Origin of the sequence: uncultured Microbacterium sp. (assembly GCF_937927635.1) — a bacterium.
Lineage (GTDB): Bacteria > Actinomycetota > Actinomycetes > Actinomycetales > Microbacteriaceae > Microbacterium.
In genome coordinates this window covers 55781-113451 of the sequence record NZ_CALBRW010000016.1, presented here as the reverse complement: position 1 = coordinate 113451, position 57671 = coordinate 55781, and the positions used below count along the sequence as shown (strand labels likewise).

Here is a 57671-nt window from a genome sequence, read left to right as displayed (position 1 = left end):
ATCTGCGGGCGGCAGCCGATGCCATCCGCCTCTCGCGCAGCACGCTCGGCACGATCAAGGGCAACCTGTTCTGGGCGTTCGCGTACAACACCGCCGCGATCCCGCTGGCCGCGCTCGGCCTGCTGAACCCCATGCTCGCGGGGGCCGCCATGGCGTTCTCGAGCGTGTTCGTCGTCGGCAACAGCCTGCGTCTGCGCACCTTCCGCTGACGTGCGACGTGACGCGCACGTGCGCGCCCCAGTCGTCGTCGACAGCACGGGACCTCGCCGAGTGCACCGGAAGTTCGCGCGAACAACCCGTGCGCTCGGCAACATCCCGTGCACCCGGCGCGCGCCACTGCCGGACAGTCTCGGGAATACCCCATGCGGGTATGTGGGTTGGAGCTATCATGGGCCGGTTCAGCCGGCTCCGGATACCGAGGAGGCCCGATGGACCCGCACGACCACACCGAGCATGTTCACGAAGCGCGCACGATGGACGCGCATTCCTCATCGCACGAGGGGATGCCTGAGGGGGATGCCCAACACGTCGGCCACCCCGCTCACGCCGGCCACGAGGCCCACGGATCCGATGCCGGCAACGAGGCACACGCGGACCACGCGGGCCACGGCGACCACGCCGGCCACGCCGGCCACGGCGACCACGCCGGACAGTTCCGGCGGCTGTTCTGGATCAACCTGCTGATCGCGATCCCCGTCGTCGCGTTCAGCGGCATGTTCGCGATGATCCTCGGCTACACGGTCCCCGCGTGGGCGACCTGGGTCGCCCCGGTCCTCGGCACGGTCATGTACGTGTGGGGCGGTCGCCCGTTCCTCACCGGCGCTGTCTCCGAGCTCAGATCCCGCCGCCCGGGCATGATGCTGCTGATCGGCCTGGCCATCACGGTGGCGTTCCTGGCATCGTGGGGCGCGACCCTGGGCATCCTGCACCACGAACTCGAGTTCTGGTGGGAGCTGGCGCTGCTGATCGTGATCATGCTGCTCGGCCACTGGCTGGAGATGCGCTCGCTCGCACAGACGACCTCCGCGCTGGACTCGCTCGCGGCCCTGCTGCCCGATGAGGCCGAACTGGTGGACGGCACCGTGGTCAGCCCGGCTGACCTGAAGACAGGCGATGTCGTGCTGGTTCGCCCGGGTGGCAGCATCCCCGCCGACGGCGTGATCGTCGACGGTCGCGCCGACCTCGACGAGTCCATGTTGACTGGGGAGTCCCGCACGGTGAGCCGCACCGCCGGCGACCACGTGACCGCAGGCACGGTCGCGACCGACTCCGGTCTGCGTGTAGAGGTGACCGCCACCGGCGACGACACGGCGCTGGCCGGCATCCGCAGGCTCGTCGCCGACGCGCAGGCGTCCAGCTCCCGCGCGCAGCGCATCGCCGATCGTGCGGCCGCCTGGCTGTTCTGGTTCGCTCTGGGTGCCGCCGCCATCACCGCGATCGTCTGGACGCTGGTCGGGATGCCGGATGAGGCCGTCGTGCGCACCATCACCGTGCTCGTGATCGCCTGCCCGCACGCTCTGGGCCTGGCCATTCCGCTGGTGGTCTCCATCGCGACCGAGCGCGCGGCCCGCGCCGGCGTGCTCGTGAAGGACCGGCTGGCGCTGGAGACCATGCGTGACATCGACGCCGTGCTGTTCGACAAGACCGGCACGCTCACCAGGGGCGAGCCCACCGTCACCGGCATCGCGCCGGTGCCCGGCTGGGATGCCGACGACGTGCTGGCGCTGGCCGCCGCCGCGGAGGCCGACAGCGAGCATCCGCTGGCCACGGCGATCGTGCGCGCGGCCCTTCGTTCCCCACGCACCACTCCAGCCGTCGCTTCGCGCCGCCCGGAGTCTCCGGGGCGTGTGGGTCCGGCTCAGGGACCCCGCACACAGCTGACCGCGACCGGCTTCTCCTCCTCGCCCGCTGTCGGCGTGACCGCCACCGTCGACGGGCACGAGATCCGCGTCGGCGGGCCGTACATGCTCGCCGAGATCGGCGCCGACGAGGTGCCGGATGCCGCGCACTGGCGCGCTGAGGGCGCGATCATCCTGCATGTCGTGCGCGACGGGCGGGTGATCGGCGGGCTGAGGCTCGCCGACGAGATCCGCCCTGAATCCCGCGAGGCCGTCGAGGCTCTGCAGCGCCGGGGCGTCGAGGTGGTCATGATCACGGGGGATGCCGAAGCCGTCGCGCACGCGGTGGCCGGTGAACTGGGCATCCAGCGGGTGTTCGCCGGCGTGCGGCCCGAGGACAAGTCCGCCAAGGTCGCCGAGCTGCAGCACGAGGGCAAGAAGGTCGCGATGGTCGGCGACGGCGTGAACGACGCCCCGGCGCTCGCGCAGGCCGACGTCGGCATCGCGATCGGGGCGGGCACCGACGTCGCGATCGCCTCGGCAGGTGTCATCCTGGCCTCCGACGATCCGCGCTCCGTGGTCTCCGTGATCGACCTGTCGCAGGCCGGCTACCGCAAGATGAAGCAGAACCTGTGGTGGGCGGCCGGCTACAACCTCATCTCGGTGCCGCTGGCGGCCGGCGTGCTGGCGCCCGTCGGGTTCGTGCTGCCGATGTCGGTCGGCGCCGTGCTGATGAGCCTGTCGACCATCGTCGTGGCGCTCAACGCCCAGGTGCTGCGCCGCCTGGACCTCCGCCCCGGTCGCTGACCCTCCCGACCTCCCCCTTCCCGTCGACAGCACGGGACCTCGCCTAGTGCACGGGACATTCACGCGAACAACCCGTGCGCTCGGCGAGGTGTCGTGCACTCGGCGAGGTGTCGTGCGCCGACGTCAGCGCCGGCCGGGCCACTCGTCGGCCAGCAGCGCGTAGTTCAGGCCGTCCATCCACTCGCCCGAACGGTGCAGCGCCGTCTGCCGGCTCTCCTCCTCGCGGCGCATGCCGAGCCGCTCCATCAGTCGCCACGACGGCTCGTTGGCCGCGAAGCACCCGGCATGCACGCGGCGCAGTCCGAGCGCCCCGAAGCACAGGTCGATCATGGCCCCGACGGCCTCGGTCGCGTAGCCCCGCCCCGCGTACGCCGGGGCGAGCACCCAGCCCAGCTCCGCCTGCACGCCCCGGGCGGCGCGCGCTGCCTCGGCCTGCGCCCAGCCGTCCTCGATCTTCAGCATGAGATCGCCGATGATGCTCGTGCCCGCGGCATCCGGCAGCTCGATCACGAGCGTGATCGCGCGACGCTTCGGATCGGAGTACGTCTCATCGAACGCCTCTCGGGTGGCGGGTGCACGGCCCAGCCAGCGGTTCACCTCCGGTAGCCGACGGAAGGCCCAGACGGCCCCGAGATCGGCATCCTCCAGCGGACGGATCACCAGCCGCTCGGTGCGGATCGGCCAAGGGAGCTCGTGCAGTTCGACCATCTCGTCAGCGTAGTGCCGGGCCTCGCCGCGCACCGAGCGATCCGAGCGCGGTCCGAGAGCGGCGGCCGGCACGGCCGAGACGAGCGGATGCCGGACGCTGCTCAGCCCTGGTCCGGCGGGCCCGCCGGTCGCTGCGCGCGGCGCCCGCTCGGCGGCGTGCCGTACAGCACCACCGGGCGGCCGGAGCGCTGCTGACCCGGCAGTGGGCGCGACCTTCGGCCGTAGATGAGCTCGGAGGAGTCCAGCAGCCACGGCACCAGGGTGATGGTCACGCCGTGCACCATCATCAGCTGCGCGGCGATACGGCGGGAGCGCCGGTTGTGCAGCAGCGACTCCCACCAGTGCCCCACGATGTACTGCGGCAGGTACACGGTGATCACGCTCGGACCATGCTTCTCGCGATACTGGCGGATGAAGTGCTCCACCGGCTGCGCGAACGTGCGGTACGGGGAGTCGACGATGACCAGCGGCACGGGGATGTTGTGCTGCTGCCACTGACGCTGAAGCTCCTTGCCGTCCTCGGGGGTGAGGGCGATGTGCAGGGCGATGGTCTTGTCGTGCTGGGCGGCGATGGCGTAGTCCAGCGCCTTGATGACGGGCTTCTGCAGCCTGCTCACCAGCACGATGGCCACGTCGCCGCTGGAGCCGAAGTGCGTGGTGTCGTCGATCGAGATCTCGTGCTCCACGTCGCGGTAGTAGCGCTTCACGCCCAGCATCAGCACGGCCAGCACCGGGATGGCGAAGAACACCATCCACGCGCCGTGCGTGAACTTCGTGATCGTCACGATCACGAGCACGGTCACGGTCATGATCGCGCCCATCATGTTGATCACCAGGCCGGTGACGGCGCCGCGTCGTTCATCGGCCACCTCGCTGAGCGGACGCGCGTGCGTCTCGTGCAGCACGCGCTTCCAATGCCGCACCATGCCGATCTGGCCCAGCGAGAACGACACGAAGACGCCGATGATGTACAGCTGGATGAGGTTGGTGAGGTTCGCCTGGAACACCACCAGCACCACCACTGCGGCGAGGCCCAGCACGATCATGCCGTTGGAGAACACCAGCCGGTCGCCCCGGGTGTTCAGCGCCTTCGGGGCGTAGCCCTCGCGCGCCAGCACCGAACCCAGCAGCGGGAAGCCGTTGAACGCCGTGTTGGCGGCCAGCAGCAGCACGCAGGCGGTGGCCGCCTGGATGATGAAGAACGCGATGCTGCCCGCACCGAACGTGGCGGATGCCACCTGCGCCATCAGGCTCTGCTGCGGGGTGCCGCAGGTGTAGCCGACCAGCTGGCAGGGATCCTCGGCGTACTTGACGCCCGAGATCAGCGCGACGGCGGTGAGCCCTGCGAACAGCAGGGCGGCGATCGAGCCCATCATCGCCAGGGTCGTCTTGGCGTTGCGGATCTTCGGCACGCGGAACGCCGGCACGCCGTTGGAGACGGCTTCCACGCCGGTCAGGGCCGAGCATCCGCTGGAGAAGGCCCGCAGGATCAACAGCACGATGGCTGCCTGGCTGAGGCTCTCCGCATGCATCGTGTAGGCGGCGCTGGCAGCCACCGGCGCATCGCCCAGCACGGTGCGCACCAGCGCCGTGACGATCATCACGCCCACCGATCCGATGAACACGTAGGTGGGGATGGCGAAGACTGCGGATGCCTCGCGCACGCCTCGCAGGTTGACGATGACGATCAGGGCGACGAATCCGACAGCCATCTCCACGCGCCAGTTGTTGAGCACGGGCACGGCGGAGATGATGTTGTCCACGCCCGAGGCGATGGACACCGACACCGTGAGGATGTAGTCCACGAGCAGGGCGGCGGCCACGATCACCGATGGCACCTCGCCGAGGTTCTTCTGCGTCACCTCGAAGTCGCCGCCACCGGAGGGGTAGGCCTTGATGATCTGCCGATAGCTGAGCACCACCACGATCAGCAGCAGCACCACGGCCGCAGCGACCAGCGGGCTCAGCGTCATCAGCGCGGTTCCGCCGATGAGCATGATCATCAGCATTTCCTGCGGCCCGTAGGCCACCGAGCTCAGCGCGTCGGATGCGAAGATCGGCAGCGCCATGCGCTTGGGGAGCAGCTGATCGTTGACCTGTTCGGTCGTCAGCGGTTCGCCGAGGAGGATGCGTTTGGCGAGCTGCGGGGCATCCCCCGGCTCGCGGCCATCGTGTGCCACGACCGGCGACATTACGCCTGCCGTGACGGGCGTGCAACACGGCGGACCCGGTGGCGGCATCTGCACCGCGCTGCCGGTAGACGCAGCGCTCGCGAGGCGCCCCAGCATCCGCTGCTTCCAGCGCATTCCGAACGCGACGGCGTAACGTCATCGGCATGAGCACGGTCCCCGTCGACGACGCCGCGATCGCCCAGGCGAAGCAGCTCCGCGACCAGTTCCAGCGGTTCCTGCGCGAGTACGAGTTCGGCATGCGCGAGGTCGAGACGAAGATCTCGATCCTGCGCGACGAGTTCACCCACCTGCACGCCTACAATCCCATCGAGCACGTCTCCAGTCGGCTCAAGTCACCCGATGGGATCGTCGAGAAGGTCGCGCGCAAGGGAATCGAGCCGGACTTCGAGACCATCCGCGGCGAGATCACCGACATCGCCGGCGTGCGAGTGACCTGCAGCTTCGTCAGCGACGTGTACCGGCTGTTCGAGCTGTTCACCCGGCAGGATGACATCACCGTCCGCATCGTGAAGGACTACATCGCCCAGCCCAAGCCCAACGGTTACCGCAGTCTGCACGTCATCGTCGAGGTGCCGGTGTTCCTGTCCACCGGTCCGATCCAGGTGCCCGTCGAGGTGCAGTTCCGCACCATCGCAATGGACTTCTGGGCGAGTCTGGAGCACAAGATCCACTACAAGTTCGACGGCCGCGTGCCCGCGCACCTGGTGCAGCGCCTCACCGACGCGGCCGAGACCGCGGGCGAGCTGGACCTGCAGATGGAGCGGCTGCACCGCGAGGCCCTCCAGATCAACCACCGGGTGCTGGAGGCATAGGCGCTCAGACCGTCGCGCGCCAGAGGGAACCGATGGGCAGTGCCCAGAGCCGGTCGCCGAATCGCAGGGATCTGTGTCCCGTGTAGAGGACCACGCCGGCAACGAACGCCGCACCGAGCGAGTCGCGCAGGAACTCGAGGCCGCGGAAGTGCCGTGCGGTGATAGAGCTGGTGGCCTTCACTTCGACGCCGACGACCTCACGCCGAGGATTCTCCAGCACCAGGTCGACTTCGCGTCCGCCGCTGTCGCGGAAGTGATGGAGACGGGTGTCGATAGCGGACCATGTCCGTTGCTTCGCGATCTCTGAGGTGACGAACCCCTCGACCAGCCCGCCGGTGAGCGCTCCGGCAATGTCACGTTCGAGGCCATCGATGTCGGCCCCGCTGAGCGCGGCGGCCAGCCCCGGATCGGCGATGCTCACCTTGGGTTTCGAGATGACGCGCCTGCTGAGGTTGGCACCCCACGCGGGAAGCTCCCGCACAAGGAAGACATCGCGCAATGCGCGGAGGTAGGCGGGGACGCTGCGGGGCGGGATGTCGAGCTGACGCGCAACATGGGCGGCGACAAACTCGGTGGCGTTCTCCGCAGCGATCAGCTGGAGCAGAGGACGGAGACGATCCGGATGCTGGATGCCGGACACTTCCGCCGCGTCTTTCGACAGTACGCGCTCTGAGTAGTTGTTCAGCCATCGAACCTGCTGGCGGGACGTCAGATCACGGATCTCGGGGAACGTGCTGCGCGAGCTCAGTTCGAGGTAGTCGCGACGGGAGATATCCGGGACATCCCGAAGGACGGCCCCGTTCGGCAGATTCCAGGCATAGTGGGCGAAGTCCTCGGTCGTGCCTTCGATCTCGCCGCGGCTCAGACCGTCGAGGGCAACTGTCTGAGCGCGACCTGCGAGGCTCTCCTGACCGCCACGAATGGTGAGCAGATCGGCAGATCCTGTGAGGATGAAGCGCCCGGGAGTCCGATTCAGATCAGTCGCGTGTTTCACAGCGATGAGTAGCTTCGGAACGCGCTGGATCTCATCGATCGCAAGGGTGCCTGATGGATGCTGCTGCGCGAATCCGTCAGGGTCGCGTTCGGCGGCGGCCCGGTCCACGGCGGAATCGAGCGACACGATGCGCGCGTCCCGGTTGCTTGCGAGTTGCTGCATGAGGGTGCTCTTGCCGACCTGTCTTGCGCCGGAGAGCACGGTGATCGGCGATGTCGCCATGATCTCCGCGGCCAGCGCGGCAGCATTGCGACGCAACAGTGACATGCGGTGAATTTAGCACAACTCTGCCGTTCTGCAGGCCTGCCGTTGCCGTTTTACAAGCCTCTCGTTGCCGTTCTGCAGACCTACCGTCGCCGTTCTGCAGGCACTGCGGGTGTCTCTGTTCAGGCCAGGAACTCCCGGGCCGCGGTCACCAGCGCCTTCACGCCGACCTCGATGGTGGGGTGGATGAGCGGGGCGAAGAACGGCGAGTGATTGGTGGGGATGTCCTCCTCGACGGTGCCCTTCGCCATCGCCGCACCGAACGCCGCCGGGTCGGCGCCGCCCCAGAACCAGAACACCAGCGGCACGCCGGCATCCCGGGCGAACCACGACACGTCCTCGCTGCCGGTGAGCAGCCCCGGGTCGAGCACGGCCTGCTCGCCGAAGCCCGCCTGGAACGCAGCAGTGACCCGGGCTGCGGCATCCGCATCGTTGATGGTTGCCGGAAGCGTGTGCAGGGTGTCGATATCAGGCTCGCGCTCGGCGCCGGATGCCGCGGATTCCGCGCGCACGACGCGCTCCACCTTCTTCAGCACCTTCTCGCGCACTTCGTCGTTCGGGTAGCGCAGGCTCAGCTGCAGCGTGGCATCGGCGGGGATGATGTTGTTCTTCGTTCCGGCGTGCACGGAGCCCACCGTCACCACCACGGGAAGTGCCGGGTCGGTCTCGCGCGAGACCACGGTCTGCAGGCGCATGATCGTCGAGGCGGCCATCACGATCGGGTCGATCGTCGACTCCGGGCGGGAGCCATGCCCGCCGCGGCCGTGCAGCACCACTTTCAGACCATCGGATGCTGACATCTGCGGGCCCGGGCGCAGCCCCACCGTGCCTGCAGGCAGCGGTCCTACGTGCTGGCCCAGCACGACATCCGGCCGGGGGAAGCGGTCCAGTGCGCCGTCGTCGAGCATGGCGCGGGCGCCGGCTCCCAGCTCCTCAGCGGGCTGGATGACGATGACCGCGGTGCCCGACCACTCCGCGCGCTGGGCGACGAGCTGTTCGACGGCTCCGATCATGGCGGTCACGTGCATGTCGTGCCCGCAGGCGTGCATGATACCGACGTGCTCGCCGTCGGGATCCGTCCCGGTGGCCGTGGACGCATAGGGCAGCCCGGTCTCCTCGGTCACCGGCAGCGCATCCATGTCGGCGCGCAGCCACACGGTGGGGCCGTTGCCGTTGCGCAGCACTGCCACGATGCCGGTGGTGCCGACGCCCTCGGCCACCTCCAGGCCCAGATCGCGCAGGTGCCTGGCGGCGATCCCGGCCGTGCGGGTCTCTTGGAAGGACAGCTCGGGGTTGCGATGCAGGTCGATGTACAGCGACTCGAGATCGATGCTCATGAGGCGAGCATAGAGCGGACGGATGCCGGGATGTCAGCCGATCCCCGTGATCGGCGCCGTCACGGAACTGCGGGATCACGGGCTCACCGGATGGTATGACGGGAAGTCGGATGCGGCGCGGCCATGGCTGAGAGGGACCCGTCGCCCGATCGGCGAGTTTCTCGCAGGCGCGCGTGATACGGTGGCGTGTCCTCCACTCTGGAGGTCGTGGTGAATCTCTCTCACCCCGGCGATCCTCACCATCGCCCGAATGTCCACGTCGCGCGCCGATCCCCGGCATTGCGACTCCATCGTCCGTCTCCGACCGGGGATGAGAATCGTGTCCGCCGACATCCGGTGCGACGCACACGGCCGTATCGACGGCCGCGACAACAGGAAGAAGTAGACACATGGCCACGGGCACTGTGAAATGGTTCAACTCGGAGAAGGGCTTCGGCTTCATCGCCCCTGACGACGGCTCTGCCGATCTCTTCGCCCACTTCTCGGCGGTCGCCGCGTCGGGCTTCCGGGAGCTCACAGAGAATCAGAAGGTGGAATTCGACGCCGAGCGCGGCCCCAAGGGCATGCAGGCGATGAACATCCGCCCGCTCTGATCGAAGCGACGCAGAACCGGCCCGGACCATCGAGTCCGGGCCGGTTCCGTGTCTCCGGTGCTGTCCGGCATCCCGTGGCCGGGTGTGGGTGCCGGGCGGAGGCCGCGCTCTGCGAGGATGGATCGGTGGCGAGAGACGACACGCGGTCCGGCGGCTTCGCAGCACTGCTGTGGCTCTCCGTCGCGAACTTCTCCATGGGCATCGACGGCTACGTCCTCACGGGACTGCTACCGCAGATCGCGGGCGATCTGCGTGTCGACGAAGCGGCGGCGGGGCAGCTGATGAGCGTCTTCGCGCTGACAAGCGCGGTCGCAGGCCCTCTGCTCGGAGCGCTCACCGGCAGGTTCGAGCGCAAGCGCACGATCGCCGTCGCGCTGGCGGTGTTCGCGATCGGCAACCTGGTCGTCGCCGTGGCGCCGAGGTACGGGTGGGCCATGAGCGGGCGGGTGATCTCGGCTGACGCTCTCCCTGGTCGTGCACCTGCTGCTGGCCCACCGGGTGGACCGCCGCCCCGTGCTCTGACCCGCGAAAGCCCGTCCATGTGGCGCGAGGCGTCCTGGATCAGCGGAATAGAGGGCCGGTTGCGCCGTATGGATGGGCCCTGTCAGTGCGGGTACGACTCCAGGGGAGGGGCGGGGTGCAGCACCGCGTTCACGATCGCGGTGATCGCGAACTCGCTGGCGGCACCCAGCTCGACGACCTCGGGGTGCAGCAGCCACTGCAGCTGCAGTCCGTCCATGACGGCCAGGATGCTGGCGGATGCCGCGGCGACGGTGCTCGTGTCGGTCACGCCCTCCGCCGCGCACAGCACGGCGAACGCCTCGCTCACCTCCCGGCGCAGGGTCGTGTACCGGTCCTCGAAGTACGGCCGGCCCGGATGTCCGTCGGTGACGGACTCGGAGGACAGCACGGTGTACGCCTGCACGATGCCGGGGCGGGTCTCGTTCACGAACGCGGTCCGCACCAGGTGCAGGAACAGCTCCAGCCCGCCGGGGATGTGGCTCTCGTGCAGCTCGGCCACGTCGGCCTGGTCGCGATAGGCCAGCACCTCCAGCAGCAGCCTCTGCTTGGAGCCGAAGTGGTGCAGCACGCCGGCGTGCGTGAGTCCGACCTGCTCGGCGACGTCGGCGAGGGTGCCGTTGGTGGACCCCTTGCTGCCGAAGATGTCGACGGCGGCCTTCAGGATCTCGACGCGCTTGAGCTGCGCCGCTCGACTGCGGGGCTTGTCCTGCTCGGCCTTCGGCACGGTTCCTCCCTCAGGGCGAGTGTAACGGTCTGATAATGCTCGCTTGCCAGCTTACTGACGAGTAGGTAATCTACTCGTCAGTTCACTTTCTCGTCAGTAAGTGAATGGATCCCGAGCGTCGCCGCTCGCCGTTCCCGACACCAGGACACCGTGCCCTAGGAGAAGCAATGAAGCTCAAGAAGTATCTGATCGCGGCATCCGCGATCGCCGCGATCAGTGCCATGGCGCTGACCGGATGCTCATCCAGCAGCTCACCCAGCGCCGAAGGCGGTGGATCGCTGACGATCGCCAAGCCGGACGGCTCGGGCGTTCTCTCCACGCAGATCAACAACCCGTTCATCGGCACCGGCTCAGGGGCATCCCTGGCGTACGACCGGATGATCTACGAGCCCCTCGCGATGGTCAACCCCGTCGGCAAGAACGAGACCACCCCGTGGCTGGCCTCCAAGGTGGAGTGGAACAGCGACTACACGCAGCTGACCGTCACTCCGCGCAAGGACGTGAAGTGGAACGACGGCAAACCGTTCACGGCCGACGACATCATCTTCACCTACAACCTCATCAAGAACACCCCCGCACTCGACCTCGGCGGCATGAAGCTCACCGACATCAAGAAGGACGGCGAGAACGTCGTCATGACCTTCGGCGAGTCGAAGTTCGTCAAGCAGGGCGACGTGCTGCAGGTCAGCATCGTCCCCGAGCACCAGTGGAAGGACATCGCCGACCCGACCAAGGACCCGGTGAAGGATGCCATCGGCACCGGCCCCTACACGATCAAGAGCTTCTCGTCGCAGGGCGTGGTGCTCAACGCCCGCACCGACTACTGGGGCGGCAAGGTCCCCGTCGCTCAGCTGAAGTACCTGGAGTACAACGACAACACCGGCCTGCTGCGCGCGCTGCAGAGCAAGGAGGCCGACTGGACGCAGATCTTCATCACCGACTACCAGACCAACTTCGTCGACAAGGACCCCAAGCACAACGTGTTCTGGGGCGCCAACGTGCTCAGCCCCGACATGATCCTGGTCAACACCACCAAGGCGCCGTTCGACGACGTCGCGTTCCGCAAGGCCGTCAACATGGTCGTCGACCGCAAGGCGCACGCCGAGAAGGCGCGCAGCAACGCCGGTCCCGAGCTGAAGAACGTCACCGGCATCCCGCAGCCCACCGGCGACCAGTACATCGCACCGGAGTACAAGGACAAGGAGTTCTCGATCGACGTCGACGGCGCCAAGAAGGTGCTCACCGACGCCGGCTACACCTGGAAGGACGGCGCGCTGATGAACCCGTCCGGTCAGCCCGTCTCGTTCACCCTGCAGGACCCCCAGGGATGGAACGACTACGTCACCGGCATCCAGCTGGTGGCCAGCCAGGTGAAGAAGACGCTCGGCGCCGACGCGAAGGTTGCGACCCCGGATGCCGACACCTGGAACACCAACATGGCCACCGGCAACTTCGAGGCGGCGCTGCACTGGTCGGGCTCCGGCTCGAACCCGTGGCACATCTACGACGACCTGATGAACGGCACGTACCTGGAGCAGGCTTCCGGCGGCAAGGTGTCCGACAACTTCGGACGCTACAACAACCCCGAGGCCACGGCGCTGCTGAAGGAGTACGCGCAGGCATCCGATGAGGCCACCCGCACCGAGGCGCTGAACAAGATCGAGAAGATCTTCGTCGAGGACGTCCCCGCCATCCCGATCGGCACCCACCCGATGCTCGGCCAGTACAACACCCGCAACTACACCGGGTGGCCCAGCGAGGAGGACCCGTACGCCACCGCCGACCCGACGCAGGCGACGGCCGTGCAGGTGCTGATGAAGCTGAAGCCCGTCAAGTAACGCACTCCCCTGGCCCTTCGGCAGGCTCAGGGACCCGCCCTGCGGTCCCTGAGCCTGCCGAAGCGGACCTCGTCCTGGAAAGCAGCGACCTCATGACAGACACCCTCCTCTCGATACGCGACTTCTCGGTCGTGTACGACGTCGATCCTCCGGTCGAGGCGGTCACGCATGTCACGCTCGACGTGCACCGCGGCGAGATCATCGGCCTGGCCGGTGAGAGCGGCAGCGGCAAGACCACCCTCGCCTACGGCGTGCAGCGCCTGCTCAAGCCGCCGGCCGTGATCACCGGCGGCAGCGTCGTCTTCCACGACGAGGACGGCACCGACATCGACCTCCACTCGCTGGAGACCGAGCAGATGCGGCGCTTCCGGTGGGACAAGATCTCGATGGTGTTCCAGGGCGCGATGAACGCGCTCAACCCGGTAGCGACCATCGGCTCGCAGCTGGAGGACGTGTTCGAGGTGCACCGTCCGCAGCTGGGGCGCAGGCAGCGCCGCGCCGCCGTGGCCGAGCTGCTGGAGATCGTGAAGGTGGGCGCGCAGCGCGCGCGCTCGTACCCGCACGAGCTCTCCGGCGGCATGCGGCAGCGCGTCATGATCGCCATGGCGCTGGCCCTGCGCCCTCAGCTGATGGTGATGGACGAGCCCACCACGGCGCTGGACGTGCTGGTGCAGCGCGAGATCCTCAAGCAGATCTCGCAGCTGCGGCACGAGTTCGGGTTCTCGGTGATCTTCATCACCCACGACCTGCCGCTGCTGCTGGAGATCAGCGACCGCATCGCCGTCATGCGCGAGGGCGCGATCGTCGAGCTGGCGGATGCCAGGGAGCTGTGGACGAACCCCCAGCACGAGTACACGAAGAGCCTGCTGCGCTCGTTCCCGCGCCTCACCGGCGAGAGAGGAGTGGTGGTGCGATGACGACCCTCGAGTTCCAGAACGTCACCAAGATCTACAACGTGCGAGGGTCGGGCCAGATGAAGGCCCTCGACGACGTGAGCTTCACCCTGCACTCGCACCAGACCATCGGGCTGGTCGGCCAGTCCGGCAGCGGCAAGTCGACCATCGCGAAGATCCTCACCCAGCTGGAGACCCCCACGCACGGGCGGATCCTGCTGGACGGCTCGCCCATCCCGCGCAGCGGCCGCGGGCTGCGCCGCTACCGCCAGCAGCTGCGCATGGTGTTCCAGGACCCGTTCGCGTCACTGAACCCGTACCACTCCATCCGGCACCACATCGAGCGTCCGCTGAAGCTGGACCGGGTCGTGCCGGCCAAGGAGATCGACGACGAGGTGCGCCGCCTGCTGGAGCGGGTGAAGCTGGATCCGGATGCCGTGCTCGAGCGCCGCCCGCACGAGCTGAGCGGCGGGCAGCGCCAGCGCGTCGCGATCGCCCGCGCCCTGGCATCCCGTCCGGTGATGCTGATCGCCGACGAACCGGTCTCGATGCTGGACGTCTCGCTGCGCCTGGGCGTGCTGAACCTGCTGGCCGACCTGCAGCGCGAGCAGGGCCTGGGTGTGCTGTACATCACGCACGACCTGGCCACCGCGCGGCACTTCAGCGACGAGATCATGGTGCTCAACCAGGGCAGGGTCGTGGAGTACGGCCCCGCCGATGACGTCATCCTGCATCCCGAGGACCCGTACACGCGCGAGCTGCGCGCGGCATCCCCCGACCCGGAGGAGTTCTTCCGGACCCACGCCGCAGGAGGTGCGCGATGAGCGACCCGACGTCCGTCGACCTGACCGCGAGCGCGGCATCCGCCGAGTCCGCGGCGGATCAGGCATCCGCCGCCCCCCTCGACCCGACACTGGTGGGCACCACCGCCACACGCGCGGAGCGCGGCAGCATCCGCGTGCCCTGGCGGTTCATCGGCGGACGGGTGCTGTTCTACCTGTTCACCGCGTGGGCGGCCATCACCATCAACTTCTTCCTGCCGCGGCTCATGAAGGGCGACGCGGTCGACACGTACATGGCACGGAGCCAGGGTCAGCTGCCACCGGAGGCCGAGAAGGCGCTGCGCGCGCTGTTCGGCCTGGACAAGTCGGTGCCGCTGTGGCAACAGTACCTGGACTACTGGGGGAACCTGCTGCACGGCGACCTGGGCCTCTCCATCTCCACGGGCCTGGCGCCGGTGGGGGATGCCATCGCCTCGGCGCTGCCGTGGACGCTCGGTCTGGTCGGCGTCGCCACCGTCATCTCGTTCATCATCGGCACCGTGCTCGGCGCGGTGATCGGCTGGAAGCGCGGCGGCGGCCTGGACTCCCTGGTGCCCATCACCACGTTCCTGGGCACCGTGCCGTACTTCTGGCTCGGCCTGATCTTCATCGCCGTGTTCGCCAGCGTTCTGGGCTGGTTCCCCGCCGGCCACGCCTACGAGGTGGGCGTGGAGCCGGGGTGGAACCCGGACTTCATCTCGCAGGTGGTCTCGCACGCGGCGCTGCCGGTCATCACGATCGTGCTGGTCTCGCTGGGCGGCTGGGTGCTGGGCATGCGCAACATGATGCTCACCGTGCTCGACGAGGACTACGTCACCGTCGCGCAGGCCAAGGGCATGCCCAACCGGCGCGTGCTGTGGCGCTACGCCGCCCGCAACGCCGTGCTGCCGCAGATCCAGAGCTTCGCCCTGGCGCTGGGGTTCATCGTCGGCGGCACCATCGTGATGGAGATGGTGTTCTCCTATCCGGGCATCGGACTGCTGCTGCTGAGCGCCACCAACGCCAAGGACTTCGCCCTCATGCAGGGCATCTTCCTGGTGCTGGTCCTGGCGGTGCTCGTGGCCAACATCCTGGCCGACATCGCCTACGCGATCCTCGATCCCCGCACTCGGCAGTCGGAGGCCTGACATGACCGCTCCCACGCAGAACCTCATCGCGCAGCAGGCCGCCCTGCCCGGCCCGCAGGTGCAGCGCAAGACCTTCTGGGGTCAGCTGAAGGCATCCATGGCGATGTTCAGCAACCCGAAGTCCGCCGCCGGCCTGATCATCCTCGGGATCTTCACGCTGGTCGCGATCCTCGCGCCGTGGATCTCACCCGACGATCCCACCGCGCAGCACCTGGACCAGACGCTGCAGCCTCCGTCCTTCCAGCATCTGCTGGGCACCACGCACATCGGCGAGGACGTGTTCAGCCAGCTGGTCTACGGCACCCGCGGCGTGCTGGTGGTCGGCTTCCTCGCCACCATCATGGCCACGGTCACCGCGGTGCTGGTCGGCGTGACCGCCGGCTACCTGCGCGGCTGGAAGAGCGAGTCGCTGTCGGCGCTGTCGAACGTGTTCCTGGTCATCCCCGGCCTGCCGCTGATGATCATCATCGCCTCGCAGTTCGCCGACCCGCCGCTGTGGATCATCGCCGCCGTGCTGGGCCTGACCGGCTGGGCGTGGGGCGCGCGCGTGCTGCGCGCGCAGACCATGTCGCTGCGCAACCGCGACTTCATCCAGGCCGCCCGCGCCAACGGAGAGCCGCTGCACCGCATCATCCTGGTGGAGATGCTGCCGAACCTGATGGCCATCATCGCCTCCAGCTTCGTCGGCACCATGACCGCCGCGGTGCTCGGCCTGACGACCCTGGCGTTCATCGGCGTCATCCCGGTGTCGAACCTGAACTGGGGCACCATCCTGTTCTGGGCGCAGCAGAACAACGCGTTCCCGGACTACTGGTGGTGGTACGTCCCGGCCGGTCTCTGCATCGCGTTCGTGGGCGTCGCGCTCGCGCTGATCAACTTCGGCATCGACGAGTACGTCAACCCGCGACTGCGCTCGGCCGGCGAGCGGGCCCGGGCCATGAAGAAGAAGGGCCTGGACGTGAACGCGGCCGTCACCGCGGTGCGTCAGGCCCCGGCATCCGATCGCGAGAATCCGGATGCCGCAGACGAGAACCCTCCGAAAGAAGCAGCACGTTGACCTCCCTGCCCTACCAGGACGCCTCTCTCCCCATCCCCGACCGCGTGGCTGACCTGCTCTCGCGCATGAGCGTGGAGGAGAAGGCCGGGCAGATGCTGCAGCTGGATGCCCGTGACGACATCGGCGATCACGTGCTGCGGCGTCACGTGGGGTCGATCCTGCACACCTCGCCGGAGCGCATCGTGCAGGCCAACCGCCTGACCGCGCAGACCCGGCTGCGCATCCCGCTGCTGGTGGGGGAGGACTGCATCCACGGGCACTCGTTCTGGCCCGGCGCCACCATTTATCCCACCCAACTGGGCATGGCGGCGACGTGGGACGCCTCCCTGGTGGAGCAGGTCGCCCGCGCGACCGCCGTGGAGGTCGCGGCCACCGGCATCCACTGGACGTTCTCGCCGGTCCTGTGCATCGCCCGCGACCTGCGCTGGGGCCGCGTGAACGAGACGTTCGGCGAGGATCCGTTCCTCATCGGCGAGCTGGCTTCGGCGATGGTGCGTGGCTACCAGGGCTCCGGGCTGACCGACCCGACCGCGATCCTGGCGACGGCCAAGCACTTCGCCGGGTACTCCGAGACACAGGGCGGGAGGGACGCCAGCGAGGCCGACATCTCGCGCCGCAAGCTGCGTTCGTGGTTCCTGCCGCCCTTCGAGCGCGTGGCCCGCGAGGGATGCCGCACCTTCATGCTGGGCTACCAGACCACCGACGGCGTGCCGATCACCGTGAACGACTGGCTGCTCAGCGACGTGCTGCGCGGCGAGTGGGGGTACACCGGCACGCTCATCACCGACTGGGACAACGTGGGCCGGATGGTGTGGGAGCAGCGCGTGCAGCCCGACTTCGCGCACGCCGCGGCCGCGGCCGTGAAGGCCGGTAACGACATGGTCATGACCACGCCGCAGTTCTTCGAGGGTGCGCTCGAGGCTGTTTCGCTCGGGCTGCTGGACCCATCGGACTTCGACCGCGCGGTCGCCCGCATCCTCACGCTCAAGTTCGAGCTGGGGCTGTTCGAGAATCCGCGCCTGCCCGAGGCGGGACTGGCGGATATCGTGGGGCAGCCCGCGCACGCCGAGCTGAACCTGCAGGTGGCGCGACGCTCGCTGGTGCTGCTGGAGAACGACGGGATGCTGCCCCTCATGCCTGCGTCGGTCGGCCGGATCGCGGTCGTGGGCCCGCTGGCCGATGATGCTCAGGAGCAGCTGGGCGACTGGGCAGGCGGCTCCGGGCAGGCCGGTTGGCTGGACGGCCAGCCGCGCGAGATGATCACCACCGTGCTCGACGGCCTGCGGGACATCGCGCCGTGGGAGGTCGTGCACGCCCGCGGCGCCGACATCCTGAGCCTGGAGCCCGATCCCGCCGGCGCGACGTGGCCCGACGGCCAGCCCCGCCCGCCTGTGGTGCGGCCGATCCCCGCCGACGACGCGCAGATCGCCGAGGCTGTGGCGGCGGCGTCGGCGGCCGACGCGGTGGTCGCGGTCGTCGGCGATGCCCGCGGCCTGTACGGCGAGGGCCGCTCGACGGCCACGCTGGAGCTGATCGGCGGGCAGCGCGAGCTGCTGGATGCCGTGATCGCGACCGGTCAGCCGGTGATCGTGGTGCTGATGGCGTCCAAGCCGCTGGTGCTGCCGGCATCCGTGCGGGATGCGGCGGCCGTGATCTGGGTCGCCAACCCGGGCATGAAGGGCGGGCAGGCCATCGCCGAGCTGATCACGGGCGCCATCGAGCCCGCGGGCCGTCTGCCGATCTCGTTCGCCCGGCACGCCGGTCAGCAGCCGACGTACTACAACCAGGTGCGCGGTCAGCACGGCGACCGCTACGCCGACCTCACGCAGGCGCCGGCGTGGGCCTTCGGGCAGGGGCTGTCGTACACGACGGTGACGTACAGCGATCTCGTGCTGGAGTCGGCGGTCTTGACCGCGGATGCCGTGATCCGGGCATCCGTCACCCTGACCAACACCGGCGAGCGGCCGGCGATCGAGACCGTGCAGGTGTACGTGCGCGACGAGGTGACCTCGGCGAGCTGGGCCGACCGCGAGCTGAAGACGTACCGTCAGGTGCGCGTGGAGCCCGGGGACTCTGTGCGGGTGGCTCTCGAGGTGCCGGTGGCGGACTGCACGATCGTCGATGCCCGTGGCGCGCGCGTCGTGGAGCCCGGAGTGTTCGCGCTGCTTGTCGGTCCGTCCTCGCGCGAGGAGGACCTGCTGTCCGCGGAGTTCACCGTCGCCTGAGGCTCCTTGGCATTGGGCGGGCGGGGAACGCGCTACGCGCGGGCGGTGGTGCCGCGGACGATGAGCTCGAACGGCAGGTGCGCCGGGGTCTCGGCGTCGGCCCGATCCAGCTGAGCCAGCACGGCCTGCGCCGCCCGCTCGCCCTGTGCGAGCGGGAACTGGTCGACGGTGGTGAGCTGGAAGAACTCCCCCAGCTCGTGTCCGTCGATCCCGACGATCGACAGGTCCTGCGGCACGCGGAAGCCCAGGTCGCGGGCGGCGAGGATCGCACCGATGGCCATCTCGTCCGACGCGGCGAAGATCGCCGTCGGGCGCGGGCCCGGCCGCCCCAGCAGCTGCTTGGCGGCGCGGAAGCCGCCGTCGACCGTGAAGTCCGCGGGTTCGAGGAACGCGTGGCTCGGATCGATGTCGGCATCCTGCAGCGCCTGCTCGAAGCCGTGCCGGCGCTGCGTCGGGATGTGGAAGTCCATGTCGAACTCCGGGTTCGCGCCGATGTGCGCGATGTCGCGGTGACCCAGCCCGATGAGGTGCGCGGTGGCGAGCCGAGCCACCGCGGTATTGTCCACCGTGAGCGTTCGCAGCCGCGGGTTCGGCTCGCCGATGGCGATCACCGGCAGGCCGAGATCCAGCAGCTGCTGCGTCTCGGCCTCGTCCAGCTCGATGGACACCGCGATCACGGCATCCACGCGCTGCCGGCGCAGGAACGTCGAGAACACCCGGTGCCGCACATCCGCGTCGGCCGTGATGTTGTACAGCGTGACGTCGTAGCCGGCGCGCATCAGCGCACTGGTCACCCCCGAGAGCACCGTGCTGAAGAACCAGCGATCCAGGTACGGCACGATCACGCCGACGTTGCGCGTGCGACCGGATGCCAGGCTCGACGCCCGTGACGACACGACGTAGCCCAGCTTCTCGGCGGCGCTGTGCACGCGCTCGCGCGACGCGCTCGACACCTGGCCCCGTCCGCTGAGCGCACGCGAGACCGTCGCCGTCGACACGCCCGCGAGCTTCGCCACCTCGTCGATGCTCACCATGAGGATGCTCCGCTCAGGCGCGGGTGAACCAGGCGGCGGTGTTCACCGGGAGTGCGGAGCCGTCGAACGGCTCGGACTGGACGAGGAACGTCACGCCCTCGCCCAGTTCGATGGGCTCGGAGCCGAGATTGGCCACCACGTGCAGTTCGCCGCGACGGAAGGCCACGGCATCCGCTCCGGCATCCTCCCAGACCAGCGAGCCGGTGCCGAGACCGCGGGAGCGGCGCTCGGCGATCAGGTGCTTGTAGAGGTTGAGCGTCGAGCCCGCATCGCCCTCCTCCGCATCCCGTGCGAAGCGTGCCCACTCGTCCGGCTGCGGCAACCAGGACTCGCCCGTCTCGTTGAAGCCGAAGGCCGGACCGTCGGCCGTCCACGGCAGCGGCACGCGGCAGCCGTCACGTCCGTAGCGCTCCCCGCCGGTGCGGAACCACGTCGGGTCCTGGCGGAACTCGTCGGGGATCTCCATGGCCTCGGGCAGGCCCAGCTCCTCGCCCTGGAAGAGGTACGCCGAGCCGGGCAGCGAGAGCATGACCGTGGTGGCCGCGCGAGCACGCGAGAGGCCGATCACGGGGTCGGGCTTGCCCGCCGACTTCGGGCCGATGCCGTCGCCCTGCGGGCTGTCGGCGGTCAGTGCCAGGCGGGACGCGTGCCGGATCACGTCGTGGTTGGACAGCACCCACGTGCTGGGTGCGCCGACCGCGCCGAATGCGCTCAGCGAGTCGCGGATCACGTCACGCAGCGCGGTGGCGTCCCACGGCGTCATCAGGTACGGGAAGTTGAACGTCTGATGCATCTCGTCGGGCCGCACCCACAGCGCGGTGCGCTCCAGCGTCGGCAGCCAGGCCTCGCCGCACAGGGCGCGGTCGCCGTCGTACTCGGCCATGACCCTGTGCCAGTCGCGGTAGATGTCGTGCACGCCGTCCTGGCCCCAGTACGGCACGTTCTCCTCACCGCCGCCCATCGAGTCGGCGTCGGCGGCCGGAAGGTAATCGGGCAGGCCGTCGGCCTTGATCATGCCGTGCGCGACGTCGACGCGGAAGCCGTCCACGCCGCGGTCGAGCCAGAAGCGCAGAATGCTGCGGAACTCCTCGCGGACCTCCTCGTTGGTCCAGTCGAAGTCGGGCTGCGACACGTCGAAGATGTGCAGGTACCACTGGCCGGGCGTGCCGTCGGCCTCGGTGATCCGCTGCCACATGCCACCCCCGAACACGCTCTCCCAGTTGTTCGGGGGCAGCTCGCCGTGCTCGCCTCGTCCGTCGCGGAAGACGTAGCGGGCGCGCTCGCGGCTGCCGGGAGCCGCCTTCAGCGCCTGCTGGAACCAGACGTGCTGGTCGGAGGAGTGGTTGGGCACCAGATCGACGATCACGCGGATGCCGCGGGCGTGAGCCTGTGCGAGCATCTCATCGAAGTCGGCGAGCGTGCCGAACAGCGGGTCGACGTCGCGGTAGTCGGCGACGTCGTAGCCGGCATCCTTCTGCGGGCTGGTCATGAACGGACTCAGCCAGATGGCGTCGATCCCCAGGCTCTTCAGGTCGTCGAGCCGGCTGGTGATGCCGGGCAGATCGCCGATGCCGTCACCGGACGTGTCCGAGAAGGAGCGGGGGTAGATCTGGTAGATGACGGCCGTGCGCCACCATTCGGAGCCGGGGGATGCGATCTGCTCGAGGTCTGCCATGCCACCAGGTTAGTGCAAGCGCTTACAGCGCGGAAGTACGCGGTTCGAATCGGTTCGATCCGCCGGTACCTGTTCCCGCCGCTGAAAAAGCCGCCGAGGATGGGCTCGAGGCGACAGAAAGTTCGACGGGAACCGGAAGGGGTGGGTCAGGATGCCGGGATCACGACGTTCACGGGCGGCTCGCCGGCCAGCATCCGCTCGATCTGGGTGCGCACGAGGCGCGCCATGCGCGGGTTCATCGCGGTGGACGCGCCGCCGCCGTGCGGGGTGATGAGCAGGTTGGGAGCGGTCCAGAGCGGATGCCCGGCGGGCAGCGGTTCGGGCTCGAACACGTCGGATGCCGCGCGGATGCGTCCCTCCTTGAGGGCCGTGAGCAGGGCATCCGAGTCGATGAGCGGACCGCGGCCCACGTTCACCAGCAGCGCGTTCGGTGCCATCCGCGCGATCATCGCGGTGTCGAAGAGGTGGTGGGTCTCGGCGTTGTCGGGCAGGCTCGCCATCACGATCTCCGCGGCGGGCAGCAGGGCCTCGAGCTCGTCGATGCCGTGCACGGCCACCTCTCCCAGCCCCTCGACGTGCTCGGTGCGCGCGCTGCGCGCGAGCGCGGTGAGCTCCACCTCGAACGGCGCCAGTCGGCGCGCGATGGCCTTGCCCACGCCGCCGAAGCCCACCAGCAGCACGCGCCGATCGGCCAGGCTCTCCGCGAACACCGGCGCCCACTCACCGCGCTCCTGCGCGAGCGCGAACCGCGGGAACTGCCGCTGCGCGGCGATCATCAGCCCCACCGCCAGCTCCGCCGTCGAGGTCTCGTGCACACTGGCGGCGTTGGCGTACGGCATCCCCGCCGGCAGCAGGTCGGCCACGCCGTCGTATCCGATCGACTGCCCCTGCACGAGGCCGACACTCAGCCCGTCGAGGGCGTCGAACGACCCGCCCGCCCCCATGTACGGCGGCACGACGATGTCGATGCGCCCGGCGGGAGCGGGAGACTTCATATCCCACACCCGGATCTCCACCCCGTCCGGCGGTGTGCCGATGTTCGCGGCGAGACGGTCGGTGGGGACGGTGACGAGGAGCGGCATGGTTCGAGGGTAGCGCCGGGACCGCTCATCTGACGCGGCGGGGCGGCGCCTTGTGGCAGTCGCGTCAAATGTGTACTGTATGCAATACACACAAAGCGTGCGACCCATGCACGCGAATCCGCGACGAAGCGGCCGGTTCACAGTGAGGTGCCCGCAATGCCCACGACGATCTTCGAGAACGGTGTCGTCCGCCCTCGGCCCTCGGCGCAGGCGGTGCAGGCTCTGGTCGTGCGCGGAGGGCGGGTCGCGTTCGCGGGCACCGTGGCGGAGTGTCGTGACATGGCGGGCGTGTCCGCAAGGCGCATCGACCTGGACGGGCGCACGGTCGTCCCCGGCTTCACCGACAGCCACGTGCACTCTCTGCAGATGGCGACCGGGAGCATGGAGCTTGACCTCGCGGGATGCCGGTCCTATGCGGCGATCCTGGGTGCCGTGCAGCGCGAGCTCAGCCTGCCGGAGCCCAGCGGCATGACCGCCTCGGGCTGGTTCCTCGCCGGGGGATGGGGCGGTTGGGGCGGTACCGGCGACGATGCGTGGGAACCGGGCGAGCCTCGCCTGGCCGACCTCGATCGGGTTTCAGGCGGCGTCCCAGTGGCGCTGCACGCGGCCGACCTGCACACGTACTGGCTCAACACCGCGGCCCTCCGCAGGCTCGGCCTGCTGGAGGACACCTACGGTGCGCGGGCGACCGGGATCATCTCAGAAGCCACAGCCTTCGCCGCGCAGGGCGCTATCGAGGCCGAGACCCGCGACGAGCTCGAGCGGCGGATGGACGGCGTGCTCGAGTCGTTCCTGCGATGCGGGGTCACAGGCATCCATGACATCGACGGCGCGACCGTGCTGACGTACTTCCGTGCTCGTGAGGCCGAGCGGCGCCTGCCGCTGCGCGTGCACAAGATCACGGCCGCTTCGGAGATGGATGCGCTCATCGCCGAGGGGATCCGTTCCGGCGACGGTTCCGAGTGGCTGCGCTACGGCGGCATCAAGGTCTTCTCCGACGGATCGCTCTCCTCGCACACCTGCCTGATGGGCGAGGAATACCCCGACGATCCGGGCAACTTCGGCGTGGCCAGCGCCGGTGCGGCCGAGCTGGAGCGCCTCGTGGCGCGCTGCGAGGACAACGGACTCGCGATCGCGATCCACGCGATCGGCGACCAGGCCGTGCGCAACGCCGTCGAGGCGCTGTCGACAGCGCGCTGGAGCGGTCCGATCCCGCACCGCATCGAGCACTTCCAGCACGCGCGCGCGGCCGACGTCAAGCGCTTCGCGCAGCTGGGCGGCATCGCCTGCATGCAGCCCTCGTCGTGCACGACCGACTTCCCCGTCGTGGACCGGATCCTCGGCGGACGCGACCTCGTCTCATACGGCTGGCGCAGCCTGCTCGACGCCGGCGCCACGGTGGCGTTCAGCTCGGACTCGCCGGTGGAGACCATCAACCCCTTCGCCGGCATCCATGCCGCAATCACGCGCCAGCGCCCGGACGGGACACCGCCCGGAGGCTGGCAGCCGCACGAGCGACTCACCCGTGTCGAGGCGTTCGAGGCCTACACGCTGGCCGCGGCCCGAGCCTCCGGCGAGACCGGCCTGCGCGGAACGCTCGACGTCGGCGCCTTCGCCGACTTCGCGGTGCTCGACCGGGATCCGTTCCTCGTCGACGACACCGCCCTCCTGCAGACCCGGGTGGAGACCACCGTCGTGAACGGTGAGATCGCCTGGACCTCGTCCCCCACCACACCGATCCCGAACTGAGGAAGACACCATGAAGCGCAACAACCGAATGCTCATCGTCGGCGCAGTGGCCGCGAGCATGCTCATGCTCGCCGGCTGCGGAGGCCAGTCCCTGAATGCGTCTCCGAGCGCATCCGGCGAACCCGCGGCATCCGTGGCGAACCCCATCCCGCCCGGCGACCTCGCCGCAGACACGCTGAAGACCCTCAAGGTGGACGACGCGCTGGCGGAGCGCGTGCCTGCCTCGATCAAGGCCGACGGCCTGAAGGTGGCGACCGCAGACGGCTACCCGCCCATGGAGATGTTCGATGCCGACGGCAAGACCATGGTGGGCGTGGACATGTCGCTCGCTCGCGCGATGGCCGACATCTGGGGCGTCAAGGTCGACATCCAGAACTCCGACCAGAACTCGATGATCCCGGGCGTCGCCTCGGGCCGCTACGACGTGGTCATGTCGGGCCTGAACGACACTGCCGTGCGGCGCGAGAAGGTGTCGTTCGTCGACTACGCCAAGTCCTCCGGCGCGCTCGTCGTGCAGGCAGGCAACCCCAAGGGCATCAAGACGCCGGCCGACCTGTGCGGCAAGACGCTCTCGGTGCTCGACAACGGCTACTACATGCAGCTCGGCCAGAAGTTCAGCAAGGAGTGCACCGACGCGGGCAAGCCCGAGATCAAGATCATGGGCTTCGCGAACGACCCAGAGGCGCTGCTGCAGCTGAAGAACGGGCGAGCGGATGCCGGCATGAACGACTTCCCGGTGGCGGCCTTCCGCGCCAAGGAGTCCGGCGGCGCGTACGAGGCCATCGAGATCCCGGGTGACGCCCTGTTCGGCATCGGCATCGCGCCTGACAACAAGGAGCTGATCTCGCTCATCCAGGACACTCTCAGGCAGATGATGGCGGACGGCCAGTACGCCGCCATCTTCAAAGCGTGGGATCTGTCCGGGATGACGATCGACGACGCAACCATCAACCAGGGCAACTGACATGGGGACGAACGCCGCGAGCGGGGCGCTCGGAGCGGATGAGGATCCGCGCAGCGCATCCTGGCCGAATCACGCCAACACGATCTACAACAGGCACCCCGGACGGTTCATCGTCGCCCTCGTGTGCATCGCGGCGCTCGCGGCGTTCGTCTACGCACTGGCGACCAATCCGAACATCTCGTGGAAGGACGTGGCGTTCTACCTGTTCTTCCCCAAGATCCTGCAGGGCGTCCTCGTCACGCTGGAGCTGTCGATCCTGGCCACCGTGATCGGCCTGGCGATCGGCGTGATCCTGGCGATCATGAAGCTCTCGCACAACCCGGTCGCCCGGATGCTGAGCACGCTGTACATCTGGTTCTTCCGCGGCACCCCCGTGCTGGTGCAGCTGATCTTCTGGTTCAACCTGGCCTTTCTGTTCCCCAAGCTCGTCATCGCGATACCGTTCACGAGCATCGGGTACATGTGGGACACGAACACCGTGATGACCGGTTTCAACGCCGCCCTGCTGGGCCTCGCATTGAACCTCGGCGCGTACGCGGCCGAGATCGTGCGAGCCGGCATCCAGGCAGTCAGCACCGGACAGTCCGAGGCGGCCAGTTCGCTGGGCATGACTTCGGCGCAGCGTATGCGGATCGTGGTGCTGCCGCAGGCGGTTCGCATCATCATCCCGCCGTTCGGCAACGAGTTCATCGGGATGCTGAAGACCACGTCCCTCGTGTATGTCGTGGCAGGCAACGATCTGATGACCAACGCGAGCCAGATCTACAAGGAGAACAGCAAGATCATGGAGCTGCTCATTGTGGCGAGCCTCTGGTACATGCTGATCACGGCGGTCGCCACCTATTTCCAGGAAAAGCTCGAGAAGAGGTTCGGCCACGCGCAGGGCGTCTCCTCGGCCAAGCGCACCGCTCGACGAGTCGGCCTCGGCACCGCAGCGGTGCGAGTGATCGAGACGCAGGCGGCCGTGCAGCTCACAAAGGATGGACAATGACCTCGACAGAGAACGAACCCGTCGTCATCGCCGAAGGCGTGCGCAAGAGCTTCGGTGACAGTGAGGTGCTCCGCGGCGTGGACTTCGCCGTCGCGCACGGCGAAGTGGCCTGCATCATCGGACCATCCGGGTCGGGGAAGTCGACCTTCCTGCGATGCCTGAATGCGTTGGAGAGCATCGACGCGGGACGCATCCGCGTCAACGGTGCCGACGTCGGCTACACGCTGCGCGGGGAGATGTTCCGCGAGTGGCGGCTCACCGAGTTCGCGGCCTTCCGTCGCGACATCGGCATGGTCTTCCAGCATTTCAACCTGTTCAACAACATGACCGCGCTGGAGAACGTGGCCTGCGCGCCGATCAAGGTCAAGCGCACCTCCAAGCGCGACGCCCGTGAGCGCGGGCACGCCCTGCTGGAGCGGGTGGGCCTCGGCGCGCATGCGCACAAGTACCCGAGCCAGCTCTCCGGCGGTCAGCAGCAGCGCGTCGCCATCGCTCGCGCGCTGGCGATGGACCCGTCGGTGATGCTGTTCGACGAGCCCACGTCGGGTCTGGACCCCGAGCTGGTGGACGAGGTGCTCGAGGTCATGAAGGGCCTCGCTGTGGGCGGTATGACCATGGTGCTCGTCACGCACGAGATCGGCTTCGCCCGCGAGGTCGCGGACTCGCTCACCTTCGTCGACGGGGGCGTGGTCGTGGAGAGCGGGGCGCCACGCGAAGTGCTCGCAAATCCGAAGCACGAGCGCACCAAGCAGTTCCTGTCGAAGGTGCTGTGATGAGCAGGACGGTCATCATCAGCGGGGCGTCATCGGGCATCGGCGAGGCCACGGCGCGACGATTCGCGGCATCCGGTGCACAGGTCTTCAACCTCGATCTCGCACCCGGCGGGCCGGAGTCCACCTGGCGGGAGTGCGACGTCACCGACGGCGAGGGCCTCGAGCAGGTCGTCGCCGGCATCCAGACGGAGACCGGGCGGATAGACGTGGCCATCGCCAACGCCGGGATCAGCATTCGGCGTCCGTTCCTTCAGATGCGGATGCCGGAGGTGCGGCGCCTGTTCGAGATAAACCTGTTCGGGGTGATCAACCTCTGGCAGGCGGCGGGCCGGCGGATGTTCGATGCGGGTTCCGGCGTGCTGCTCGCGACGGCGTCGACGAACGGCTCGGCGGGCTACCCGTACTACGCCGACTACAACGCCTCCAAGGCCGGCGTGCTGGCGCTGAGCCGGTCTGTGGCGCTGGAGCTCGCCCCTCGCGTGCGCACAGCCTGCGTGAGCCCGGGCTACGTGCTCACGCCCATGCAGCGCTCGGAGTACACCGACGAGATGCTCGCCGAGGTCAACCAGCGCATCCCCGCGCAGCGACATGCGGCTCCCGAGGAGATCGCGAACGTGTTCCACTTCCTCGCCTCGGACGAGGCCGCCTTCATCACCGGCCAGCAGCTCGTCGTCGACGGCGGCGAGCTGGCCGGCGGCACCTGCTCCGCATACCGCACGTGGGGCGGCGACTGTCCGGCATCCGCGTGACACTTCGGGGGCCGACACGCCAGATCACGGACGTTTCCCGCGAATCCGTCCGACATCTGGCGTGTCGGCCCCCGTTCTGTAACGGCGAGGGCGGGTGCGTCGTCGGCAAGAAGTGGTGGTGTTATCGTCACCATCCGTGTACTGTATGCAATATCCAATTTCTCGGACATGGAGGTCATGATGAAACGACGCGGGATGTGGGCCGCCGCGATCATGGCGACGGCGGCGATCGCGCTGTCGGGATGCGCATTCGGGGGCGGCGCACCGGCCGGCGGCAACGACGGCACGGCATTGAAGAAGGATGCCGGCGCCACCGGCGAGATCACCGTCTGGTCGTGGGATGTCGCGGCCACGGCGCTCAAGCGCCTGGGCGCGGAGTACGAGAAGGACCACAAGGGCGTCACCATCAAGGTCGTCGACATCGGCTACGACAACGCCTACGACAAGATCTCCGTCGGCCTGCAAGCGGGCACCGGCCTGCCCGACCTGATCACACTGGAGACCGATCACAACCAGAGCTACATCACGCAGTTCCCCAAGGGCTTCACGGACCTCTCGCCGGTCTTCGGCGATCAGAAGGCCGACTTCGACCCCTTCAAGTGGGACACCGGCACCGACAAGGACGGCAAGCTGCGCATGGCGCCGTGGGACTCCGGCACCGTCGGCCTGTTCTACCGCACCGACTACTTCCAGGCCGCCGGCATCGATCCCGCCTCGGTCAAGACGTGGGACGACCTGGTCGTCGCCGGCGAGCCCATCAAGGCGAAGACCGGTCACGCGCTGCTGACCGCCGACCTGTCCACGGGCGGGCCGTTCTCGATGATGCTGCAGCAGCAGGGTCAGGGTCTGTTCAACGCGAAGGGTGAGATCACCGTCAACACGCCCGAGGCCGTCAAGACCCTCACGCTGCTGCAGACCATGCAGCAGAAGGGCCTGATCAAGAACGCCAAGGGCTGGGATGCCAGTGTCACCAGCGCCAAGGACGGCGATTCCGCCGTGACGCCCGAGGCCGTCTGGTGGATCGGCACCCTCGAGGGCGAGGCCCCCGAGCTCTCCGGCAAGTACGCAGTGCGCGACCTGCCGGTGTTCTCCGACGGCGGCGCCGACACCTCGAACAACGGCGGCTCGGGCCTGGCCATCCCCACCCAGGCGAAGAACCCGCAGCTGGCTGCCGACTTCATGGACTTCGTGCTGGCGAACGACGCCAACCAGGCCAGCATGATGAAGGACGAGGGCCTGTTCCCTGCGTACCTGCCGGCGCTGAAGTCCGACTACTTCCAGCAGCCCAGCGAGTACTTCAGCGGTCAGAAGGTCTACCAGACCTTCGCCGAGCTGACACCGAAGATCCCGTCGATCACGTTCACCTCCGATCAGTCGGTGGCGGGCGATGCCGTGTCCAACGCGGTCGCCGCGGCCGTGCTCAACGGCGAGGACCCGAAGAAGGCGCTCGACGACGCCGCGAAGCAGATCGCCAACTCCACCAGCCGGAAGATCGCCGGCTGACATGTCCGCAAGCAGCACCACCCGGGGTCGCGACACGCGTCGCGGCCCCGGCGGCGGGCCGGGTCGCCGTCGCAGAGCGGATGCCGGTGGCGCCGGCTCCCCGGCGTCCGCTCCTTCCCGGAAGACCGGCCGCTTCGCCGGCCGCATGCAGCGACCCGGCATGTGGTTCGCGCTGCCGGCGGCGGCGCTGCTGGTGATCTTCTTCGCATACCCGCTGGCGGTCTCGCTGCTGCAGAGCTTCTTCAGCACCAGGGGCGGGGTGTCGACCTTCGTCGGCCTGGACCAGTACACGCGCATGTTCCGCGACCCGCTGGTGCTGGAGAGCCTGGGCAACGCGCTGCTGATCCTGGTGGTGCAGGTGCCGATCATGATCGCGCTCGCCGTGGGGCTCGCGTACCTGCTGAACCAGGCGTGGCTGCGGTTCCGCAGCGGGTTCCGGCTGATCACGTTCCTGCCGGCCATCACCACGCTCGTGGCGTACTCCGTGGTGTTCCGTGTGATGATGACCACCGACGGCGGGCTGCTCAACCAGGCGCTGGCGCTGTTCGGCGCCGCGCCCATCGACTGGCTCAACAACGAGTGGTGGGCTCGAGTGGCGGTCATCGCCTCGATCACCTGGCGCTGGACCGGCTACAACATGGTCATCATCCTGGCCGGTCTCCAGGCCATCCCGCCCGAGCTGTACGAGGCCGCGCGCATCGACGGCGCGGGCCGCTGGCAGACATTCTGGCACGTCGTCGTGCCGCAGCTGCGGCCGGTGCTGATCTTCACCAGCGTCACCAGCACCATCGGGGCGCTGCAGCTGTTCGACGAGAACTTCATCCTCACCGGCGGCGGCCCCAACAACGCCACGCTCACGCCCGTGCTGTATCTGTACAAGATCGGGTTCCAGCAGTTCGACTTCGGCTACGCCAACGCCATCGCCTGGATGCTGGTGGTCCTCACCGCGATCATCGCCGTCATCCAGTTCCGCATCATGAGGGAGAAGCCGTGAGCACGCAGCTGATCACCACCGGGCGGCCCCGCCGCACCGGCGTTCCGGCCCGCAGCCGCGAGCCGCTGCTGCGCAGGCTCGTGCTGCGCGGCCCGGTCTACCTGCTGATGGTGGGTGCGAGCATCCTGGCCCTGGTGCCGTTCCTGTGGATGGTCATCGCCTCCACGCACAAGACCAGCGACCTGTTCGTCACGCCGCTGCCGCTGCTGCCCGGCGGGGAGTTCTGGCAGAATCTCGGCCGGCTGCAGGAGACCATCGGGTTCGGCCAGGTGATGCTCAACAGCGTGCTGGTGGCCGTGCTCTACACGATCTTCAGCAGCATCGTCAGCGTGATGTGCGGCTACGGACTGGCCACCTACCGGTTCCGCGGCCGCGGTGTGCTGCTGGGCGCGATCCTCGTCACGATGATGATCCCCATGCAGGTGCTGCTGGTGCCGCTGTTCCAGATGATGGCCAGCGTGGGCTGGATCGACTCGTACCAGGCGCTGATCGTGCCGTTCCTGGCCAATGCCTTCGGCATCTTCCTGATGCGGCAGGGGTTCCTGGACTTCCCGACCACGCTCATCGAGGCGGCCCGCATCGACGGCGCATCCGAGCTCCGCACGTTCTACCGCATCGTGCTGCCGGTGGCTCGCCCGCAGATCGCGGCGCTGATCATCTACACGTTCATCAGCCAATGGAACTCGTTCATCTGGCCGCTGCTCATGCTGAACACCGAGGACAAGTACACGATCCCAGTCGCGCTGAACACCATGATCGGCCTGAGCCGCGTGGACTATTCCGGCCTGATGCTCGGCTCGCTGCTGGCCACGCTGCCGCTGTTCATCCTGTTCCTGGTCTTCCAGAAGCAGTTCGTGGCGGGGCTGCTCGGCGGAGCCGTGAAGGGGTAGGGGCCGGCATCCGTGCGGTTCGGATGCCGGCAGGCGGCGCGCTCGCGTCAGGCCGTGAGATACGCCGTCGAGGAGTTGTCGAGGATGCGGCGCATGCCGTGCATCCAGTTGTCCTTCAGCGCCTCGACGGCGGCGGGCACGTCGCCCGCGACCAGGGCGTGCGCGATGGCGGCGTGCTCGGCGGCCACGCGGTCCACCTTCACGTCGTCGGCGACCAGCAGGGCCTCGTAGCGGTGGAACGAGCCCCGCACGCTCTCGATCACGTCCAGCAGCCGCTTGTTGGGGCAGACCGACAGCATCACGGCGTGCCACTCGTCGTCCTTTGTCATCACCAGGCCGTGCTCGACGTGCTCGTCGGTGAAGGCCTCGGCCAGCTCGACCAGTCGCGCACCGACCTGCTTCAGGTCGTCGATGGGGGACAGCTCCAGCGCCAGGCTCTCCAGCGTCCCCATCACGGGCGCGAGATCCTCGAACTCGCCGGCGCTCAGCGGCACGAAGCGGAAGCCCTTGCCGTTCTCGCTGGTGATCTGGCCCTCGGACTCCAGCGCGATCAGCGCTTCGCGCAGTGGCGTGCGGCTGACCCCGAGCTCCCCCGCCAACTGCACCTCGTTGATGCTGGCGCCGGGCTGGGCGAGTCCGGTGCGCATGCGCGTGAGCAGCTCGTCGCGTACCTGCGATCGCAGATTCCTTCGCTCGATGGTCATTCTCCGCACCTTCCCCTGCGTCAGCTTAGGGCTTGACCGGATCGGATGCCCGGCATAAGCTCACTGTATACAGAATACATTGAACGGATGATCTGCACAGGAAAGACCGGGAAGGAATCCTTCGTGACCCAGCACCACGACGACGAGCGCATCCGCGACGTGCGGATCGACGCCCTCGCCTTCGGCGGCGACTACAACCCCGATCAGTGGTCGGAGGAGACCTGGCTCGAGGACATCCGCCTCATGAAGGAGGCCGGGGTCACCATGGTGAGCCTGCCGGTCTTCAGCTGGCCCCAGCTGGAGCCCGAGCCCGGCGTCTACGAGTGGGGCTGGCTGGACCGCATCCTCGACCTGCTGCACGAGGCCGGCATCCGCATCGACCTGGCCACCGCCACCGCCACCCCGCCGTCGTGGCTGCTGCGCGCGCACCCCGAGATGGGGCCGTCGGATGCCGAGGGGCACCGCCTCGAGTTCGGATCCCGGCAGACGTACTGCCCGTCCTCGCCGGTCTGGCGCGAGAACGTCGCCCGCATGACCCGCGCGATGGCCGAGCGCTACGGGCAGCACCCCGGCCTCGCCATGTGGCACATCTCCAACGAGTACGGCGACCACGTCTCGCGCTGCTGGTGCGACGAGTCGGACCGGCACTTCCGCCGTTGGCTGCAGAACCGGTACGGCGACCTGGAGGGCCTCAACGAGGCGTGGGGCGTGAACGTGTGGGGCCAGCGGTACACGGCGTGGGACCACATCTCCACCCCGAAGAAGGCGCCGGGGCCCATCAACCCCACCCAGCTGCTGGACTTCGAGCGGTTCTCCTCCGACGCCCTGCTCGAGCTCTTCCAGCTCGAGATCGACGTGCTGCGCGAGGTGACCCCCGACATCGCCGTCACCACGAACTTCATGAGCATGTTCCACGACCTGGACTACTGGCGCTTCGCCGAGGCCGAGGACATCGTCACCGACGACGCCTACCCCGAGCCCGCCGACCCGACCTCGCACGTCGGCGCCGCGCTGAACTTCGGTCTGATGCGCTCGCTGAAGGGCGGCCGTCCGTGGCTGCTGCTGGAGTCCTCGGCCAGCGCCACCAGCTGGCGCGACGTCAACGTGCCCAAGGCCCCCGGGAAGATCCGCGCCGAGAGCATGCAGGCCCTCGCGCACGGGTCGGATGCCGTGATGTTCTTCCAGTGGCGACAGGCCCGCTACGGCCAGGAGAAGTTCCACTCCTCGATGCTCGGCCATCGGGGCGAGCGCTCGCGCAGCTTCCAGGAGACCAAGGCCCTCGGCAACGAGCTGAAGCGCCTGCAGGCGATCCGCGGCACGCGGGTGCGCTCGCGCGTGGCGATGGTGTTCGACTGGGACTCCCGCTGGGGCTCCGCCGCGGCCGAGTCGCTGCCCTCGCAGCGCCTGCAGTGGGCGCAGCAGGCCCGCTCCTGGCACCGTGCGCTGCACGCGCTCGGTCACCCCGTCGACGCCGTGCGCGCCACCGGACCCTTCGACGCCTATGACGTGGTCGTCGTCCCCGGCCTGTACATCGTCGAGCAGCCGCAGGCCGACGCGCTGCGCGTGTTCGTCGAGCGCGGCGGCCACCTCGTGGTCGGCCCGTTCTCGGGCGTGGTCGACGCCACCGAGAAGGTGCACCCTGGCGGCGCCCCCGGTCCGCTGCGCGACCTGCTCGGCATCGAGGTCGACGAGCAGTGGCCCCTGGCCGACGGCATCCTGGAGCGGATCTCGTACGGCGCGGACGTCGTCGAGGTGCCCAGCTGGGCGGAGTGGATCGACGCGGATGCCGACGTCGAGGTGCGAGGGCGCTACGCGTCCGGGGTGCTCGACGGCCGCGCCGCCATCACCCGCCGCACGCTCGGGCAGGGCTCGGCCTGGTACGTCAGCGCCATGCTGGCGGATGCCGGGATGCTGACGGTCTTCCGCGACATCCTCAGCGCCTCCGGGCTCCCGGCCCGCGAGCGCGTGGACCTCGACGCCGAGGCCGTCACCCGCACCGACGGCCGCATCGACTACACGTTCCTCATCAACCACGGCACGTCCCCCGTGGCGTTCGCGCTGCCGGCATCCGGCACCGATCTGCTGACCGGATCGGATGCCGCGGACGCGATCCAGCTCGGCGCCTACGGCGTCGCCGTGATCGCCTCGTCGCACGCCGACGAGATCCCGTTCATCTCCCTGACCGCACCGATCGAATGAAGGATGCCGTGACTGAAGCATTCGTCCACCCGTACATCCCCAACACGGCGCCGGCCGTCAAGCAGGCGATGCTCGACGCCGTGGGCGCCGAGTCCGTCGAGGACTTCTACGCCGACGTCCCCGAGGACCTGCGCCTGCGCAGGCCGCTGAACGTGCCTGCCCCGCTGCCGGCCGAGCAGGACCTCGCGCGCCATGTGAAGGGCATCCTCGCCGCCAACCGCAGCACCGAGGAGCGGCTCAGCTTCCTCGGCGCGGGCACGTACAACCACTACGTCCCCGCTGTCGTCGACGAGGTGATCCGCCGCAGCGAGTTCCTCACCGCCTACGCCGGCGAGCCCTACGAGGACCACGGTCGCTTCCAGGCGCTGTTCGAGTACCAGTCGCTCATGGCCGAACTGCTGGCGATGGATGTCGTGAACGTCCCCACCTACGACGGCTACCAGGCCGCGGCGACGGGCCTGGCCATGGCCGGACGCCTCACCGGCAGGCGCCGGGTGCTCGCCCTCAGCGACGTGCTGCCGGAGAAGCTGTCGAAGGTGATCGACTACGTCCGGGCCAACCTCGACATCGAGCACATCGCCACGACCGGCGGCGTGGCCGACGTCGATGCGCTCGCCGCCGCGCTGGACGACGGCGTCGCAGCAGTGTGGGTCGAGACTCCGAGCTTCACCGGCGCCGTCGAGACGCAGCTGTCCGAGATCGCGGATGCCGCGCACGCCGCCGGCGCCGTGGTCGTGGTCGGCACCGACCCGGTCGGCTACGGCGTGCTGACGCCGCCCGCACTGCAGGGCGCCGACATCGTCACCGGCGATATCCAGTCCCTGGGCCTGCACCAGTGGTTCGGCGGCGCGCACGCCGGATTCATCGCCGTGCACGACGACCCGCGCTTCGTGATGGAGCTGCCCTCGCGCCTGTTCGGTCTGGAGTCCACCACGGTCCCCGGCGAGTACGGCTTCGGCGACGTGGCTTACGAGCGCACCTCATTCGCTCAGCGCGAGGAGGGCAAGGAGTGGGTCGGCACCGCAGCCGCGCTCTGGGGCATCGCCGCCGGCGTCTACCTGTCCCTGATGGGACCAGAGGGCATGCGCGAGCACGGCGAGTTGCTGCTGGCCCGCACCCGGTACGCCCAGCATCGACTGGCGTCGATCCCCGGCATCCGACTGGGCGATGACGCGCTGCACCTGCGCGAGTTCACCATCTGCCTCGACGGCATCTCGGCGGGCGACGCTGTCAGCGCGCTGCGCCGCGAGGGCATCGAGCCCGGTGTCGTCGTGGACGAGAGCACCCTGCTCGTCTGCGTCACCGACACCACCTCTGCAACCGATATCGACCGACTCGCCGACGCGCTCGCCGCAGTCGCCACCAGCAAGGAGGAGTCCAAGTGAGCCTTCCCATCGCACCCAAGACCAGCCCGCGCCGCTTCCACCAGGCCAGCTGGGACGAGCCGATCGTGTTCGAGCTGTCCACCCCCGGCGAGCGCGGCATCGCGATCACCCCCGTGGAGCCCGCCGTGCGCGACGCCGTCGGTGACATCGTGGCCGACCTTCCCAAGCACATGCGCCGTCCCGAGCCGCCGGCACTGCCCGAGATCGCCCAGATGCGCGTGCTCAAGCACTACCTGCGTCTGTCGCAGGAGAACCTGGGCTCCGACCTCAACGTGGACATCGGCCAGGGCACCTGCACCATCAAGTACTCGCCGAAGATCAACGACCAGCTCATCGAGGTGCCGCAGCTGAGGTCGATCCACCCCGCGCAGGACCCCGCCGACACGCAGGGCGCCCTGGAGATGATCTGGCGGCTGGAGCGGCTGATGGCCGAGATCTCCGGCATGGATGCCGTGTCGTTGGCCTCGCCGGGCGGCTCGGCCGGCATCTGGACCAACATCGCCATGATCCGCGCGTACCACGAGTCCCGCGGCGAGGGCGAGCAGCGCGACGAGGTCATCACCACGATCTTCAGCCACCCCTCCAACGCCGCCGCGGCCAAGGTCGCCGGGTACAAGATCGTCACCGTCTACCCCGACGCCGACGGGTACCCGGATCTCGGTGCGCTGAAGGCCGCGCTGTCCGAGCGCACCGCGGCCATCATGGTCACCAACCCCGAGGACACCGGCATCTACAACCCGGCCATCAAGGAGTGGGTGGACGCCGCGCACGAGGTCGGGGCACTGGCCTCCTACGATCAGGCCAACGCCGCCGGCATCCTGGGCATCACCCGCGCCCGCGACGCCGGGTTCGACGTGTGCCAGTTCAACCTGCACAAGACCTTCGCCGCGCCGCACGGATCGGGCGGGCCCGGCGCCGCGGCCAACGCGGTCAGCGCGGCGCTGGAGCCGTTCCTGCCCGGCCCCCGGGTGCAGCAGGTCGACGGCCGGTTCGTCGTGCGCGAGCCCGGCGAACTGTCGATCGGACATGTCGCCCCGGCGCACGGCGTGATCCTGCACGTGGTGCGGGCGTACGCGTGGATCATGTCGCTGGGTGCTGAGGGCATGCTGACCGCCTCGCAGATCGCCGTGCTCAACAACAACTACCTGCTGAAGAGGGTGCTGGAGATCCCGGGCGCATCCGCGCCATACGCCACCGGCCGCCGTCGCATCGAGCAGGTGCGGTACTCGTGGCAGGAGCTGTTCGAGGAGACCGGCATCAGCTCGGAGGAGATCGGCATCCGCATGGCCGACTACGGCTTCCACTATTGGACCAGCCACCACCCGTACATCGTGCCGCAGCCGTTCACGCTGGAGCCCACGGAGTGCTACTCCAAGGCCGAGCTCGACGAGTACGTCGCGGCGCTGGCGCAGGTCGCCCGCGAGGCGCGGGAGGACCCGGAGTTGGTGCGCACCGCGCCGCACAACCAGACCGTGCACCACACCCACCATGACGACCTCGACGACCCCGAGCGCTGGGCCATCACCTGGCGCGCGTACCAGCGGAAGCACTTCGGCGTGGTGCGGGCGGATGCTGTCGACGCTCTCGCGGGGGCCGCTGCGTCGTGATCGGACTGGTCGTCAACCCTGTCGCCGGAGTCGGCGGGCCTGCGGGCCTGGCCGGCTCCGACGGCGCGGACGTGCAGCGCCTCGCCCTCGCGCGCGGCGCGCACTTCCGCGCGCAGGAGCGGGCGACCATCGCGCTGCGGGTGCTGGCGTCACGGCATCCGTCTCTGGAGATCGCGACGGCGGCCGGAGCCATGGGCGAGGACGCCGTTCGCGCTGCCGGGCTTCAGGCCCGGGTCGTGTACGCGTCTGGCGCACGTGCCGTCGCGCCGAGAACCGGAGGACGGCCGAGAACCGGAGAAGATCCCGCGGATGCTCCGGTTCTGGGCGATCCTCCGGTTCTCGGACGAGCGGACGCTTCGGAGCCGGGCACCTCGGCATCCGACACCTCGGCCGCCGTCGCCGCGCTCGCCGCGGCGGGCGCGAGCCTGATCCTGGTGGCCGGCGGTGACGGCACGCTGCGGGATGCGGCGGCGGGGCTCGCCGACGCGGCTGCCACAACTCCGGAGAACCTTCCGGATTCCAGCCCTCCGAGGCACTCGGACGCCGATTCCGGCGAGGATCTCCGGAGTTCTGGCCAGCAGCCCGCGGTGCTCGGCATCCCGTCGGGCGTGAAGATGTACTCCCCGGTGTTCGCGGTCAGTCCGCGGGTCGCGGGAGCCCTCGCCGCCGAGTGGATCGACGGCACCCTCCCCACAGCCGAGCGCGAGGTGCTGGACGTCGACGAGGAGGGCATGCGGCACGCCCGCGTGCACCCCGTGCTGTACGGCATGCTGCGGGTGCCGTTCCGCGTGGGCCGCACCCAGTCGCGCAAGGCTGCGACGCCGGTATCCGAGGCCGCCGCCGTCGCCGCCGCCGCACGCGGCGTGGTGAAGCGGATGCTGCCCGGCATCCGCTACCTCCTGGGCCCGGGCAGCACGACCGCCGAGGTCGCCCGGCAGCTCGGCATCCGAAAGTCACCTCTGGGCGTGGACGTGATCCTCGACGGGCGGCAACTGCTCGCCGCAGCCAGCGAGGAGCAGCTGCTGGCCGAAGTCGCCCAGGGGCCTGCGCAGGCCGTGGTCACCGTGATCGGCGGGCAGGGCTTCTTGCTCGGGCGCGGGAACCAGCAGCTGTCGGCATCCGTCATCCGCGTCCTCGGCGACGACCCGCTCATGGTCGTCGCCCCCGAGCAGAAGCTCATCGACCTGCACGGCCGGCCGCTGATCGTCGAGACCGGTGATGCCGACCTCGACGCGCGCCTGGCCGGGCACATCCGTATCGTCACCGGGGTCGGCACGGCCAGCCTGTACGCTGTCGCCGCGCCCGATCTCGCCCCCTGAACCCCTACCCGACTTCTGGAAGGAACTGAAATGCGTCTCGAGAACAAGAAGGCCATCGTCACCGGCGGCGCCGGCGGCATCGGTCGCGCCACCAGCCTCGCCTTCGCCGCCGAGGGTGCCAAGGTCGCCGTCGTCGACCTGAACGCCGAGGCTGCCGAGGCCGTCGCCGCCGAGATCCGCGCGGCCGGCGGCGAGGCCATCTCCATCGCCGCCGACGTCTCCAGCGAGGACGACATCATCCGCGTCGTCGACACCGCGAACCAGGCGTTCGACGGCATCGACGTGGTGTTCAACAACGCCGGCATCATCCGCCGTACCACGGCCGTGGAGACCACGGTGGAGGAGTGGGACCGCGTGTTCGGGGTGAACGTGCGCGCGATCTTCCTGATGTGCAAGCACGTCGTCCCGGTGATGAAGGCGGCGGGCGGTGGCTCGATCGTGAACACCGGATCCGGTTGGGGGCTGAAGGGCGGCGGCCAGGCGATCTCTTACTGCGCCTCGAAGGGCGCGGTTGTCAACATGACCCGGGCACTGGCCATCGACCACGGCCCCGACGGCATCCGCGTCAATTCGGTCAACCCGGGTGACGTCGACACCGGCATGCTGCGCGACGAGGCCCGCCAGCTGGGCCAGGACCAGAAGGGCTTCCTCGCCGAGGCCGCGGAGCGCCCGCTGAACCGCATGGGCCAGCCCGGCGAGATCGCCGCGGCCGTCGTGTGGCTGGCCAGCGACGACGCCTCGTACGTCACCGGCGCCGCCCTGGTCGTGGACGGCGGCGGCATCGCCTGACCGTCTCCGGCCCGTTGCACTTCGTAACGTCGCGAGGGCTGGCCCGCACCCCGACGGGCCGCTAGCCTGAGCGCAGGGCAAGGAGGCTGCCATGACGGTTCCCGAGATCAACTACTGGGCTGTGCTGCTGGCGACGCTCTCGAGCATGATCGTGGGGGCGGTCTGGTACGCGCGCGGCGTGATGGGCACCCGGTGGGCGCGGCTCGCGGGCGTGGATCTCGACAAGCCCGAACGAGGTCCGCTGTGGCCGATGATCACCACGGTGATCGTCAGCTTCATCACTGCCTGGGTGCTGGCGGGCGCCGCGACCATCGCGCAGAACTTCTACACCGGCTCGTACTTCTGGGCATCGCTGGTCACGGCCGTCACGCTGTGGGCGGGCTTCACGGCAGCGCGGTTCATCACGCATGACGCGTTCGAGGGCCGCTCCACGCAGCTGACCACGCTGAATATCGCGCACGAGCTCGTGACGATCATCGTGATGGCCGTCATCATCGGCGTCTGGCCGCCCGCCGGCATCTGAGGCTCGGCGGAGCATCCCCCTGCCCTCCGTCGAGAGCACGGGACCTCGCCGAGTGCACGGCTTGTTCACGCGAAGGAGCCGTGCCGTCGCCGAGATGTCGTGCTCTCGACGCCAAGGGAGCGCGGAGGCGGGGAGGGGGAGAGCGGATGCCGGTGAAGCGCGCTTACGCGGCGACGGCCGCGACGGCGGCGATGGCGCTGTGGAAGAAGCCCAGTCCGTCGACGCCGGAGCGCATGGCGGCGGCGGTGTCGGGGCCGAAGCCCGGCTCCGTGGCGTGCTCGGGGTGCGGCATCAGGCCGACCACGTTGCCGCGCTCGTTGGTGAGCCCGGCGATGTCGCGCAGCGACCCGTTCGGGTTCACGCCGGCGTAGCGGAAGGCCACCAGGCCCTCGCCCTCCAGACGGTCCAGCGTCTCGTCGCCCGCGATGTAGCCGCCCTCGCCGTTCTTCAGCGGGATGACGATCTCCTGGCCCTGCGTGAACGCGCTGGTCCACGCCGTGGAGGCGTTCTCGACCGTGAGCCGCTGGTCACGGCGCACGAAGTGCCGGTGATCGTTGCGGATCAGCCCGCCGGGCAGCAGGTGCGCCTCGACGAGCATCTGGAAACCGTTGCAGATGCCGAGGATCGGCATGCCGTGCGCGGCGGCATCCTTCACATCCGACATGATCGGCGAGAGCGCGGCGATGGCGCCGGAGCGCAGGTAGTCGCCATAGCTGAAGCCGCCGGGCAGCACGAGGGCGTCGACGTCCTCGAGGTCGTGCGAACCGTGCCACAGGGCCACGGGCTCGGCGCCGGCGTGGCGGATGGCGCGCTGCGCGTCGCGGTCGTCCAGCGAGCCGGGGAAGGTGATGACCCCGATGCGGACGGTCATTCCGCGACCTCGACGCCCACGACGTCCTCGATCACGGAGTTGGACAGCACGTCCTCGGCCACGCGGCGCGCCTCGGCGAGCAGTTCGTCGGTGACCTCTCCGTCGACGGTGAGCTCGAAGCGCTTGCCGATGCGCACCTGGCTGAAGCCGGCGACGCCGAGGCGGGCGAAGGCGCCGGACACGGCCTTCCCCTGGGGGTCGAGCAGTTCGGCCTTGGGCATGACGTCGACGACGATGGTGGGCACAGCTGCCTCCAGAAACGCGCGGGCGGGGACAAGGAGAGTCTACCGCCCGGCTGCGGCCGTCCCGGCCCGGGAGACGGGGCGGATGCCGGTCGGCCCGGGCGGACGCGCACCCCTCGTTGTCCCGCCCGGGCACCGGCGAGGCGTCCCCACACCTCGACAGCCCGCGGATACCCCCGTTCCGAGAGCTCTTCCTGCACGTGAGAGGTTAGAGTCTTCGCACGGAATGCGCACCGTGGAGAGTTCGATCAGGGTCTGCTCTCCAACCCGCGCCGCACGGGGAGGAAGAAGATGAAGCTGAGCAGGCTCGCGGAGCTCAGCGGTGTCAGCACCACGACGATCAAGCACTGGATCCGGGTGGGGATCATGCCGGCCGGCCGTCTGCGCAACGTCACGACCGCCGTCTACGAGCAGCGGCACGTGGACCGCGCCCGGCTGATCGTCGTGCTGCGCGACGTGTACGGGGCATCCACCGCATCCATCCGCACGCTGACCGACCTCATCGACACCCCTGGTGTGCTGACCCTGGACGTCATGAACGCCTGTCAGTCCTTCGCGCTCGGGGTGCCGGAGGACATCGCATCCGATCCGGCGTACGCCGAGTTCCGCGAACGCACCTACGAGCTCATGCGGCGCCGCGACTGGCGCGGATACCCGGGTGCGGCCGAGCGGGGGCTCGCCTTTGCGCTCGCGCAGGCCGCAGAGGTGGGGCTGGACTACGACGTGGACGAGCTGATGGAGTACGCCGACGCCCTGGAGCCGCTGACCAGCCGCAACGTCGAGGCACTGGGACTGGAGGGCTCGGCGGACGAGGTCGCACGGCGGATGCTGCTGGCCGTGAACGCCCGCGCGCGGCAGCTGGTGGCCGTCAGCAGCCTCGCGCACGCCGCAGCGGCCGTCCGCTCCGCGATCGACGCGGGCCGCGCGCCGGCCGATCTCGCCAAGCCCCCCGCGCGCTGACCGACCCCATCTGAGTCGAGAGCACGGGACCTCGCCGAGCGCACGGATTCTTCGCGCGGACAAGCCGTGCGTTCGCCGAGATGTCGTGCTCTCGACGAGGAAAGAGGAAAAGGGGGGAGGGAGGGGCGAGGAGAAGAAGGGGGGGGGAGTGCGGGGTCAGGCGGAGCGGAAGACGGTGTGCAGGTCGCCGATCACGTCGCGGCCTCCGAGGCCGTCGATCTCGAACAGCACGCTGATGCCGGCGACCGTGCAGCCCACCCTCTCGACGATCTTGCGTCCGGCGTCCAGCGTGCCGCCGGTGGCCAGCACATCGTCGATCAGCAGGACGCGGGTTCCGGCGGGCAGGTCGTCGTGCATCTCGACCGTGGCGGTGCCGTACTCGAGGGCGTAGTCGACGGATGCCGCAGGGCGGGGGAGCTTGCCGGCCTTGCGGATGGGCACGAAGCCGACACCGGCCGTGATCGCGGCTGCTCCTGCCAGGATGAAGCCGCGAGCCTCGACGCCCGCGACCACGTCGAAGGAGCCGGCGAACGGCTCGACGAGCGCCTCCGTGGTGGTGCGAAGCGCCTCGGCATCCGCCAGCAGCGGGGTGATGTCCCGGAACAGGATCCCGGGATGCGGGTAGTCGGGGATCGATCGGATCAATGACTCGGCACGTGCCAGTTCGGGACTCACCAGCCAAGGTTACCGGACATGCTCGCCTGCGACCGGGCGTGGGAGCGCTCCCAGGTGGGCATGGCATGATTGTCGGCATGACCCGCTCCTTCCCCGACGGCTTCCTGTTCGGAACCGCCACGGCCGCCTATCAGATCGAGGGCGCCGCCTTCGAGGACGGCCGCACGGCCTCGATCTGGGACGCGTTCTCGCGCGTGCCCGGCGCTGTGGTGAACGGCGACAACGGCGATGTGGCCTGCGACCACTACCACCGCTACCGCGATGACGTGGCGCTCATGAAGCAGCTCGGCCTGCAGACGTACCGCTTCTCCACCTCGTGGTCCCGCGTGCGCCCCGACGGCGGCCCGGTGAACGCCCAGGGCATCGACTTCTACAGCCGGCTCGTCGACGAGCTGCTGGCCGCGGACATCGTGCCGTGGCTGACCCTGCACCACTGGGACATGCCGCAGGCCCTCGAGGAGCAGGGCGGGTGGACCAGCCGCGACACCGCGCAGCGCTTCGCCGACTACGCGCTCAGCGTGCACGACGCCCTCGGCGACCGCGTGCAGCACTGGACCACCATGAACGAGCCGTGGTGCTCGTCGTTCCTGTCGTACACCGCGGGCGTGCACGCGCCGGGGCGCACCAGCATCCGCGACGGCCTGCTGGCCTCGCACCACCTGCTGCTGGCGCACGGGACGGCGGTGCAGGCGCTGCGCGAGCGCGACGCGACCCTCGATCTCGGCATCACCCTCAACCTCACCGTCGCCGACGCCGCCGACGACAAGGACCCGCTGGACCTGGACGCAGCCCGTCGCATCGACGGGCAGTTCAACCGCTGGTTCCTCGATCCGCTGTTCCACGGCGAATACCCCAGCGACATCGTCCGCGACATCCGCGACGTGGATGCCGCCGCTGTCTCCGACTGGCAGGATGCCGTGCACGACGGCGACCTGCAGATCATCTCCGCGCCGCTGGACGCACTGGGCATCAACTACTACCACGGTGAGCTGCTGAGCGGGCATCCGCAGTCCGGCGGCGAGGGCAACCCGCACGAGACCGACGGGCAGCAGCGGCCGACGGCCTCGCCCTTCCCGTCCCACGAGGGCATCCACTGGGTCGAGCGCGGCCTGCCGCGCACCGGCATGGACTGGGAGGTGCAGCCGGAGGGCCTCACCCGCCTGCTGCAGCGCGTGGCCGCCGACTACGCCGGTTCCGTGCCGCTGTACGTCACCGAGAACGGTGCCGCCTACGACGACGTGGTGGGCGAGGACGGCGAGGTCGCGGATGCCGATCGCGCGGCGTTCCTGCGCGAGCACGTCTCCGCGACCCTGGACGCGGTCGAGAGCGGCGTGGACGTACGCGGCTACTTCTACTGGTCGCTGCTGGACAACTTCGAGTGGGCGTGGGGCTACGGCAAGCGCTTCGGCATCGTGCGCGTGGACTACGACACCCAGCGGCGCGCCATCAAGCAGAGCGGTCGGGAGTACGCTCGCATCATCGCCGCCCGCGCGGTGTGATCTGTCGACACCTGGGTCGCTGAGCCTGTCGAAGCGTCTCCCGCACCGAAACGAGACGATGATGCCCCGCCCCACGATCGAAGAGGTCGCCGCTCTCGCCGGGGTCTCGCGCTCGACGGTCTCCCGCGTCGTCAACGGCTCCCCTGCGGTCAGCTCGGGGGCGCTCGCCGCCGTGCAGCGCGCCATCGCCGAGCTCAACTATGCGCCCAACCGCGCCGCGCGGTCGCTGGCCAGCCGGCAGACCCATGCCATCGGCCTGGTCGTGCCGGAGGACACCACGCGCTTCTTCGGAGACCCGTTCCTGGCATCCGTCGTCGCCGGGATCAGCGCTCGACTGGCGGACTCCGACTACATCCTCAATCTGCTCATCGCCAGCGACGACCCGGGCGGAAAGATGGTGCGGTTCGTGCGCAACGGCGGGGTGGACGGTGCGCTGATCGTCTCCCACCACGCCAGCGACGCCTTCGTGGACAGCATCGCTGACACGGTGCCGGTGGTCTTCGGCGGACGCCCGACCACCGTGCGCCAGAGCGACATCATCATCGACGTGGACAACGCCGCCGCGGCGCGCGGGGCGGTCGCGCACCTGATCGCCCTGGGCCGGCGCCGCATCGCCACCATCACCGGCACCATGACCATGGCCGTCAGCGTGGACCGTCGCGACGGGTTCCTCGCCGAGCTCGCGGATGCCGGACTGCAGCCCTGCGGGGAGATCGACGGAGACTTCAGTGAGCAGGGTGGAGCGGATGCCGCAGCCCTGCTGCTGGCGCAGCCCGAGCGCCCGGATGCCGTCTTCGTCGCGAGCGACTTGATGGCCCGCGGCGCGATCGGCGTGCTGCGCTCGGCGGGTCTGCGCGTGCCCGAGGATGTCGCGGTGATCGGGTTCGACGATTCGCCCCTGGCCGCGGCATCCGATCTCACCAGCGTCCGCCAGCCGATGTTCCGGCAGGGTGAGATGCTGGCGGGCATGATGATCGACCTGCTGGCCGGTCACCGTCCTGCGCCGCTGACCGTCCTGCCGACCGAGTTGATCGTGCGGGGGTCGGCGCCGGCTGTCTGAGGGTTATGGCCGCCTATGGACCTTGTCCCAGATCAGTTTCGCAAGCTGTACGCGATTCTCGACGTTCAGCCGTCGGATCATCCGACTGATCGATGATCTTACGGTGGAGTCGCTGAGGTACATCCTGGCCGCGATGTGTGCGTTCGAAGCACCGCCTGCGACCCTCGGCGTGTTGGTATGTAGTCGATTGGGTCCTGCACGCACTCAGGATAGGGATTTCGGTGCGCAACATTGTTGCGGTCTTTCGCTCGAGGCTGGGATGGCAGGGTGCGGGCCTGTGACCGCCCAGTGGACATCGAAGATGTCAATCTGCTGAGTACGTATGTGTCAATTTGTTAGTTGGAATGTCGTCCATCTGTTAGATTGGGGCTATGCCGTACCAACGCAGAGTCATCGATGACGCGCTCGACGACCTCTTGCCCGGACTCGCGGCGATTGCACTCGAGGGTGCCAAAGGCGTAGGGAAGACTGCGACAGCACGGCAGCGTGCAGTGGCTGAGGCATCGTTCGACGATCCAGCACAACGGCAGCCTTTCGAGGCAGACCTGTCACTGATCCGCAGCGCCCCCCATCCATTTCTCATTGACGAGTGGCAGCTCGTTCCGTCTGTCTGGGACGCTGTTCGGCGCGCTGTCGATACCGACTCGACGGGTGGACAGTTTCTTCTCACTGGCTCTGCGAATCCGCCGGTCGGTGCTCGGATGCATTCGGGCGCCGGGCGCATCGTCAGCATGCTGATGAGGCCTCTCGCGTTCAGTGAGCGAGGCATCAGCACCCCGGAGGTTTCGCTTAGTGCGATGTTGGCAGGCACGAGTGTGCAGATCGGCGGGGTCACCGATGTGGGGTTGGGTGGCTATGTCGACGAGCTCCTGCGGTCTGGTTTCCCCGGCATCCGATCCCTGCCCGACCGGGCGAGGAAGGCGCAACTGGACAGCTACATCGCGAGGATCGTGGATCGGGAGCTCCCAGAGAGCGGTGCCTCGATACGGCGTCCAAGCACGGTCCGTGCGTGGCTGGCAGCATACGGCGCGGCAACGGCGACGGATGCCTCGTACAGCGCGATTCTCGATGCTGCGACGGCAGGGGAGTCGGACAAGCCCGCCCGGCAGACGGTTGACGCGTATAGGGATCATCTTCAGCGGATATTCGTGCTCGACCCGCTGCCCGCATGGACGCCTGCATTCGCGCCGTTGCGTCGGCTGACCCGCACACCGAAGCACCATGTCGTTGATCCTGCGCTCGCCGCCAGGATGGCGGGCGTTGACGAGGCGTCACTGTTGCGGGGTAAGAACTCGAAGATTCGCCCTTTCGCAGCGTCGTGGCTTGGTGCTCTTTTCGAGTCCCTGGTCGTTCAGTCTGTGCGGACCTATGCGGAGGCCGCAGGCGCACGCGTGAGCCATCTTCGGACCAGGAACACCGACCACGAAGTGGATATCATCGTCGAGGCCGAGGACATGAGCGTGGTCGCAATCGAAGTCAAGCTTGCCGGGGTGATCGAAGATCGCGACGTGCGCCACCTGAACTGGCTTGAGGAGCAACTCGGCGAGCGACTCATCGAGAAGGTCATTGTCACCACAGGCCCATATGCATATCGGCGTTCTGATCGTGTCGCGGTCGTTCCGTTCGCGCTGCTCGGCCCGTGAAGACAGGGATCGACGCCGGTAGTCCGGTCGCGGCTACTCCCTGCCCATGCGCGTGAAGGCTCCCAGCACCGTTCGCTCGGAGGCCATCAGATAGCGCTCGAGCTCGTCTGCCGCCGCGGCCGGACCATGCTCGAGCAGCGCCGTCAGCACCGTGCGGTTCTTGCGCACGAACGGCTCGTGGAGCGCACGGGGGTCGTCGATCTCCAGGAACACCAGGCGCAGCTCAGCGGCCACATCACGGTACGTGCGCGCCAGGCGCGGGCTGTCGGCGAGTGCCACGATCGCGTCGTGGAACGCCATGTTGGCGCTGCCCACGCGGATCCAGTCTCCGGTGGGGAGATGCTCCTCGGCATCCGTCAGCGAATCCCGCATCAGCTGCACCGCGGGGTGCTCGGGCTCGGAGTAGCGCAGCGCCGTGCACTCGATAACGCGGCGTGCGCGGTAGATGTCGATCACGTCGGCGATGGTCGGGGAGGCGACAGAGACGCCGCGGTGCGGCACATGCTCGACCAGGCCCTGCTCGGCCAGCACGCGGAACGCCTCACGCAGAGTGTTGCGGGAGACGTCCAGCTGCTCGGCCAGCGCCGACTCCGACAGCCGCGACCCCGGCGCGAAGTCACCGGCGATGATGCGCGTGCGCAGCTCGTCGGCCAGCGGGACGTGGGAGGGCATGGCTCCAGAGTAGGGGACGAAAGATTGTTGAACAATAATGCCTGGTATGTTCTACACTCAGTGTCATCCGACACCCACCAACGACGATGGGACATCCCCCTCATGTCTGAGCAGACACACTCCCTCTCCGCCGAGGATGAAGCACGCCTGGCCGCCACGAAGAAGCGCGTGGGCCGCAGTGCCGTCATCGGCGCGATCTTCCTCATGGCGACCTCCGCCATCGGCCCCGGCTTCATCACCCAGACCGCCACCTTCACGCAGACGATGGGCGCCTCGTTCGCCTTCGCCATCCTGCTCTCGGTGATCATCGACATCTGCGTGCAGCTGAACATCTGGCGCATGATCACCTCGTCCGGCAAGCGCGCCGGCGAGCTCGCCAACAGCGCCATCCCGTTCTCCGGCCACGTGATCGCCGTGCTGGTGATCATCGGCGGCCTGGCCTTCAACATCGGCAACATCGCCGGTGGCGGGCTGGGCCTGAACGCCCTGCTGGGCGTCGACCCCAAACTCGGCGGCCTGATCACCGGCGCCCTGGCCATCATCATCTTCCTCATCAAGAAGGCCGGGCGGGTGATGGACATCGTCCTCATCGTGCTGGGCATCGGGATGATCGCCATGACGGTGATCGTCGCGATCGTCTCCGGGCCTCCGGTCGGCGACGCGCTGCGGCAGACGATCATCCCCGACAGCATCAACTTCACGACCATCACCACGATCGTGGGCGGCACCGTCGGCGGGTACATCACGTACTCCGGTGCGCACCGCTACCTGGACTCCGGGCACACCGGGCCCGAGTACGCCGGCCCCGTCATGCGCGCCGCCTCCAACGGCGTGTTCGTCACCGGCATCATGCGGTACGTGCTGTTCCTCGCCATCCTCGGCGTGGTGGCGTCCGGCGTGACCCTCGACCTCTCCGGCCAGGCCGCCAACCCCGCCGGCCAGGCGTTCGGCGCCGTGCTGGGCGATGCCGGCCTGCGCATCTTCGGCGCGATCTTCTGGGCCGCGGCGCTGAGCTCTGTGATCGGGGCCGCGTACACCTCGGCATCCTTCCTCTCCACCTTCCACAAGCGCTTCCTCGGCGGCTGGTCGCTGCAGTGGGCCACCGTGGCGTTCATCGTGGTCTCGTGGATCATCTACCTGTCGATCGGCACCGCGCCGGCCGCGATCCTGGTGTTCGTCGGTGGCTTCAACGGCCTCATCCTGCCGATCGGTCTGACAGTCTTCATGTACATCGGCTGGTTCCGCCGCGACCTGCTCGGCACCAGGAAGTACCCGCTGTGGCTGCTGATCGCCGGCACCCTGGTCACGCTGCTGACCTGGTACATGGGGATCACCTCGGTGGGTCCGATCTTCGCCTTCCTCGGCGTCGGCGCCTGACGCACACCCGGAACCCGCACGAAACGGAGCATGACATGGCAACCATCGATCTGAACTCGGATCTCGGCGAGAACACGCCCGACCGCATCGTCGGTGACGACGCGGCGATGCTCGGGATCGTCACCAGCGCCAACGTGTCGTGCGGGTTCCACGCCGGCAGCCCAGAGGGCATCCGGGAGACGCTCGACGCCGCCGTGCGCAACGGCGTGGTCATCGGCGCGCACCCCGGCTATCGCGACTACGAGAACTTCGGCCGCACCAACGTGCAGATCGACTCGGCCACGCTGCAGGCGCACGTCGAGTACCAGCTGGGCGCGCTGATCGGCCTGGCGAAGGCCGCCGGCGGCGCGGTGTCGTACGTCAAACCGCACGGCGCGCTGTATAACACCATCGCCCGCGACGAGCGGCAGGCGGCCGACGTGGCCGCGGCCATCAGGGCGATCGACCCGAACCTCGTGATGCTCGGCCTGGCCGGCGGCGTCGCTCTCGAGGTCGCGTCGAAGGCCGGGCTCCAGGTCGCCGCTGAGGCGTTCGCCGACCGCGCGTACCAGCCCGACGGGCAGCTGGTCTCGCGCACCCAGGAGGGCGCCGTGCTGCACGACGCCTCCGCCGTTGCAGAGCGCATGGTGCGCTTCGCCGAGACCGGTCTGATCCGCGCCATCGACGGCACCGACGTGCGGGTGGATGCCGCATCCATCTGCGTGCACGGCGACAGCGCCGGCGCGATCGCGATGGCGACCGAGACCAAGCGGATGCTGCAGGATGCCGGCATCACGATCGCTCCGTTCGCCGGCCGGGGAGCCTGACATGTCCGTGCTCGCCACCGCCGACCAGCTGGCCGCCGCCCGTGCCGCGCGGCGCGCCTACCGCGAGGGCCTGGCCGAACCCACCAGCGGCGTGGCCGCCGGGCTCACGCAGGCCAACCTCATCGCCGTCCCTGCCGACTGGGCGTTCGAGACCCTGCTGTTCGCCCAGCGCAACCCGAAGCCGTGCCCGGTGCTCGAGGTCATCGAGCAGGGCCAGGTTGAATCCGCGCTGGCGCCCGGCAGCGACATCCGCACCGACATCGGCCAGTACCGCATCTGGCGCGACGGCATCCTCACCGAGGAGGTGACCGACGCCACGGCCGCCTGGGATGAGCATCCCGACCTGGTCGCCTTCCTCATCGGCTGCAGCTTCACCTTCGAGACCGGGCTCGTCGAGGCAAGCATCCCCATCCGCCACCAGGAGCTCGGCCGCAACGTGCCCATGTACCGCACGAACGTCGCGTGCGCCCCGGCTGGGCGGCTGAGCGGGGAGATGGTCGTCTCGATGCGGCCGATCCCGGCATCCCGGGTCGCGGACGCCGTGCAGATCTCCGGCCGCACGCCCGCCGTGCACGGCGCCCCCGTGCACATCGGCGATCCCGCGTCGCTGGGGATCCTCGATCTGAATGCGCCCGATTTCGGCGATGCGCCCGAGGTGCGCGACGGCGAGATCCCCGTCTTCTGGGCGTGCGGCGTCACCCCGCAGGCCGCGATCATGGCATCCAAGCCGCCGTTCGCCGTGACGCATTCCCCCGGCTACATGTTCATCACCGACGTTCCCGACGCGGAATACATCGTCTGATGCGCATCCTCACGGCATCCGATCGCGCACTGCTCGTCGAGGCGGCAGACCTCGACGAGGCCATGCGCCTGAACCTCGCCTGGGACGGCATCCATGGGGTGGTCGAGCGGATCCCCGGTGCCCGCACCGTACTGGTGCGCTTCGACCCGCTGCGCGTGTCCGCCGCGGAGCTCGCTGCGGTGGTGGAGGCGACGCCGGTGGATGCCGCGCACGTGCGCCACACGCGCGAGGTCAGCATCCCCGTGCAGTACGACGGCGAGGACCTCGACGAGGTCGCGACCCTGCTGGGCGTCTCAGCCGAAGAGGTCGTGAACAGGCACCTGGCGGCGGAGTGGCAGGTCGCCTTCTCGGGCTTCGCCCCCGGATTCGGCTACACGGTCGGCAGCGACTCGCTGTTCGACGTGCCGCGTCGGTCGTCGCCGCGCACCCGCGTGCCCGCGGGGTCGGTGGGGCTCGCCGGGCACTTCACGGGCGTGTACCCGCGGGAGAGCCCGGGCGGCTGGCAGCTGATCGGGCGGACGGATGCCGTGATGTGGGACATCGAGAGGGACCCGCCGGCGCTGATGTCGCCGGGGACCCTGGTGCGTTTCGTTCGTGCACCTGCTTCGGTTCGGGGTGGGGCGGTCCGCTCCGCGACGGCATCCCCCGGTCGAGACATGCCCCCGCGCTCCTCCGTCGCGCTCCCGCCAGACCCGATGCCAGCTCGCCCGGGGGATGCCGTCGTTGCGCTCGATGGGGCGGGTCACCGGGCGGGGACGGGATCCGGTTCCGCTGCGGGGGTGGGATCCGTCGCTGCGCTCGGAACCGTGGAGGTCGTCCGGCCTTCGCTGCAGTTGCTGGTGCAGGATCTGGGGCGGTCCGGGCATGCGGCGCTGGGCGTCTCGGCGTCAGGGGTCGCGGACCGCACGGCGCTGCGCGACGCGAACAGGGCAGTCGGGAATCCGGCCGGAGCGGCTGTTCTGGAGAGTGTCGGCGGATGCGTGCTGCGTTTCCGTGGCGACGGTGTCGCAGCAGTCGCCGGCGCGGTCGGCGAGCTCGTACTGACGGATGCCGCGGGGCGCACCCGCACGCTTGCGCACGGGACCCCGTTCGCGGTCGTCGACGGGGATGAGCTCGCGCTCGGGCATCCCACCCACGGGCTGCGGTACGTCATCGCGGTGCGCGGGGGCATCCGGGCGCACGAGGCGCTCGGCAGCACGGCATCCGACACCCTTGCCGGTCTCGGACCCGCACCGCTGAAGGCGGGCGACGTCGTCGAAATGGGTATGGGTGCCCCGCATGCGGTCGACCCGCATCCGCAGCCACGCGCGCTGCCGGCATCCGGTGATCAGGTCGAGCTCGAGATCACTCTCGGCCCGCGCGACGACTGGTTCACGGCATCCGCTCTGCAGACCCTCACCGCCCAGGAATGGACAGTCACGCCGCGCTCCGATCGCGTCGGGATCCGGCTGCACGGCGACGTGCCGCTGGAGCGCGCGACGGGCGGTGAGCTGCCCAGCGAGGGCGCGGTCACCGGCGCCATCCAGGTGCCGGCGGACGGGCAGCCCGTGCTGTTCCTGCCCGACCACCCGCTCACCGGCGGATACCCGATCATCGGCGCGCTCACCGATCGCTGCCTGGACCTTGCGGGCCAGCTGCCGCCCGGCGTGCGCATCCGCTTCCGCGTCGTGGATCCCGTGATGGATCACGGACGCTCCCCGGCGAGCCGGCCCGCATCCGCCGCCGACACGCCGCAGGCATCCGTACGACCACACCTCGACCTGACTGAGAAGGGCACCTCATGACGAAGATCCTCATCGCCAACCGCGGCGAGATCGCGGTGCGCGTGATCCGCGCCTGCGCCGAGGCCGGATACACGTCGGTCGCCGTCTACGCCGATCAGGACGCCGACGCCCTGCACGTGCGCCTGGCCGACGAGGCAGTGGGCCTGGGCGGTGCGACCGCCGCTGACACGTACCTGTCGATCGACGCGCTGCTGGACGCCGCGCACCGCAGCGGAGCGGATGCCGTGCATCCGGGCTACGGGTTCCTCTCCGAGAGCGCCGCGTTCGCGAGTGCCGTCGAGGACGCCGGCCTGATCTGGATCGGCCCGACTCCCGCCAGTATCGAGGCGCTCGGCGACAAGATGACCGCCCGCCGCATCGCCCAGCGCGTCGGCGCCCCGCTGGCTGCCGGCACCGACCACCCGCTGTCGGGCCCTGCCGAGGCCGTCGCCTTCGCTCAGGAGCACGGCGTGCCGATCGCCATCAAGGCCGCGTTCGGTGGTGGCGGACGGGGCATCAAGGTCGTGCGCGAGCTGAGTGAGGTGGCCGAGGCGTTCGACGCCGCCACCCGCGAGGCCGTCGTGGCCTTCGGGCGCGGGGAGTGCTTCGTGGAGCGGTTCCTGGAGAGCCCGCGCCACATCGAGGTGCAGGTGCTCGGCGACGGCCGAGGGGGAGTCATCGCCGTCGGTGACCGGGACTGCTCCATGCAGCGCCGCAACCAGAAGCTGATCGAGGAGGCCCCCGCCCCCGGACTCACTCCCGAGCAGCGCGAGCGGTTCCACGACGCGGCCCGTCGCATCTGCGCCGAGGTCGACTACCGCAGCGCCGGAACCGTGGAGTTCATGCTGGCCGCCGACGGCACCATCTCGTTCCTCGAGGTGAACACCCGCCTGCAGGTGGAGCATCCGGTCACCGAGCAGGTCACCGGCGTCGATCTGGTGCGCGAGCAGTTCCGCATCGCGTTCGGCGAGGGTCCGTCGTTCGAGGGGACGCCGCAGCCGCACGGCCACGCATTCGAATTCCGCATCAACGCCGAGGACCCCGGACGTGGATTCCTGCCGAGCCCCGGTGAGGTCACCGCCCTGCGGGTGCCGGGCGGACCCGGCGTGCGGTGGGACAGCGGCATCGAGGCGGGGGATGCCGTGCAGCCCGCGTTCGACTCCATGATCGCCAAGCTCATCGTCTACGCCGATTCTCGCGACGCAGCCCTGGTGCGCGCCCGCCGCGCGTTGCGCGAGCTCGAGATCGAGGGGCCCGCGACCGTGATCGGCTTCGACCGCTTGGCCGTCGAGGCGCCGGAGTTCCAGACCGAGACTTTCGCCGTGCACACGCAGTGGATCGAGGCCGCGCTGCTGTCGCGTCTGGAGCCGCAGCTGCGCCCGGATCCCGTGGCGGATGCCGGGCTCACCCGCTTCCCCGTGGAGATCGACGGCCGGCGCGTGATGCTCGGGCTGCCGGTGGGGCTGCTGTCCGGATTCGCCGCGGGTGCGTCATCCGCTCCCTCAGCTGCCACCGAGGCCGACCCGGCCGAGCTGCGCGCACCAGTGCCCGGCGCACTGGTGCGCTGGCTGGCCGACGACGGTGCGACGGTCGCCGAGGGCGACACCGTCGCGGTGCTGGACGCGATGAAGATGGAGACCCCGGTGCTCGCGCACCGTTCCGGCACGCTCACGCACGCTGCGACGGTCGGCGATTCGGTCACCGCGGATGCCGTGATCGGCCGCATCGCCTGACGCGGAGGCCGGCTCCCCGGCATCCGCTCCTCCTGGTACCGCACGGCGATCGGCATCCGCTCTGCGCGGTCTGACCAGCCGAGAACCGGAGGATCGCCGAGAACCGGACAGTCTCGCCGTCGATCGTCCGGTTCCGGGCTGTTCTCCGGTTCTCCGCAGCGGGGATGTCGAAAGATCAGCCCAGCCAGAGCAGACGCCGAGGGCCCCGGATGCCGTGAATCACAGCATCCGGGGCCCTCGAACCCCACTCAGGCCGGGTCGCCGCCGGGCGCGCCCACGCCCTCGAGGGGCTTGGGGTCGTCGGCGCCGGTGTGCCGCAGCCGGGCGATGGCGTTGCCGCCGTGGTAGATGACGATGGCCGCGACCGTGGCGATCACGATGCCGCCCAGCACGAAGCCGCCATCACCCTGGATCTCGAAGCCTCCGACGGCCATGATCAGCGCCACGGCCGCGGTGTACTGGTTGACCGGGCGTGAGAAGTCGACCTTGTTGTCGACCCAGATCTTGATGCCGATCACGCCGATCAGGCCGTACAGCGCGGTGGTGATGCCGCCCAGCACGCCGGCGGGCACGGAGTTGATCACCTCGCCGAACTTCGGCGACATGCTCAGCAGGATGGCAGTGATACCGGCCACCCAGTACGCCGCCGTCGAGTAGACGCGGGTGGATGCCATCACGCCGATGTTCTCGCCGTAGGTGGTGGTGCCCGAGCCGCCGAAGAAGCCGGCCAGGGTGGTCGAGATGCCGTCGGCGATCAGCGCCTTGCCGGTGTGCTCGTTGATCGTGGGGTCCTCGACCATGGTGGCGACACCGCGCACGTGCCCGACGTTCTCGGCGATCAGCACCAGCACGACCGGCAGGAACATCGCCATCACGGCCCACGTGCCGGGGCTGACGAAGTCGGGCATGTGGAAGGTGGGCAGGCCCACCCAGGCTGCCTTGTCGACCTTGCTGAAGTCGAGCTCGCCCCGGAACGCGGCGAAGATGTAGCCCGCGATCACGCCGAGGAAGATCGAGATGCGGCCGAGGAACCCGCGGAACACCACGGCGAACAGGATCGTGACCGTCAGGGTGAAGGTCGCGGTGACGGGCGCCGTGGCGAAGTTGCCGTGCGCGGCGCCGGCCAGGTTGAACCCGATCAGCGCGACGATGGTGCCTGCCAGCACCGGCGGCAGGAAGCGGTCCACCCACTTGACGCCTGCGGTGTGCACGACCACGCCGATGATGGTCAGCAGCACGCCGACCGCGATGATGCCGGCCAGTGCCGACCCGATCCCGTCGCTTGCGCCGGTGGCGTTGGCCGCGGTCGCCGCGGTGACCGGGGCGATGAAGGCGAACGACGAGCCCAGGTAGCTGGGCAGCTTGTTGCGGGTGACCAGCAGGAACAGGATGGTGCCGACGCCGCTGAACAGCAGCGTGGTCGGCACGGGGAATCCGGTCAGGATCGGCACCAGGAACGTGGCGCCGAACATCGCGACGACGTGCTGCACGCCGATCGCGATCGTGGCGGGCCAGTTCAGGCGCTCATCGGGACGGACGACGGCGTCGGGCGCGACAGTGCGACCGTCGCCATGGATCTTCCACTGCGGCATGGGGCTCCTCGGAGGTGGGGCGCGTGCGGGATCACGGCCGAGGAAACACTACCGCCCCGACGGTGGGCCGCTGTGCGGCATCCGGTGCGAGAGTGCATGTGGCGTGTCGGCCCTCGAAACGTAACGGGGGAAAGGGGACGCGGGCTCCGGGGCGGCGGCTCAGGCGGGTCAGGCGGTCAGGCGGGCGATGAGCTCGCGGTAGCGGGCCGCCGTCTTCTCGACGATCTCCTCGGGGAGCTCGGGCGGGGTGCCCTGCTTGTCCCAGTGCGCGGAGAGCCAGTTGCGCACGATCTGCTTGTCGAAGCTGGCCATCCGCTCCTCCGGCGTCGTGCCGTTCGCCCACGACTCGGCATCCCAGTACCGGGAGGAATCGCTGGTGAGCACCTCGTCGGCCAGGCGCAGGACGCCGTCGGCATCCGTCCCGAACTCGAACTTGGTGTCGGCGAGGATCAGGCCCTTCTCCTCCGCGATGGCGGCGGCGCGGGTGTAGACCGAGATCGACGCGTCGCGCAGCTGCGCGGCGCGCTCGGCGCCGACCAGCTCCTCGACCTTCTCGAAGGTGATGTTCTCGTCGTGCTCGCCCATCGGCGCCTTGTAGGCCGGGGTGAACAGCGGCTCGGGCAGGCGATCGCCGTTCTTCAGTCCCGCCGGCAGCGGGATGCCGCAGACCGTACCGCTCTGCACGTACTCGGCCCAGCCGGAGCCGGTGATGTAGCCGCGCACCACGCACTCGATGGGCAGCATCTCCAGGGCCATCGCCAGCATGGCGCGGCCAGCCACGGCATCCGGGATGTCGCCCTCCACGATGTGGTTGGGCACGTCGGCCAACTGGTCGAACCACCACAGGCTCAGGGTGGTGAGCAGCTCGCCCTTCTGCGGGATGGCGGGGGAGAGCATGAAGTCGAACGAGCTCACCCGGTCGGACGCGACCATCAGGATGCGGGTGTCACCGGGATCCTCCGACGCGTACAGCTCGCGGACCTTGCCGGAGTAGATGTGCCGCCAGCCGGGGATGCTCTGTGCTTCGCTCACGAGTACATTGTGGCATCCGCCGGACGCGCGTCATCCTGCGGTGTCGTCCCACACCCGCTTGAGGGCTTCGGCGAAGTCACGATCCGCCGCGTCCCGGTCCGTGACCGGGTCATCGAGAGTGATCCGATCTGCGGCGGTGAACGACTCGACGTGACCGTCGGCGTCGATCCGCACCTGCCATCCGCCACTGACGAGCAGCGGCTTCATCCTGGTGGAGAAGGCGGCGATGTCGTGCTCGCTGGTGCCGCTGAGGCGGAGGTCGACGGACGGCGCCTGGTTCGGCACATTCCTGAGCACCTCCACAGAGGTGACGAAGGGCAGCGCAGCGGCTGACTCTGCCATGCCCAGCGCTTCGGCGATTCCGGTGGGCTTGTCACTGACGGTGAAGGTGGATGGGATCGTGAGGCTGAACCCCTCCAGCCCGGTGAATTCGGGGACCCGGCGAGCATCATCGAGTACGGTGCGGGCATCGGCCGGCGAGGCGACCTCCACGTTCAGATACTCCTCCGACAGCTGGATCCTCGTCGCTTCCTCCACGTCGCGAAGCGCGATGGCCACGGCAGTCGCATGAGGCCCGGCATCGGGCTTGCGTGTCGTCCTTCCGCCCTGCAGATCCAGTCGTAGGCCGCGGGAGTTCTCGGCCACGAGTCTCTCGAGTGCGATGATGTCGCGCTCATCCGCCACGCGCAGGATGAGCTTCTCCGCGGTGACAGTCGCAGCCCTGAGAGTCAGCTTCGCCCGGACGAGGTCGTACAGTCGCATCCCGGCATCCAGCTGCCCGCCTTCGGCAGGAACGGGACGATTGCTGATCTCGAACGCGTTTTCAGGATCGCGTTCGTAGTCGGGAGAGGTGATGTCATCGCTCACGGCGCTGATCTCGATCGGAGAGTCATCATGCGGGAGCGTGACGGCAAGATCGGCAGCGGCGGCGTATGCCGAGACGAGAGCTGCCGGATCGTCCACCTGCACGAGCAGGTCCGGCTCACGAAAGTCTGCCTCGACGTGCGCGGCCACGACGCCGCGGCTGTCGGCGAGATCGCGGGCGATACTCAGTCTCGACGCCACCGTCTGCGCGTCAGGATCGAGGCCGACGGTGATCTCGCCGGCCTGGAGTGTCACGTTCCAGCTGGTGATCCTCGGATGCGAGGCGGCGAAGCCCGCCAGTCGTTCTGCGATCTCGTCGACCTGCGCGGCGGAGGACTCCGGGCTCATCGTCACGGAACCGTGGACATCCTCCTCCAGCGGCAGCGGCTGAGTGCCCG

50 protein-coding genes and 1 pseudogene (2 of these 51 running past the window's edge) are annotated in these 57671 nt (G+C 69.0%); 34 read left to right on the top strand and 17 right to left on the bottom strand.

What is annotated here, in order from left to right; translation table 11 throughout:
- Together Q0568_RS05210 and Q0568_RS05205 are read left to right on the top strand one after the other, a co-directional pair.
- A protein-coding gene (locus tag Q0568_RS05210) for a cation-translocating P-type ATPase (RefSeq protein WP_298863311.1) crosses the window boundary here: on the top strand, window positions 1–209 show its end. It extends 2092 nt beyond the left edge of the window; only the last 209 of its 2301 coding nucleotides appear in the window; its start codon lies off the left edge, out of view; its stop codon occupies window positions 207–209.
- 294 nt (window positions 210–503) lie between these two features.
- A complete protein-coding gene (locus tag Q0568_RS05205) occupies window positions 504–2645 on the top strand; it encodes a heavy metal translocating P-type ATPase (protein ID WP_298864132.1) in 2142 nt (713 codons plus the stop codon).
- Between the two features lie 123 nt (window positions 2646–2768).
- On the opposite strand, the gene Q0568_RS05200 is transcribed toward Q0568_RS05205, so the two are convergent.
- On the bottom strand, window positions 2769–3353 hold the full coding sequence (locus tag Q0568_RS05200) for a GNAT family protein (RefSeq protein WP_298863308.1): 585 nt from the start codon (window positions 3351–3353) through the stop codon (window positions 2769–2771).
- A 101-nt stretch (window positions 3354–3454) separates the two neighbouring features.
- Window positions 3455–5545 carry an APC family permease gene (locus Q0568_RS05195; RefSeq protein WP_298863305.1) on the bottom strand — a complete coding sequence of 697 codons (2091 nt, stop codon included), beginning with the start codon at window positions 5543–5545 and terminating at the stop codon, window positions 3455–3457.
- Window positions 5546–5688: 143 nt separating this feature from the next.
- On the opposite strand from Q0568_RS05195, the gene Q0568_RS05190 reads away from it, so the two are divergent.
- Complete coding sequence (locus Q0568_RS05190; protein ID WP_298863303.1) at window positions 5689–6357, top strand: GTP pyrophosphokinase family protein; 669 nt, start codon at window positions 5689–5691, stop codon at window positions 6355–6357.
- Between the two features lie 4 nt (window positions 6358–6361).
- Here Q0568_RS05190 and Q0568_RS05185 read toward each other — a convergent pair whose 3' ends face one another.
- On the bottom strand, window positions 6362–7618 hold the full coding sequence (locus Q0568_RS05185; RefSeq protein ID WP_298863301.1) for an ATP-binding protein: 1257 nt from the start codon (window positions 7616–7618) through the stop codon (window positions 6362–6364).
- 119 nt (window positions 7619–7737) lie between these two features.
- The gene (locus Q0568_RS05180) at window positions 7738–8952 is read right to left on the bottom strand and encodes an amidohydrolase (RefSeq protein ID WP_298863299.1); all 1215 of its coding nucleotides are present in this window, start codon (window positions 8950–8952) and stop codon (window positions 7738–7740) included.
- Window positions 8953–9341: 389 nt separating this feature from the next.
- On the opposite strand from Q0568_RS05180, the gene Q0568_RS05175 reads away from it, so the two are divergent.
- Window positions 9342–9545, top strand: a complete 204-nt coding sequence (locus tag Q0568_RS05175; protein ID WP_298863297.1) for a cold-shock protein — start codon at window positions 9342–9344, stop codon at window positions 9543–9545.
- Window positions 9546–9619: 74 nt separating this feature from the next.
- Window positions 9620–9991 (top strand): annotated as a pseudogene (locus tag Q0568_RS05170) (MFS transporter); the annotation flags it as partial.
- 158 nt (window positions 9992–10149) lie between these two features.
- Here the strand turns inward: Q0568_RS05170 and Q0568_RS05165 are convergent.
- Complete coding sequence (locus Q0568_RS05165; RefSeq protein WP_298863295.1) at window positions 10150–10791, bottom strand: TetR/AcrR family transcriptional regulator; 642 nt, start codon at window positions 10789–10791, stop codon at window positions 10150–10152.
- A 167-nt stretch (window positions 10792–10958) separates the two neighbouring features.
- On the opposite strand from Q0568_RS05165, the gene Q0568_RS05160 reads away from it, so the two are divergent.
- From Q0568_RS05160 to Q0568_RS05135, 6 genes are all read left to right on the top strand, one after another.
- Window positions 10959–12629: an ABC transporter substrate-binding protein gene (locus Q0568_RS05160; protein WP_298863291.1), complete on the top strand. Its 1671-nt coding sequence runs from the start codon at window positions 10959–10961 to the stop codon at window positions 12627–12629.
- A 92-nt stretch (window positions 12630–12721) separates the two neighbouring features.
- The gene (locus Q0568_RS05155) at window positions 12722–13546 is read left to right on the top strand and encodes an ABC transporter ATP-binding protein (protein ID WP_298863289.1); all 825 of its coding nucleotides are present in this window, start codon (window positions 12722–12724) and stop codon (window positions 13544–13546) included.
- A complete protein-coding gene (locus Q0568_RS05150; protein WP_298863286.1) occupies window positions 13543–14346 on the top strand; it encodes an ATP-binding cassette domain-containing protein in 804 nt (267 codons plus the stop codon). The genes Q0568_RS05155 and Q0568_RS05150 overlap by 4 nt, the downstream gene beginning before the upstream one ends.
- Window positions 14343–15470, top strand: coding sequence for an ABC transporter permease (locus Q0568_RS05145; RefSeq protein WP_298863283.1), 1128 nt, complete (start codon window positions 14343–14345; stop codon window positions 15468–15470). Before Q0568_RS05150 ends, Q0568_RS05145 begins: the two co-directional genes overlap by 4 nt.
- Before the next feature lie 97 nt (window positions 15471–15567).
- Window positions 15568–16527 carry an ABC transporter permease gene (locus tag Q0568_RS05140; protein ID WP_298864129.1) on the top strand — a complete coding sequence of 320 codons (960 nt, stop codon included), beginning with the start codon at window positions 15568–15570 and terminating at the stop codon, window positions 16525–16527.
- Window positions 16524–18752 (top strand): glycoside hydrolase family 3 N-terminal domain-containing protein, encoded by a 2229-nt coding sequence (locus Q0568_RS05135; protein ID WP_298863278.1) that lies wholly within the window; start codon window positions 16524–16526, stop codon window positions 18750–18752. The genes Q0568_RS05140 and Q0568_RS05135 overlap by 4 nt, the downstream gene beginning before the upstream one ends.
- Before the next feature lie 32 nt (window positions 18753–18784).
- On the opposite strand, the gene Q0568_RS05130 is transcribed toward Q0568_RS05135, so the two are convergent.
- The 3 genes from Q0568_RS05130 to Q0568_RS05120 all read right to left on the bottom strand — a co-directional run bounded on the left by Q0568_RS05130 (window position 18785) and on the right by Q0568_RS05120 (window position 22543).
- A complete protein-coding gene (locus tag Q0568_RS05130; protein WP_298863274.1) occupies window positions 18785–19786 on the bottom strand; it encodes a LacI family DNA-binding transcriptional regulator in 1002 nt (333 codons plus the stop codon).
- Window positions 19787–19799: 13 nt separating this feature from the next.
- Window positions 19800–21461 carry an alpha-amylase family glycosyl hydrolase gene (locus tag Q0568_RS05125; RefSeq protein ID WP_298863272.1) on the bottom strand — a complete coding sequence of 554 codons (1662 nt, stop codon included), beginning with the start codon at window positions 21459–21461 and terminating at the stop codon, window positions 19800–19802.
- Window positions 21462–21607: 146 nt separating this feature from the next.
- Window positions 21608–22543: a 2-hydroxyacid dehydrogenase gene (locus Q0568_RS05120; RefSeq protein WP_298863269.1), complete on the bottom strand. Its 936-nt coding sequence runs from the start codon at window positions 22541–22543 to the stop codon at window positions 21608–21610.
- 156 nt (window positions 22544–22699) lie between these two features.
- Here Q0568_RS05120 and Q0568_RS05115 point away from each other — a divergent pair, with 156 nt between their 5' ends.
- The 8 genes from Q0568_RS05115 to Q0568_RS05080 all read left to right on the top strand — a co-directional run bounded on the left by Q0568_RS05115 (window position 22700) and on the right by Q0568_RS05080 (window position 31156).
- The gene (locus Q0568_RS05115) at window positions 22700–24292 is read left to right on the top strand and encodes an amidohydrolase (RefSeq protein ID WP_298863267.1); all 1593 of its coding nucleotides are present in this window, start codon (window positions 22700–22702) and stop codon (window positions 24290–24292) included.
- 10 nt (window positions 24293–24302) lie between these two features.
- On the top strand, window positions 24303–25256 hold the full coding sequence (locus tag Q0568_RS05110) for an ABC transporter substrate-binding protein (RefSeq protein ID WP_298863264.1): 954 nt from the start codon (window positions 24303–24305) through the stop codon (window positions 25254–25256).
- 1 nt (window position 25257) lies between these two features.
- Window positions 25258–26247: an amino acid ABC transporter permease gene (locus Q0568_RS05105; RefSeq protein WP_298863261.1), complete on the top strand. Its 990-nt coding sequence runs from the start codon at window positions 25258–25260 to the stop codon at window positions 26245–26247.
- Entirely contained in the window at window positions 26244–27020 is a 777-nt protein-coding gene (locus Q0568_RS05100) for an amino acid ABC transporter ATP-binding protein (RefSeq protein ID WP_298863258.1), read from the top strand. Before Q0568_RS05105 ends, Q0568_RS05100 begins: the two co-directional genes overlap by 4 nt.
- Entirely contained in the window at window positions 27020–27769 is a 750-nt protein-coding gene (locus Q0568_RS05095; RefSeq protein WP_298863255.1) for an SDR family oxidoreductase, read from the top strand. The genes Q0568_RS05100 and Q0568_RS05095 overlap by 1 nt, the downstream gene beginning before the upstream one ends.
- A 177-nt stretch (window positions 27770–27946) precedes the next feature.
- Complete coding sequence (locus Q0568_RS05090) at window positions 27947–29272, top strand: extracellular solute-binding protein (protein WP_298863252.1); 1326 nt, start codon at window positions 27947–27949, stop codon at window positions 29270–29272.
- Window position 29273: 1 nt separating this feature from the next.
- The gene (locus tag Q0568_RS05085) at window positions 29274–30266 is read left to right on the top strand and encodes a carbohydrate ABC transporter permease (RefSeq protein ID WP_298863249.1); all 993 of its coding nucleotides are present in this window, start codon (window positions 29274–29276) and stop codon (window positions 30264–30266) included.
- A complete protein-coding gene (locus tag Q0568_RS05080) occupies window positions 30263–31156 on the top strand; it encodes a carbohydrate ABC transporter permease (protein WP_298863246.1) in 894 nt (297 codons plus the stop codon). The genes Q0568_RS05085 and Q0568_RS05080 overlap by 4 nt, the downstream gene beginning before the upstream one ends.
- Before the next feature lie 47 nt (window positions 31157–31203).
- On the opposite strand, the gene Q0568_RS05075 is transcribed toward Q0568_RS05080, so the two are convergent.
- Entirely contained in the window at window positions 31204–31860 is a 657-nt protein-coding gene (locus tag Q0568_RS05075) for a GntR family transcriptional regulator (protein ID WP_298863240.1), read from the bottom strand.
- A 123-nt stretch (window positions 31861–31983) separates the two neighbouring features.
- Here Q0568_RS05075 and Q0568_RS05070 point away from each other — a divergent pair, with 123 nt between their 5' ends.
- The 6 genes from Q0568_RS05070 (at window position 31984) to Q0568_RS05045 (ending at window position 39682) form a co-directional block, all read left to right on the top strand.
- Window positions 31984–34059: a beta-galactosidase gene (locus Q0568_RS05070; protein ID WP_298863237.1), complete on the top strand. Its 2076-nt coding sequence runs from the start codon at window positions 31984–31986 to the stop codon at window positions 34057–34059.
- Between the two features lie 8 nt (window positions 34060–34067).
- Window positions 34068–35444 carry an aminomethyl-transferring glycine dehydrogenase subunit GcvPA gene (gene gcvPA, locus Q0568_RS05065; protein WP_298863234.1) on the top strand — a complete coding sequence of 459 codons (1377 nt, stop codon included), beginning with the start codon at window positions 34068–34070 and terminating at the stop codon, window positions 35442–35444.
- A complete protein-coding gene (gene gcvPB / locus Q0568_RS05060) occupies window positions 35441–37051 on the top strand; it encodes an aminomethyl-transferring glycine dehydrogenase subunit GcvPB (protein ID WP_298863228.1) in 1611 nt (536 codons plus the stop codon). The genes gcvPA and gcvPB overlap by 4 nt, the downstream gene beginning before the upstream one ends.
- Entirely contained in the window at window positions 37048–38370 is a 1323-nt protein-coding gene (locus Q0568_RS05055; protein ID WP_298863225.1) for an NAD(+)/NADH kinase, read from the top strand. Before gcvPB ends, Q0568_RS05055 begins: the two co-directional genes overlap by 4 nt.
- Window positions 38371–38400: 30 nt before the next feature.
- On the top strand, window positions 38401–39159 hold the full coding sequence (locus Q0568_RS05050) for an SDR family NAD(P)-dependent oxidoreductase (protein WP_298863223.1): 759 nt from the start codon (window positions 38401–38403) through the stop codon (window positions 39157–39159).
- 91 nt (window positions 39160–39250) lie between these two features.
- Window positions 39251–39682 (top strand): DUF1761 domain-containing protein, encoded by a 432-nt coding sequence (locus tag Q0568_RS05045; protein ID WP_298863220.1) that lies wholly within the window; start codon window positions 39251–39253, stop codon window positions 39680–39682.
- A gap of 163 nt (window positions 39683–39845) precedes the next feature.
- On the opposite strand, the gene purQ is transcribed toward Q0568_RS05045, so the two are convergent.
- Both purQ and purS read right to left on the bottom strand, forming a co-directional pair.
- Window positions 39846–40553 carry a phosphoribosylformylglycinamidine synthase subunit PurQ gene (purQ, locus tag Q0568_RS05040; RefSeq protein ID WP_298863217.1) on the bottom strand — a complete coding sequence of 236 codons (708 nt, stop codon included), beginning with the start codon at window positions 40551–40553 and terminating at the stop codon, window positions 39846–39848.
- Window positions 40550–40798: a phosphoribosylformylglycinamidine synthase subunit PurS gene (purS, locus tag Q0568_RS05035; protein WP_298863214.1), complete on the bottom strand. Its 249-nt coding sequence runs from the start codon at window positions 40796–40798 to the stop codon at window positions 40550–40552. Before purS ends, purQ begins: the two co-directional genes overlap by 4 nt.
- A gap of 288 nt (window positions 40799–41086) precedes the next feature.
- On the opposite strand from purS, the gene Q0568_RS05030 reads away from it, so the two are divergent.
- Window positions 41087–41755 carry a MerR family transcriptional regulator gene (locus Q0568_RS05030; protein ID WP_298863210.1) on the top strand — a complete coding sequence of 223 codons (669 nt, stop codon included), beginning with the start codon at window positions 41087–41089 and terminating at the stop codon, window positions 41753–41755.
- A gap of 156 nt (window positions 41756–41911) precedes the next feature.
- Here Q0568_RS05030 and Q0568_RS05025 read toward each other — a convergent pair whose 3' ends face one another.
- Entirely contained in the window at window positions 41912–42433 is a 522-nt protein-coding gene (locus Q0568_RS05025; protein WP_298864126.1) for an adenine phosphoribosyltransferase, read from the bottom strand.
- A 74-nt stretch (window positions 42434–42507) separates the two neighbouring features.
- Between Q0568_RS05025 and Q0568_RS05020 the strand changes: the two genes are divergently transcribed.
- Together Q0568_RS05020 and Q0568_RS05015 are read left to right on the top strand one after the other, a co-directional pair.
- On the top strand, window positions 42508–43929 hold the full coding sequence (locus Q0568_RS05020; protein WP_298863208.1) for a family 1 glycosylhydrolase: 1422 nt from the start codon (window positions 42508–42510) through the stop codon (window positions 43927–43929).
- A gap of 58 nt (window positions 43930–43987) precedes the next feature.
- Window positions 43988–44989, top strand: a complete 1002-nt coding sequence (locus tag Q0568_RS05015; RefSeq protein ID WP_298863205.1) for a LacI family DNA-binding transcriptional regulator — start codon at window positions 43988–43990, stop codon at window positions 44987–44989.
- Window positions 44990–44992: 3 nt separating this feature from the next.
- Here the strand turns inward: Q0568_RS05015 and Q0568_RS17180 are convergent, their stop codons facing one another.
- Complete coding sequence (locus Q0568_RS17180) at window positions 44993–45193, bottom strand: LuxR C-terminal-related transcriptional regulator (protein ID WP_366941358.1); 201 nt, start codon at window positions 45191–45193, stop codon at window positions 44993–44995.
- Between the two features lie 167 nt (window positions 45194–45360).
- On the opposite strand from Q0568_RS17180, the gene Q0568_RS05010 reads away from it, so the two are divergent.
- Complete coding sequence (locus tag Q0568_RS05010; RefSeq protein ID WP_298863202.1) at window positions 45361–46632, top strand: DUF4143 domain-containing protein; 1272 nt, start codon at window positions 45361–45363, stop codon at window positions 46630–46632.
- Between the two features lie 33 nt (window positions 46633–46665).
- Here Q0568_RS05010 and Q0568_RS05005 read toward each other — a convergent pair whose 3' ends face one another.
- Entirely contained in the window at window positions 46666–47304 is a 639-nt protein-coding gene (locus Q0568_RS05005; RefSeq protein ID WP_298863199.1) for a GntR family transcriptional regulator, read from the bottom strand.
- Window positions 47305–47406: 102 nt separating this feature from the next.
- On the opposite strand from Q0568_RS05005, the gene Q0568_RS05000 reads away from it, so the two are divergent.
- The 5 genes from Q0568_RS05000 to Q0568_RS04980 are packed head-to-tail and all read left to right on the top strand — an operon-like array spanning window position 47407 to window position 53785.
- Window positions 47407–48681 (top strand): NRAMP family divalent metal transporter, encoded by a 1275-nt coding sequence (locus tag Q0568_RS05000; RefSeq protein ID WP_298863196.1) that lies wholly within the window; start codon window positions 47407–47409, stop codon window positions 48679–48681.
- Between the two features lie 35 nt (window positions 48682–48716).
- Window positions 48717–49487: a 5-oxoprolinase subunit PxpA gene (locus Q0568_RS04995; protein WP_298863193.1), complete on the top strand. Its 771-nt coding sequence runs from the start codon at window positions 48717–48719 to the stop codon at window positions 49485–49487.
- Between the two features lies 1 nt (window position 49488).
- A complete protein-coding gene (locus tag Q0568_RS04990) occupies window positions 49489–50289 on the top strand; it encodes a putative hydro-lyase (RefSeq protein WP_298863190.1) in 801 nt (266 codons plus the stop codon).
- The gene (locus Q0568_RS04985) at window positions 50289–52073 is read left to right on the top strand and encodes a carboxyltransferase domain-containing protein (RefSeq protein ID WP_298863187.1); all 1785 of its coding nucleotides are present in this window, start codon (window positions 50289–50291) and stop codon (window positions 52071–52073) included. The genes Q0568_RS04990 and Q0568_RS04985 overlap by 1 nt, the downstream gene beginning before the upstream one ends.
- A complete protein-coding gene (locus Q0568_RS04980) occupies window positions 52070–53785 on the top strand; it encodes a biotin carboxylase N-terminal domain-containing protein (protein WP_298863184.1) in 1716 nt (571 codons plus the stop codon). Before Q0568_RS04985 ends, Q0568_RS04980 begins: the two co-directional genes overlap by 4 nt.
- A 248-nt stretch (window positions 53786–54033) precedes the next feature.
- Here the strand turns inward: Q0568_RS04980 and Q0568_RS04975 are convergent, their stop codons facing one another.
- From Q0568_RS04975 to Q0568_RS04965, 3 genes are all read right to left on the bottom strand, one after another.
- The gene (locus Q0568_RS04975) at window positions 54034–55377 is read right to left on the bottom strand and encodes a solute carrier family 23 protein (RefSeq protein ID WP_298863181.1); all 1344 of its coding nucleotides are present in this window, start codon (window positions 55375–55377) and stop codon (window positions 54034–54036) included.
- A 168-nt stretch (window positions 55378–55545) separates the two neighbouring features.
- Entirely contained in the window at window positions 55546–56409 is an 864-nt protein-coding gene (locus Q0568_RS04970; RefSeq protein WP_298863178.1) for a phosphoribosylaminoimidazolesuccinocarboxamide synthase, read from the bottom strand.
- Window positions 56410–56439: 30 nt separating this feature from the next.
- Window positions 56440–57671, bottom strand: partial view of a hypothetical protein gene (locus Q0568_RS04965; RefSeq protein WP_298863176.1) — the 3' portion only. It continues 61 nt past the right edge of the window; 1232 of the gene's 1293 nt are visible here — the last part of the coding sequence; its start codon lies off the right edge, out of view — the gene reads right to left on this strand; it ends in the stop codon at window positions 56440–56442.

Coding starts and splice junctions, on each gene's coding strand:
- Q0568_RS05185 (WP_298863301.1), bottom strand. CDS start 7,618: ATGTCACTGTTGCGTCGCAATGCTGCCGCGCTGGCCGCGGAGATCATG.
- Q0568_RS05195 (WP_298863305.1), bottom strand. CDS start 5,545: ATGTCGCCGGTCGTGGCACACGATGGCCGCGAGCCGGGGGATGCCCCG.
- Q0568_RS05110 (WP_298863264.1), top strand. CDS start 24,303: ATGAAGCGCAACAACCGAATGCTCATCGTCGGCGCAGTGGCCGCGAGC.
- Q0568_RS05000 (WP_298863196.1), top strand. CDS start 47,407: ATGTCTGAGCAGACACACTCCCTCTCCGCCGAGGATGAAGCACGCCTG.
- Q0568_RS05005 (WP_298863199.1), bottom strand. CDS start 47,304: ATGCCCTCCCACGTCCCGCTGGCCGACGAGCTGCGCACGCGCATCATC.
- Q0568_RS05175 (WP_298863297.1), top strand. CDS start 9,342: ATGGCCACGGGCACTGTGAAATGGTTCAACTCGGAGAAGGGCTTCGGC.
- Q0568_RS05105 (WP_298863261.1), top strand. CDS start 25,258: ATGGGGACGAACGCCGCGAGCGGGGCGCTCGGAGCGGATGAGGATCCG.
- Q0568_RS05150 (WP_298863286.1), top strand. CDS start 13,543: ATGACGACCCTCGAGTTCCAGAACGTCACCAAGATCTACAACGTGCGA.
- Q0568_RS05205 (WP_298864132.1), top strand. CDS start 504: ATGCCTGAGGGGGATGCCCAACACGTCGGCCACCCCGCTCACGCCGGC.
- Q0568_RS04975 (WP_298863181.1), bottom strand. CDS start 55,377: ATGCCGCAGTGGAAGATCCATGGCGACGGTCGCACTGTCGCGCCCGAC.
- Q0568_RS05090 (WP_298863252.1), top strand. CDS start 27,947: ATGATGAAACGACGCGGGATGTGGGCCGCCGCGATCATGGCGACGGCG.
- Q0568_RS05050 (WP_298863223.1), top strand. CDS start 38,401: ATGCGTCTCGAGAACAAGAAGGCCATCGTCACCGGCGGCGCCGGCGGC.
- Q0568_RS05115 (WP_298863267.1), top strand. CDS start 22,700: ATGCCCACGACGATCTTCGAGAACGGTGTCGTCCGCCCTCGGCCCTCG.
- purQ (WP_298863217.1), bottom strand. CDS start 40,553: ATGACCGTCCGCATCGGGGTCATCACCTTCCCCGGCTCGCTGGACGAC.
- Q0568_RS05145 (WP_298863283.1), top strand. CDS start 14,343: ATGAGCGACCCGACGTCCGTCGACCTGACCGCGAGCGCGGCATCCGCC.
- Q0568_RS05015 (WP_298863205.1), top strand. CDS start 43,988: ATGATGCCCCGCCCCACGATCGAAGAGGTCGCCGCTCTCGCCGGGGTC.
- Q0568_RS05085 (WP_298863249.1), top strand. CDS start 29,274: ATGTCCGCAAGCAGCACCACCCGGGGTCGCGACACGCGTCGCGGCCCC.
- Q0568_RS05045 (WP_298863220.1), top strand. CDS start 39,251: ATGACGGTTCCCGAGATCAACTACTGGGCTGTGCTGCTGGCGACGCTC.
- Q0568_RS04985 (WP_298863187.1), top strand. CDS start 50,289: ATGCGCATCCTCACGGCATCCGATCGCGCACTGCTCGTCGAGGCGGCA.
- Q0568_RS04980 (WP_298863184.1), top strand. CDS start 52,070: ATGACGAAGATCCTCATCGCCAACCGCGGCGAGATCGCGGTGCGCGTG.
- Q0568_RS05200 (WP_298863308.1), bottom strand. CDS start 3,353: ATGGTCGAACTGCACGAGCTCCCTTGGCCGATCCGCACCGAGCGGCTG.
- Q0568_RS05155 (WP_298863289.1), top strand. CDS start 12,722: ATGACAGACACCCTCCTCTCGATACGCGACTTCTCGGTCGTGTACGAC.
- Q0568_RS05075 (WP_298863240.1), bottom strand. CDS start 31,860: ATGACCATCGAGCGAAGGAATCTGCGATCGCAGGTACGCGACGAGCTG.
- Q0568_RS05020 (WP_298863208.1), top strand. CDS start 42,508: ATGACCCGCTCCTTCCCCGACGGCTTCCTGTTCGGAACCGCCACGGCC.
- Q0568_RS05120 (WP_298863269.1), bottom strand. CDS start 22,543: ATGCCGCTCCTCGTCACCGTCCCCACCGACCGTCTCGCCGCGAACATC.
- Q0568_RS04995 (WP_298863193.1), top strand. CDS start 48,717: ATGGCAACCATCGATCTGAACTCGGATCTCGGCGAGAACACGCCCGAC.
- Q0568_RS05130 (WP_298863274.1), bottom strand. CDS start 19,786: ATGGTGAGCATCGACGAGGTGGCGAAGCTCGCGGGCGTGTCGACGGCG.
- Q0568_RS05030 (WP_298863210.1), top strand. CDS start 41,087: ATGAAGCTGAGCAGGCTCGCGGAGCTCAGCGGTGTCAGCACCACGACG.
- Q0568_RS05010 (WP_298863202.1), top strand. CDS start 45,361: ATGCCGTACCAACGCAGAGTCATCGATGACGCGCTCGACGACCTCTTG.
- Q0568_RS05125 (WP_298863272.1), bottom strand. CDS start 21,461: ATGGCAGACCTCGAGCAGATCGCATCCCCCGGCTCCGAATGGTGGCGC.
- Q0568_RS05180 (WP_298863299.1), bottom strand. CDS start 8,952: ATGAGCATCGATCTCGAGTCGCTGTACATCGACCTGCATCGCAACCCC.
- Q0568_RS05190 (WP_298863303.1), top strand. CDS start 5,689: ATGAGCACGGTCCCCGTCGACGACGCCGCGATCGCCCAGGCGAAGCAG.
- Q0568_RS05095 (WP_298863255.1), top strand. CDS start 27,020: ATGAGCAGGACGGTCATCATCAGCGGGGCGTCATCGGGCATCGGCGAG.
- Q0568_RS05140 (WP_298864129.1), top strand. CDS start 15,568: ATGGCGATGTTCAGCAACCCGAAGTCCGCCGCCGGCCTGATCATCCTC.
- Q0568_RS04990 (WP_298863190.1), top strand. CDS start 49,489: ATGTCCGTGCTCGCCACCGCCGACCAGCTGGCCGCCGCCCGTGCCGCG.
- Q0568_RS05160 (WP_298863291.1), top strand. CDS start 10,959: ATGAAGCTCAAGAAGTATCTGATCGCGGCATCCGCGATCGCCGCGATC.
- Q0568_RS05100 (WP_298863258.1), top strand. CDS start 26,244: ATGACCTCGACAGAGAACGAACCCGTCGTCATCGCCGAAGGCGTGCGC.